Below are 56847 nucleotides of genomic sequence, written 5' to 3' on the forward strand. Positions count from 1 at the left end.
CCCCTTTTTCAAACTGTTCGTCCAACGATAATGCGGCGCGTGGACTGTCATTTTCAACATAGCTGTAGATACGATCGCGGTCATCCAATGCATCTATCGTCCAAAACAACTCCATTTTTATTTCTCTGGCATTCCGAGTCGCCGGCGTGTTGCCGCACGTTTTGCCGCAAATTTGGACTCAACGTCGGCGGCCGGTATCAAACGGCCCTCATTTGCCGATTCAATGCCTGCGAGCACCTGGCGTCGGTACCAGTTGTCGTACTCTGCTTCTTCATTCTGTTGTGTCACGTATTCACGCATGAAGTCACGCAGAATCTGAGCACCAGTGCGATCACGCGAACGGGCAGCAGAGGTAAACTCCTGCTTCAAACTCTCTTCAACACGAAATGTAAATGTACTCTCGCTCATGAGAAGGCCTCAATGTGTTACATGAAAAGTGCATTGTAACACTTACTCAGGGGTCATGTAATTCGGATAAATACGAAGGCCTCCACGGCGAATTAACACCAATATTTCAATCGTTTCTTATCAGGGCGAACCCAACCGTCACCCATATTCCATGATTCTCAATTTCTCAAATATTTCATTTGCAATATTTCATAAATAAAAATATCCGCACTGCGTTTTAATCCAATTGTCATCCACGCGACAGACAATGTACTGAAAATGCGCCTACAGCTTCAATCTTCACTGAAGTTGCCCTTTTCTGACGCGAAGCGATGGCGAATTTATTCACCTATGGTTAGCACTAATAGCAAATTTACGTCTACGTAAGCATACTGTCCGCTACAAACGGCAGCGGGTGAATGACCCGCTTTCTTGCGGGTTTCACAAGACAAGAACATGACAGATCTAATATTAGAGACAAAGAAGCTGACCAAGGAATTTCTCGGTTTCGTGGCGGTCAACGAGGTTGATCTGCGGGTGCGAAGAGGTTCCATCCACGCACTTATTGGCCCCAATGGCGCCGGCAAGACAACCTGTTTCAATCTGCTCACCAAATTCATTACGCCCACCGCGGGTCAGATTTTTTTCAACGGCCAGAATATTACATCTGAAAAGCCGGCGCAGATCGCCCGCAAAGGGATCATCCGTTCCTTTCAGATTTCTGCTGTCTTTCCCGACATGACGGTACTCGAAAATGTACGCATCGGACTGCAGCGTGAGCAAGGCACCTCTTTTCATTTCTGGCGAAGCGATGCCTCTCTGGAAAAACTGAATGATCGGGCACGTGAGTTGCTGGCTGAAGTGGATCTGCTGGAGTTCGAGGACCATGTGACCTCCAGCCTGCCCTACGGCCGCAAGCGCGCCCTGGAAATAGCTACGACACTGGCCATGGAGCCGGAGCTGATGCTGCTGGACGAGCCTACCCAGGGCATGGGCCACGAAGATGTGGATCGCGTCACGCAACTGATCAAAAAAGTGAGCGCTGGTCGCACGATTCTGATGGTGGAACATAATATGAATGTGATTTCGTCCATTGCCGACCATATAACCGTACTGGCGCGTGGAAACGTACTGGCCGAGGGAGACTATCGCACGGTATCGACCAATCCCGCGGTCATGGAAGCCTACATGGGTACATCCGAAGGTGTTCTGCAGGGAGCGCATGCATGAGCGCCTACGCACTTGAAATAAATGACCTGCACGCCTGGTATGGCGAATCGCATATTCTGCATGGCGTAAATATGACCGTCCCCAAAGGCAGCGTCGTGACGCTGCTGGGTCGCAACGGCGCGGGCCGGACCACAACCATGCGCGCCATGCTGGGCCTCACGGGCGATCGCAAAGGTTCAGTGAAAATCAATGGCACGCAAGTCATCAGTATGCCCACCCACAAAATCGCCCACCTGGGTGTAGGGTACTGTCCGGAAGAGCGTGGCATTTTTTCCAGCCTGAGCTGCGAAGAGAATCTGCTATTGCCCCCTCCCCTGAAAAACAGGAATGCCGCTGCCAACGTGATGTCGCTGGACGAAATCTATGCGATGTTTCCGAATCTGAAGGAACGGCGCAATTCCCCCGGCACCCGCCTGTCGGGCGGCGAACAGCAAATGCTGGCTGTCGCGCGCATTTTGCGCACCGGTGCCGATATCCTGCTGCTGGACGAAATATCCGAAGGCCTGGCCCCCGTCATTGTCCAGGCGCTGGCCCGCATGATCACCACGCTCAAGCAAAAAGGCCTGACGGTGATCATGGTTGAACAGAATTTTCACTTCGCCGCCCCCCTGGCCGATCATTTCTATGTCATGGAACACGGTGAAATTGTAGAAGCCTTTCCTGCCGACCAACTGGCCGCCAAACAGGAGACGTTGAACGAGCTGCTGGGCGTTTAACGAACCATTCAACAACAATTAATCCTTCATTTACTGGAGAGTAACGATGAGACTCACAAAAACGCTTTGTGCGCTTGCTCTGGCTTCGCTGGGCACCCATGCCATGGCCGCAGGCATTTCCGATGACGTGATCCGTATCGGTTTCATCACCGATATGTCCGGCGTGTATTCCGACATTGACGGCAAAGGCGGTATCGAAGCCATCAAAATGGCCATCGAAGATGCTGGCGGTGCGGTTGACGGTAAAAAAATCGAGGTATTGAGCGCCGATCACCAGAATAAAGCTGACGTGGCATCTGCGCGCGTGCGCCAGTGGATCGATCAGGACAAGGTTGATGTCATCATTGGCGGCACCAACTCGGCAACTGCGCTTGCCTCTGCCGGGGTTGCTGCAGCCAAGAAAGTGCCCTATATCGCAATCGGCCCGGGCAGTACGGCGCTGACCAACGCCAATTGCACAGCCTACACCATTCATTATGCGTACAACACCAAGGCACTGGCCAATGTAACCGGCGGAGCAGTCGTCAAGCAGGGTGGCAAGAAATGGTTCTTCCTGACCGCCGATTATGCCTTCGGTCACTCGCTGGAGGCCGATACCACAACTGTGGTCAAAGCGAACCAGGGCGAGGTGGTAGGATCTGTCAAGGTGCCGCTGGGTACCACCGACTTTTCTTCCTATATGCTGCAGGCCCAATCGTCCGGCGCGCAGATCATGGGGCTTGCCAATGCGGGCGGCGACTTCATCAATTCCATGAAGGCCGGCAGCGAATTTGGTGTCTTCCCCGCAATCAAACCCGCCGGACTGCTGGTATTTATCAACGACGTGCACTCGCTTGGCCTGCAGACCACGCAAGGTCTTTATCTGACCGCCTCGTGGTACTGGGACCAGGATGACGAATCGCGCGCCTGGGCCAAGAAATTCGAAGACCGGGTCAAGCGCAAACCGTCCTTCCTGCAGGCCGGAGATTACGCCGCCGTTGAGTCCTATCTGAAAGCGGTTGCCGAGACCAAAACCGATAATGGCGATGAAATCGTCAAATGGTTCAAGTCCAACAAAATCAACAATATGTTCATGAAAAACGGCGTGACCCGCAAGGACGGCCTGGTTGTGCATGATATGTATCTGATGCAGGTGAAAAAGCCGGAAGAGTCCAAAGGACCTTGGGATTACTACAAAGTCGTGGAAAAAGTCCCCGGCGAAACAGCCTACGGACCGGAAAGCGAATCGACCTGCAAGCTATAACCCTTTGTTGTCCTGGCAGACGCGCCCAATGGACGTCTGCCAGATTCATGAATGTTATTTAATCTGACGCAGTCATTGAAATATGATTACCATTTTTGGCATACCCCTCGCCGCTTTCCTGGGCCAGATTCTTCTGGGGCTGGTCAACGGCTCGTTCTATGCGGTGCTCTCACTCGGACTGGCCGTAATTTTCGGCCTGCTCAATGTGATCAACTTTGCGCATGGCGCGCTGTACATGCTGGGCGCATTCATTGCATGGATGGGCCTGCAGTTTCTGGGACTGAACTATTGGGTCATGCTGATCATAGCACCGCTGGTGGTCGGTTTGCTGGGCATTATTATCGAACGGCTGTTGCTGCGTCATCTGTATAAGCTGGACCATCTGTACGGCCTGTTGCTGACCTTTGGCCTGACCCTGCTGATTGAGGGCATCTTCCGCAGCATGTACGGCGTCTCAGGCCAGCCCTATCCAACCCCCGAAGCGCTGCGCGGCGCTGTAAACCTGGGCTTTATGGTCTTGCCGATTTATCGCGGCTGGGTCGTGGTCGCCTCGATCATTGCCTGCCTGCTCACCTGGTTCGTCATTGAGCGGACCCGCCTGGGGGCGCTGCTGCGGGCCGGCACAGAGAACCCCAAGCTGGTGGAAGCTTTCGGTATCAACGTGCCGCTGATGGTCACGCTGACCTATGGCTTTGGTGTGGCTCTGGCCGGCTTTGCGGGTGTTCTGGCCGCGCCCGTGCTGCAAGTGTCCCCGCTGATGGGATCAAATCTGATTATTGTTGTCTTTGCCGTGGTAGTGATCGGTGGCATGGGCTCGATTATGGGTTCCATTCTTACCGGGCTTGGGCTGGGTGTCATTGAAGGCCTCACCAAAGTGTTCTGGCCGGAAGCGTCCAGCACCGTTGTTTTCATTATTATGGCAATTGTCTTGTTATTGCGTCCTGCCGGACTCTTCGGGAAAGTGAAATGAACCGCCAACTGCTTGCCTTGCTGGTGTTTGCCCTGGCGCTGGCCTTTCTGCCTGCCCTGGGCGTCTATCCGATTTTCGTGATGAAAATCCTGTGTTATGCGCTGTTTGCCTGCGCCTTCAATTTGCTGCTGGGCTATGTAGGGCTGCTGTCCTTCGGTCATGCCGCTTTTTTTGGCGGTGCCGCCTACGCTGCCGGCCACGCCATTAAAATCTGGGGGCTGACACCCGAACTGGGTATTTTGTTCGGGGTCCTGGTCGCCGCGATTCTGGGGCTAATCGTCGGCTGGCTGGCGATTCGGCGCAGTGGAATTTATTTCACCATGATTACCCTTGCCATGGCGCAAATGGTGTTCTTCTACTTTCTGCAGGCGCCGTTTACCGGTGGCGAAGATGGTCTGCAGGGCGTGCCACGCGGCAAGCTGTTCGGTCTGATCGACTTGAGAAACGATATCAACCTGTACTATTTGGTGATCGTGATTTTTGTGATCGGCTATTTCATCTGCTGGCGCACCGTCAAGTCGCCGTTCGGGCAGGTAGTCCGCGCCATCAAGGAAAATGAGCCACGCGCCATTTCGCTGGGCTACGATGTTGAAAAATTCAAATTGCTGGCTTTCGTACTGTCAGCCGGTCTGGCGGGCCTGGCCGGCGCGACCAAAACGCTGGTCTTCGTGTCGGCTACGCTGTCCGATGCCATGTGGCAGATGTCCGGTACCGTAGTGCTGATGACGCTCATCGGCGGGGTGGGCACCTTTACCGGACCGGTCATTGGTGCGCTGATCGTCGTATTCATTGAAAATAAAATCGGCGACATTGGCCGGATGCTGGCCAGTTCAACCGGTATTCAATGGTTCCAGACGCTGGGAGAGTCGGTCACCATTGTCATGGGACTGATTTTCATTGTATGCGTGATGGCGTTCCGCCGCGGCATCGTTGGAGAGCTGCTGGCCCTGATGCCCGCCACACGCAAAAAAAACTGATCCGCCCAGTACCCCCTGCCGTCGTTCAATAAAGACCGTCAGCCCGCCCGAAAACGCTTCGGCGGGCTGTTTTCATTTTTCGGGCCGCCAAGCGCACTTTGCGTTCTGTGGTATATCGGATATCAGACATTGACAGGATCCTGAATTTCACACAGTTTGCAACAGCGATTCATATATATGCAAAACATGCAGCATTCCGCGTTCAGCAACAGGCCTGGCCCGAAAATCAGACATGTCAGTCGTAATATCACGCATCTCGGAACTCAGAGTGACAGCGTAATCGGGACGCACCAATGCATCACATTACAGCCCCATTACATCGCATCAGGTCTACGCAATTACCCTAGGTTCAAATATTAGGGCTTGCCTCCGGTGCATATTCCTTAATACTATCTTGTTTTAATTAAAGCCAAGTTGCGCGAGACCCGCCACGGTGTTTGAATTAATACGCCAGGATTTCATCTGTAATGATGCCATCTCCGAAAATTCTATAACGAAGGAATGTCAATGAAAAAGCGTACCCTTTTTTCAGTTGTTACATCTGCCCTTTGTCTGAGTGCCGTAACTATGGGCTCTGCACAGGCAGCGGACTATCCAAGCAAACCCATCCGCGTGATCGTGCCTTTTGCGCCCGGCGGCTCCACTGATATCGTTGCCCGTGTTGTCACGAGCAAAATGAGCGATATTCTGGGCAAGCCCATGGTCATTGAAAACAAAGGCGGCGCCGGCGGCGCGCTGGGCGCAACTGAAGCGGCCCGCGCCAAACCCGATGGCTACACGCTGTCTATTGCGACCGTGTCCACCATGGCGGTCAATCCCGCATGCAAACCCACTGGCCTTGGCTACGACGCGCTGAAAGATTTCGCACCGGTGGTCAACTTCGCCAATGTACCTAATGTTCTTGAAGTAAACCCGAAATTCCCATCCAAAGACTTCAAGGCTTTTCTTGAAGAAGTCAAGGCCAACCCCGGCAAGTTCTCCTATGGTTCATCAGGCACTTGCGGCGTGCTGCACCTGGCCGGAGAAGCCTTCAAACAAACCACCAAAACCGATATTGTGCACGTGCCTTACCGTGGCTCGGGCCCAGCCGTAACCGACGCTGTCGGCGGACAGATACAAATCCTGTTCGACAATCTGCCTTCATCATTACCCCAGATCCAAGGTGGCAACCTGCGGCCCCTGGCAATCGCCTGGAAAGAGCGCCTGCCTGCGCTTAAAGATGTACCCACTTTCGCTGAACTGGGTTATGAAAACCTGAATCAGCCCGTCTGGTATGGCCTGCTGGCCCCTGCCGGCACCCCCAAGGAAGTGATCGACAAACTCAACAGTGTGGCTGTAGAAGCACTGAAAGATCCCAAAGTTGTTGAGGCTCTGGAAAAACAGGGAGCCTTTGTTTCCGCCAATACACCGGAAGAATTCGGCAAGGAAATCCAGCAACAATTCGATTGGGCCAAGGACGTCGTCAAAAAGGGCAATATCAAGCTCGACTGACGCCAATAGCGCGCCACTTGTGTCACCGGGATTGGGCATCCCGGGCAGCAGCGTGGCCGCCGTGTTCCTTGCGCAAGTTAAATTTAAAACGAAGGTTAGTTTATGCACATCAAAAATCAGCAGGATTTCTGGTCGGGTGTCATGTTTATTGTGATCGGCGTGGGTTTTGCCCTGCTTGCCGAATCCTATGACATGGGTACGCCCGCCCGCATGGGTCCGGGTTATTTTCCATTCTGGCTGGGCGTCTGTCTGGCTCTTCTGGGCGCCATCGTCCTGATGACCTCCTTGCGAGGCGAAACCAAAGAAGACACAGAAATCGGTCATTTCGACTGGGATATTCTGTTTCTGATCATCGGTTCAATTGCCGTGTTCGCTCTCATGCTCGACCATCTGGGACTGTATATTTCCGTTCCGTTGCTGATCATCTTCAGCAGTCTGGCAAGTCATGAGTTCAGTATCAAGATCGCCATTTTCAATGCCATTTTCCTGACGCTGTTTACGTGGCTGGCGTTCATCAAGGGCCTGGGTCTTATCTTCCCCTTGCTGCCAGTGCCTTTCGGCGAATGGTCTCTGCTCGCGCAGATATTTGTCCCGCTGTCACTCATTATTGCGGTAGTGACCCTGGCACGTCGACTCAAAGGAAAATAACATCATGGAAATATTAGATCACCTGGCGTTAGGTTTTTCAGTCGCATTCACGCCGGAAAACCTGCTCTACGCACTGCTCGGATGTATTCTGGGCACCCTGATTGGCGTGCTGCCCGGCATTGGCCCGGTCCCTACGATCGCGATGCTGCTGCCACTCACTTATGTTCTGCCACCCGTCGCCGGCCTGATTATGCTTGCCGGTATTTACTACGGTTCACAGTATGGGGGGTCCACCACGGCCATCCTGGTCGCGTTGCCGGGGGAAACCTCGGCGGTGGTCACGGTGCTGGACGGCCACCAGATGGCCAAGAATGGGCGAGCGGGGGCGGCACTGTCCATCGCCGCGCTGGGCTCGTTCTTTGCCGGCTGCTTTGCGACCGTTCTGCTGGCTGCCTTTGCACCGCCCCTGGCCGAAGTGGCCTTCAAGTTCGGTCCGGCCGAGTACTTCTCGCTCATGGTGCTGGGTCTGATCGGTGCCGTGGTGCTGGCCTCCGGTTCGTTGCCTAAAGCCATCTGCATGATTCTTTTGGGTCTGCTGCTGGGTATGGTGGGTACCGATGTGAACTCGGGTGTCGCCCGTTATGACTTCGGCATTCCTGAACTGCAGGATGGCATCGACTTCGCCGTTGTTGCCATGGGCGTGTTCGGCCTGGCCGAGATTATGAATAATCTGGCGCAAAAAGAAAATCGCGTCGATATTACCGACAAGATCGGCAGCCTGTATCCAAACAAACAGGAGTTCAAAGAAGCGGCACCGGCCTCCTTGCGTGGCACGATGCTGGGTTCTGCACTGGGTATTCTGCCAGGCGGCGGTGCCGTACTCTCGTCTTTTGCGTCCTACACGCTGGAGAAGAAGCTTTCCAAGAACCCTGAACGCTTCGGTAAAGGCCACCCTGCCGGTCTGGCCGGTCCTGAATCAGCCAATAATGCGGCTGCACAGACGTCCTTCATCCCGCTGCTCACACTGGGTATTCCCGGTAACGCGGTGACGGCGCTGATGGTGGGTGCGATGACGATTCACAACATTCAGCCTGGCCCGCAGGTGATGACCAGCAACCCCGATCTGTTCTGGGGCCTGATCGTTTCCATGTGGATCGGCAACATGATGCTGGTGATTCTGAATCTGCCACTGGTCGGTCTTTGGGTCAAACTGCTCAAAGTACCTTACCGTGTGCTGTTTCCCGCGATTGTGCTGTTCTGCTCAGTCGGTGTGTACTCGTTGAACTACAACGTGTTCGACATCTACATCATGGCCATCTTCGGTATCATCGGCTATTTCTGGAGCAAGCTCAAATGCGAAGGCGCACCGCTGCTGTTGGGACTGGTGCTGGGCCCGATGATGGAAGAGAACTTCCGTCGTGCTCTGCTGCTGTCACGAGGTGATTTCACCACGTTCGTCACGCGTCCGCTGTCCATGTCTCTGCTGGTTGCAGCGGCAATACTGGTGGTGATTGTTGCGATCCCATCGATTCGCAAGAAACGTGAGGAAACCTTCGTAGAAGAAGATTAACCCTGCGTTCTGACAGAACAATCCCCGCCCGGATCTGTTGTTAAAAACAAGAGGATCCGATCAGGCGGGGATTTTTTTGTCTGTCGTTTTTGTGAAAAGTTTTTATGAAAGCCGGGTTCCGTTTACCGCGAACCCTTCACCTTGCAAACGAAACGCAGCGCATGGCGTCTGGCGCCATGCGCCGATATCAGAGCGACCAGCCGCCGTCGATGATTTGCGTGGTGCCGGTGGTGTAGATGGATTCGTCAGAAGCCAGATAAAGGGCGAGATAAGCGATCTCTTCGGGACGCCCTACCCGGCCGATGGGCTGACGGGCAACAAAGTTGGCGCGCATTTCGTCTTCTGACGTGCCGTATTTCTTTGCCTGGCCGGCGATGCGGGCTTTTAGTGAAGGCGACTCTACGGTACCCGGGCAAATGGCGTTGCAGCGAATGCCCTGTCCGACATAATCGGCCGCCACCGATTTGGTTAGCCCGATAACGGCCGCCTTGGTCGTACCGTACACAAAACGGTTGGGCACGCCTTTGACGCTGGACGCGGCCGATGCCATATTGATGATCGAGCCCTGTTTCTTCTCAAGCATGTCGGGCAGGAAAGTGCGGATCATGTGATACATGGAGGTCACGTTCAGATTGAACGAGAAATCCCAATCGCCCTGTTCGCATCCCAGGATATTGCCATCATGCACATACCCCGCACAATTGAACAGCACGTCGACTGCGCCGATCTCTTTGTGCAGTGCTGCAATCTGATCGGGCTGGGTTACATCCAGCTTGCGGGTTTCGCACCCCTTCAATTCGCCCAGCAGGGTGTCGTTGATATCGGTGGCATAAACGGTGGCGCCTTCGCGCACGAACAGCTCTGCTGTTGCCCGGCCAATGCCCTGGCCTGCTGCGGTAATCAGTACGGTTTTTCCTGCCAGACGCTGTCCCATGAGGATCCTCCTTGCGTTTTTATTGGTGAAAATAATTTTGATATATAAACAGATTGATCTTACCGGAATCGTCAGAGCGCTTCAATGACACGGACTAACCCGCAACTCAGGATTTACCCTATATACGGTTGTTCCTGGTGAAAGTTCCGTATACTCGGTCATCACTTTTATCTGTAAAACTGGAATTTTATGGCTGAAAAATCAACGGCTACTGCGGCCTCCCGCTATTCCGCGCCGGCCCTGGAAAAAGGAATGGCGATTCTGGAAGTGCTCAGCGAGAGCGCCGAGGGTTGCACCATGAACGAACTGAGCGCGCGACTGGGGCGGTCGGTCAGTGAAATATTCCGCATGGTGATCGTCCTGGAAAAACTCGGTTATATTGCCGCCGATGCGAGCGATCGCTATTGCCTGACCTTACGGCTTTTTCATCTGGCGCATCGACACTATCCGGTGCGCCAACTCAGCGAATGCGCCCTGCCGTTGATGCAGGAGCTGGCCATTCAGTGCCAGCAATCCTGTCACTTAAGCATTTACCGGCAGGGGCGTCTGGTGATTATCGCGCAGGTGGACAGTCCGGCCCGCTGGTCGCTCAGTCTGAAACTGGGCACGCAAATGGGCCTGGGCGACACTTCATCCGGCCAGGTATTGCTCGCGTTCTGCGACGAGGCTGAACGCGTGCGGATGCTGCAGACGCATGTCCCGACAGACGGCGAAGTGATCGTGCCGGAAACACAGTTGCGCCGCCAGTTGGCCAAAGTCAGAAAAGACGGCTATTCAGTCATGAAAAGCCGGCAGATACAAGGCGTCACCAATATTGCGGCACCGGTGCGCGACCAATATGGCCAGGTGGTGGCTGCAGTGAATGTACCGCATATTGCCCGGATCGATGCCCTGCAAACCCCAGCGATTGAAGACATCCGCCCCATGCTGCTGCAGGTCGCGGGGCGTATCTCGCATCGACTCGGCCAGCAATAGCAGAATCGCAACTGATGCCGCACCAGGGAGATACGTGCGCCAACCTGCGGTTATCGCAAGCCGCCTCTTGTATACGGGTATACCGGGGTATTGGAATGGAAAAGTCCGCCTTTCGAATTTACCGATAGGCATTCGGCGTCTTTGCCAACATACTATATGGCTGAACGTTACGCGTGCCTGCCTGTGCGCCAATGCCCCCTCATGGAGACATATTAATGAAAATGACGCCCTTTCGCCTGACCGCCGTGCTGGCTTTGCTCGTTTCTCCGGCCATCAGCGCCGCTGCCGACTACCCCGAGCACCCCATTTCAATGATCGTGCCCTTTGCCGCTGGCGGCCCCACCGACGTTGTGGCTCGCTCGCTTGCCAATGAAATGGGCAAAGTCCTCAAGCAGACCGTTGTCGTGGAGAACAAAACCGGTGCAGGCGGCACCCTCGCAGCCGGTTATGTCGCCTCTTCCAAGCCCGATGGCTACACTATTTTCCTGCACCACACCGGCATGGCGACCGCCCCCGCCCTGTACAGCAAACTGCGTTATGACCCGCTCAAAAGCTTTGAGTATATTGGTGAAGTAGTCGATGTCCCGATGACACTGATGGCGCGCTCGGACCTGCCGCCAAACACCTTCAAGGAATTTGTGGACTACGCCAAGGCCAACGGCGACAAGATCAACCTGGCCAACGCCGGCCCTGGCGCGGTATCACAGTTGTGTGGTTCCTTGCTGCAGCAGGCCATGGGCGTCAAATTCACCACTGTCCCGTTCCAGGGTACCGGCCCGGCCATGACCGCGCTCATGGGCAAACAGGTAGATGTGTTGTGCGATCAGACCACGCAGACGCTGCCCCATATCGCAGCCGGTGATCTGAAATTTTATGGCGTAACCACGCCTGAGCGACTCAAACAGCTGCCTGACGCGCCCACGCTGGACGAACAGGGCCTCAAGGGTTTTGATGTGAAAGTCTGGCATGGTCTGTATGCCGCCAAGGGCACCTCGCCCGAAGCCATCGGCAAGCTCAATGAAGCATTGAAAGTCGCGCTCAAGGCGCCTGCTTTCGTGGATCGGATGGAAAAACTCGGGGCACAGATCGTGAGTGAAGATCGCCAGACACCCGAGTCGCTACAGAAATGGCTGCAGGCTGAAGTAGCCAAATGGGGTCCGGTTCTGAAAGCGGAAAATATCAGCGTTAATTGATCGCCTGCCTGTTTTAAGGCAGCGCGCCCGCCCACAATCTGCGCCTGTGATGCATCAAGCTCACAGGCGTTTTCTATTCACTGAACGCCACTTCAAATGTCATCACGCTGGTGAGCGACTGCCCCGGTTCCAGTTGCTGGCCGCCGACCTGCATCGGCCCATGGGTGGCGTTCAGATTGAAGGCGTCGGAGGTATTGCTGACCGGTTCAGCGCAAAACCAGTCTTTACCGGGCGGACTGTAGACCACCAGAAAATCGAGCGGCTGGGTGGCGGTCATGCGCAGCGTGCGCCGTTCGTCGGGCCAGTGAATATCCACAATATGATCCCACTCGGTAAACGGATGGTCAAATACGTGGCGGTCGATCGCAATGCCCTGTTTGAGCGCGTCGGTGTCCGGATGCATGGCCAGGTTCAGCGGCATGACCTCTTCGTCACTGATCCAGGCCTGTCCCACGCCGGCAGTCAGCGTGGTATCACTATGACGAACGAAATAGGGATGATGCCCGATTCCGACCGGCATGACCCGATGCCCGGTATTGGTGACCGTCAGATGCACCTTCAGCCTGAGCGGTTCCAGCACAAAGCGCTGTTCTGCGACAAACGCGTAAGGCCATGCGTCCGGCGCATGGGTATAGCGTATGACCAGTTCGTTTTCCGACTGGGAATCGACGGTCCATGGCTGGTTGCGCGCAATGCCGTGAATACTATGCGGCGAATCCGGTTTCGAAGAGGGGTAGGTGACCCGCTGTCCTTCGAATTCGAAGGTGCCGTTGCGCAACCGGCCGAACCAGGGAACCAGGGGGAAGCTGGACATATCCGAGACCCGGCCCTCTTCGATAGCCTGCGCTGAAGCGTCGCGCAGCCACGGGCAGATTACATCTTCGATACGATGACGGTAACCGGCAATGGCGCCGCCAATGTGAGGGGCGACAATCAGTTCGGCCTCGCCGGCACGCAGGGTAATCAGTTTTGATTCACTCATTTGACATCCTTTCTTTCCATTTACCACTCAGGCGTCGTTGCGCTGCATCGCGCGTGGCGCAGCGTCCCAATAACGCTTCAGCCAGCCCAGGCCCTCGCGCGTGCCCTGCGCCGGTCTATACTCGCAGCCTATCCAGCCATCGTAACCCAGCGCTTCGAGCTGGGCAAACAGATACGGATAATGAAGCTCGCCGGTGTCGGGCTCGTGGCGGTCCGGCGCGCCGGCAATCTGCATATGCCCCACCAGCCCCGCTCCCACCGACGACTGGATATGACGACTGACATCGCCTTCGGTCCGCTGGCAATGGTAAAGATCCATCTGTATTCGCACATTGTCCATATTGACCTGCGCCAGCACCTCGCGTGCCTGCGCCTGGCCCGACAGAAAGTACCCCGGCATGTCCACCGGATTAATGGGTTCGATCATCAGGTCCAGGCCGGCCCCCTGCAGTAATGTGGCGGCCCGGGCGATGGTTTCCAGGTATTGCACGTGAGCGGCCGCCCGCGATGCCGGGTCGCGCACGATGCCCGCCATCACATGAATGCGCGGCACACCCAGGATCAAGGCATAATCGATAGCCTTTTTTACACCATCCAGACACTCGGTCTGGCGACCCGGCAGACTGGCCAGGCCTTTTTCTCCTGCAGCGGCAACGCCCGGCGGCGCATTAATCAGTACCTGCTGCAAATCATGGTCCTGGAGACGACGACGAATCTCGCCGGCCTCTTCCTCATACGGAAACAGGCATTCCACGCCCCTGAAACCATCCCGCGCCGCCTCTCCATAGCGATCCAGAAACGGTACTTCGTTGTAGAGCAAAGACAGATTGGCTGCAAACTTCAGCATGCCTGATACCCCATTTGCGCCAACAGACTGTCCGGTACGACAACCCCCTGCTCCTGCGCGGTATAGGCCAGATCATGGCGACGCGCGCCCGGCAGGCGTACACCCTCATCGTCCAGCATGGCGGCAATCAGGTCTTCAATACGGTTGAAATAAGTCTGTTGCCCGGCCAGCGCCTGCGGATCGATCAGAATGAACATCTGACCCAGGCGCGGTTCATTGCCGGTATCCTCATAGAGCTGGTCGGCTTCGTAACCGAAATTGGACCCCGTCAGCGCCACGCAGAGCAATTCGACCATCAGAGCCAGCATGGCCCCTTTGACGCCGCCTGCGGCCTGCATACTGCCCTTGAGAGCGGCCTGGGCATCGTTCGTGGGCCGGCCTTCGCTGTCCAGCGCCCAGCCGTCCGGAATGGGCTTGTTGTCGCGTGCAGCCAGAATCACCTTGCCCCGCGCCACTTGGGACAGCGACAAATCAATCATGACCGGATCGGCCTGTTCGCGCGGAAAAGCGGCGGCAATGGGGTTGGTGCCGAACAAGGGGCGTTTACCACCCCAGGCCGTGATGGCCGAAGGCGAATTGCTGAATGCCAGACCAACCAGACCCGCCTGCGCTACGGGCTCCAGATGATAGGCAGCCATGCCGAAGTGATGGCTATTGGCCACGCCGGCCATGCAAATGCCCGTCTGTCTGGCTTTTTCAATGGCGGACTTGATGGCCAGCTCGCAGGCTGAAAATGCCAGCCCGGTTCCGGCATCGACCAGAAGCGCCGATGCTTTTTCCTGCACAATCTGTGGTTCGGCGGCACCATCGGCGCGCCCGGAAGACAAATGCAGCGCATAGCTTGGCACGCGGGAAACGCCATGTGTGGCTATGCCGCGCGCATCCGCGAATACCAGCGCATTGGCCGTGGCTTGCGCCATGGCGGGATTGGCGCCCGCGCCTGCCAGCGTGTCACGTGCCAGTGCACTAAGTGAAGAAAGTGAAATTGTTGCCATGCTGCCTCGTCCCTGTTGTTGTATTGAAATCTGCCGGACGCCGGCGAGCGATCACACGACATCCTGTTTTCAGTCTAATGATAATTCAGGAAAGCGCGGCCCGCTCAGGATCGCGATGACGATGGGCAATTTGTTACGCATTGCAGCGTGTCGTGCAGGAATGCAGGGTGCGGGCAGTCGCCGAATCGTTTTTATGAGGACTGGGCCTGCCCGGACGGCACGCTGGCCGCTGCCGCCAGTGCCGTAATGGCGCGCCAGTCCTGCGCTTTCACCAAATCGGCAGGCGCCAGCCAGGAGCCGCCCACGCAAGCCACATTGGGCAGCGCCAGATACGCCGCCGCATTCGCTGCATGGATTCCCCCGGTCGGACAGAACACAATATCGGGTAACGGACTGTGCAGGGACTTGAGCAACGGTATGCCGCCGACCGCTTCGGCAGGAAAGAGTTTCAGGGCATGAAAACCGGCATCAAACGCGTTCATGGCCTCGGTGGGCGTGGCCACACCAGGCAGAAAAGGCACCCGGTTGGCGGCCAGCGCCGGCAGCAGCGCTGCAGGCAGGCCAGGGGACACGGCAAAACGGGCGCCTGCCTTGAGTGCGGCATCCAGTTGGCCTGCATCCCGTATAGTACCGACGCCGATCAGCGCATCGGGAAACGCATTCACCAGCTCGCGCACGCCGTCCAGGGCGGCAGGTGTGCGCAAGGTAATTTCAAATGTGTTGATACCACCTGCCAGCAAGGCGCGGGTGACCTGTAATGCCTCGTCGACAGACTGTATTACCATGACCGGCATGACCGGCCCGCGCTTGAGAATGGCAAGTGTGTCCACGGTTATATTTCCTTTGTGATTGGATTCGGGCAGAACGACTGCAGATTACGCATGCCAGGATACCAGTTTGCCCGGATTAAAAATATTGTTCGGGTCATAGGCATGCTTGATCAGCCGCATCAATTCCAGCGCGTCCTCGCCATGCTCTTCTTTGAGGAAGGCCATTTTATGGATGCCGACGCCATGCTCACCCGAGCAGGTGCCATCCATGCGAATGGCGCGTGACACCAGCCGGCGGTTGATGTCCTCGGACATTTCCCATTCTTCGCGGCTGTCGGGATCAATCAGCATTTGCACATGAAAATTGCCATCGCCCACATGACCGACGATGGTGTATGGAAACGGCATGCCTTCGAGTTCCTGCGCCGTCTCGCTGACACATTCGGCCAGGCGTGAAATCGGCACGCAAACGTCGGTGGCCACCGAGCGGGAACCGGGGCGCAACTGCAGCCCTGAATAATGCGAGTTATGACGGGCCGTCCACAGGCGCTTGCGGTCTTCCGATTTTTCTGCCCATTCAAAGTCCATGCCGCCATTGTCCCGGGCGATCTCCTGCACAATTTCGGCCTGCTCGCGCACGCCGGTTTCGCTTCCATGGAATTCAAACAGCAGCAGCGGAGTCTCTTTGAGCGTCAGTTTGCTGTAGGCATTGACGGCCTTGACCGCACGCGTATCCATGAACTCAACCCGGGCAATGGCCACGCCCGACTGCATGATTTCAATCACCGACTGCACTGCGCTTTCCAGTGTCGGGAAATTACAGATGGCGGCCGTCACGGCTTCAGGCTGCGGATAGACCCGGACTGTGATTTCAACAATGATGCCCAGCGTTCCTTCGCTACCAACGAACAGGCGTGTCAGGTCATAGCCTGAAGATGACTTGCGTGCGCGACTGCTGGTGCGAATGACTTTGCCGCCGGCGGTCACCACCTTCATGGAGACGACGTTTTCACGCATGGTACCGTAGCGCACGGCGTTGGTTCCCGAGGCCCGGGTACTGGTCATGCCACCGATGGAGGCGTGGGCGCCGGGATCGATCGGGAAAAACAGGCCCGTATGGCGGATTTCATCGTTCAGCTGAGTACGAATGACGCCCGGCTGCACTGTGACCGTAAAATCTTCGGCATTGATCGCCAGCACTTTGTTCATTTCGCTGAAGTCCAGCGTAATGCCGCCTTCGATAGGCAGCACATGGCCTTCAAGCGAAGAACCGATGCCAAATGGAATCACCGGCACTTTGTGTTGATTACAGATGTTGACGGCAGCAACCACTTCTTCTGTATCACGGGGAAAAATGACGGCTTCGGGCGGGCAGACGGGATAGGGAGATTCGTCGGTGCCGTGGTGTTCACGTACGGCCATGGAGGTGATAAACCGTTCGCCGAAGCGATCCCGAAAGGCCGTAACGGCTGCATCGGAAAGGGTACGTACAGGTTGTTGATCCAGAACTGTCATCGTTATCTCGCTGCCCTGCCTGTGGTCCAAGACCTGCAGGCAGGGCGTCAGTCAATATCAATAAATGAATAATATGCGTGTTCAATGATTATCGCGCGATTCGCCCCGGGTTTCGATAATATCCACATAGGCGGTCGCCGCTTCCAGGCAGGCGCCATCTCCTTGCTGGCCGACCATGCCGCGGTAGATTTCCTCCCACGGCGTCATGTTCAGCAGCTCGGGTTTGACCCAGGCAGCCCGTCGTTGCGCCAGCTCTTCATCGGAGATCAACACGTCGACACGACAGGTATTCAGATCCACCCTCACGGTATCGCCGGTACGCAACAAGGCCAGGCCACCACCCACGGCAGACTCGGGCGAGACATTCAGAATGGATGGGCTGGCCGAGGTGCCGCTTTGCCTGCCATCGCCCATGGTGGGAAGGGTATCGATGCCTTTATTGAGCAGATAGGCCGGCGGTTGCATATTGACCACCTCGGCCCCGCCCGGGTAGCCGACCGGCCCGCTATTGCGGATCACCAGAATGGATTGTTCATCAATGCCCAGCGCCGGGTCTTCAATACGATCGTGATAATCCTCGGGCCCTTCGAAGACAAAGGCCTTCAGATCCATCACATTCGGATGGGCCGGATTCGACAGGAAACGCGCACGGAATTTTTCGTCAATCACACTTGTCTTGATGACCGCGTTGTCAAACAGATTGCCACTCAGCACCACATAGCCAGCGGCCTCTTTCAGCGGACTGGCGTAGGCGCGGATGACTTCGCGATCCGGTTCAGTCACGGCGGTCAGGTTGTCGGCCAGGGTTTTACCCGTGACTGTCATGACGTCTCCATTGACCTTGCCTGCGTCCAGCAACTCTTTCATCACCGCAGGTACACCCCCGGCACGATGAAACGACTCACCCAGGAAGCGCCCTGCCGGCTGGCAATCGACCAGCAACGGGATTTGCGGCCCCAGGCGCTGCCAGTCTGCAAGCGTGTGATTCACACCCATATGACGCGCGATCGCTACCATATGGATCGGGCAGTTGGACGACCCCCCCAGCGCCGCCGCTGCCACGACCGCGTTTTCAAAGGCAGCCTGGGTCATGATGTCCGACGGACGCAGGTTTTCACGCACCATATCCACAATGCGGCGACCCGTTTCATAGGCCATCCAGCCCCGTTCACGGTATGGGCCCGGAATAGCGGCGCAGCCCGGCAGGGACATGCCCAGCGCTTCGGCCAGCGAATTCATGGACAGCGCCGTACCCATGGTGTTGCAATGGCCCACTGAGGGTGCGGACGAGGCCACATTGTTCATGAACTCTTCGTAACCGATTTCCCCGGCCGACAGGCGCTTGCGCGCATCCCAGACCACCGTGCCGGAACCGGCCAGCTTGCCTTTCCACCAACCGTCCAGCATGGGGCCGCCGGACAGGACAATGGCGGGAATATTGACAGTGGCCGCCGCCATCAGGCAGGCGGGCGTTGTTTTATCGCAGCCGGTCGTGAGCACGACACCGTCCAGCGGATAGCCGTGCAGGACCTCCACCAATCCCAGATACGCCAGGTTGCGGTCGAGGGCTGCGGTCGGCCGCTTGCCTGTTTCCTGAATAGGATGGACCGGAAACTCCAGCGGAATGCCGCCCATATCACGAATGCCATCGCGCACCCGTGTGGCCAGGTCCATGTGATGACGATTGCAAGGAGACAGATCAGAACCCGTCTGGGCAATGCCGATAATCGGCTTGCCCGATTGCAGCTCCTCCCTGGTAATACCGTAATTCATATACCGCTCGATATACAGAGCGGTCATGCCGGGGTTCGCAGGGTTGTCAAACCACCGGCGACTGCGCAAGGGCTTTTTTTCGGACGAAGACATAACGGATTCCTTCTGTTTCTACAAGATGAGACTTAAGCGCCGGACGCTTTTTTGGCCGCCTCAAGCACGCCTTCGACGGTTTCCTTGCCGATTTTCGCTTTCAGGCTTTCAACAATCGGCGCGACTTTTTCACGGATTTTCTCTTTTTCCTCGGTTGAAAATTCGGCCACCTTCACATCATGCTCCTTCAGATATTTGAGCGCGTCCTCATTGCCCTGCCGGCTGGCCTTGCGCTGAAATGCCTGACTGTCTGCGGCTGCCTGTGTAATCACGTCTTTTTCATCCTGAGAGAGCTTATCGAACCATTTTTTCGAGGCCAGGAACACGAACGGCGTATAAACGTGATTGGACAGCGTCAGGTAAGGCTGGACTTCATAAAATTTGCTGGTCTGGATAGTTGACAGCGGATTCTCCTGACCATCTACTGTTTTGGTTTCGAGCGCAGTGAACAATTCAGTGAAGGGCATCGGAATCGCATTGGCGCCCAGGCCCTTGAACACGCTCAACGCCACCTGGTTCTGCATGACCCGCAGCTTGATGCCGTTGATATCATCGAGCTTGGAAATCTCGTGACGGGAATTGGTGATATTGCGAAAACCGTTTTCCCAGTAGTTCAGACCGATCAAACCCTTGGCAGGCAGTTTGTCCAGCAGTTTTTTGCCTTCCGGGCCATCCAGCACGGCATCGGCTACTTTTTCATTGTCAAACAAAAACGGCAGATCGAAGACGCCGAACTCGGGGATCAGGCTGGCTATCGGCGCGGTCGACACAAACGTGATTTCGCCAGAACCGCTGATCAGAGAATTGATAAGTTGTTCATCGGGTCCCAACGCGCCATTGCCGAAAGTCTTGACCTTCATTTTGCCATCACTGAGTTTATCGACTACTTCGGCAAAATGCGCCGATGCTTTGCCGGTGGGGCTGTCATCGGCCAGACCGTAGCCGAAGCGGATAATGCGCGGCTTGATATCCTTGGCCCAGACCGCCGCAGAACTCATGCCCAATAGCGCTACGGCTGTCAGGCCAACCATCGTCTTTTTCAAAGTCTTCATTGTCTTCTCCAGAGTATAGGTATAGGCAGATCAGTAGAACCAGTTCATTGGTACAGTGACAATCTGCGGAAAAATCACAAGCAACAGAATCAACAGCGTATAGGCGGCTACATATGGCCATACGCCTTTGATGATGTCTTCCATGCGGATGCGGGCAACGCCGCATACCACGTTCAGCACGGTGCCCACCGGCGGGGTCAGCAGGCCGGCGCAGCCGACCATGATGAAAATCACCCCGAAATAGGTCGGATCAATACCCGCTTCCTTGATCACCGGCATCAGCACCGGCGCCAGGATCAGGATAGTCGGCGTCAGATCCATGGCGGTGCCCACCAGCGTGAGTAGAATCACCAGCACGATCATGAGAAGCGTAGGTGAGTCGACCAGGGGCCCGAGCATGGCGATAAGTTCTTTGGGCAGATCGGCCAGCGTAATCATGTAGGACGTGACCAGGGCTGCTGCCACCAGAAACATGACCACACTTGTGGTCGTGGCCGCGTTGACCAACAGCTTCATCAAATCGCGCGGTTTGATTTCGCGATAGACCACCATACCGACGAACAGCGCGTAAACAGCCGCAACCGCCGCCGCTTCGGTCGGCGTGAAGATACCAAAGCGCAGGCCGCCGATGATAATCACCGGCAAGACCAGCGCCCACCCCGATTCGCGCAAGGCCTTCATGCGGACGGACCAGGGCTCTTTGGGGAAAGGCTTGAAACTGGTGGAGCGGCGCGCCACAAATGTCCACACCATGACCAGTGTCAGGCCCATCAACAGCCCCGGTACGATGCCGGCCATGAACAGTTTGGTGACCGAGATATTGGTGGCCACACCGAAAATGATGAATGAAATGGACGGCGGGATAATAGGGGCGATGATGCCGCCGGCTGCGATCAGGCCGCAGGACTGTTTCAGGTCATAGCCGCGATTGCGCAACATAGGCACCAGCATGGCCGCCAGGGCGGCAGAATCGGCCACGGCCGAACCCGATAGCGCGGCCAGCAATACACTTGCCATAATCGCAACGTAACCCAGCCCGCCGTGAACGTGTCCCACCAGCGTACTGGCCAGAGCAACCATGCGGCGCGACATTCCACCGGCGTTCATGGCTTCGCCAGCCAGCATGAAGAGCGGCACAGCCATCAGCGAAAAGTTGTCCGCTCCGGCCAGCATATTCTGCGCAAGAATCTGGACATCAAAAAAATCCAGATAGAACATCAGGCCAATGGCGGAGAGCAGCAGGGCAAAGGCGATGGGCATGCCAAATGCCATAAAGCCGAGCAGCACGGAAAGAAAAATAGTGACTGTCATGTTTGTTTCCTGTTGCCCGTTATTCCATATCGTCGACAGTGTCGACGGCCGTTCTGAAACGATATTGATAGGCACGATCGGCCGGCGTCATGATGGCAATGGCGATATCGCCAATCGCCAGCAGGAACATGGCAATTGCACTGAACCATACCATTCCGCTGAACAGCGCCTGCGACCACCCCGTGACCGGCAAAGACGTGTTGACGCCGATGACCATCTGGTCCCAGCCGCCGTCCATCAGCAACCACAGTACCCACATGATGATGAGCTGGCGCAGGATATGAATGATTTTCTGGATCATGACCGGCATGCGGTCCAGCAGCATATTGATGCCCAAATGCTGTTTGGTGCGAAAGGCGATGACCGTACCCAGAAAAATCAGCCAGACAAAAGACAGGCGCGCGACCTCTTCAGATACAGTAATACCTGAGTTGAAGCCGTAGCGTAGCACAACGTTGCCGAACACTAGCAACAGCATGACCACTACGCAAAGCCCCAGTACATAGGTCAGGACTTTCTCGATGGCATGGGTCAGGGTGACCGCCGACCGGAAAAACGGACTTTCCAGTATCGTCATTGAATATCTCCTTTATATTTCAAATGTCATGCCGCTTCTGGCTGCATGCATTCCTTTTCTTTTCCGTGCAATGATGAACTTTGTAAAGATCATCATTGCACGGAAAAGATGACACGGCCATATCGTCAATAGGTGGCGCGACCACCTGACAAATCAAATACTGCGCCGGTACTGAAAGCACATTCTTCCGACGCCAGCCAGCAAATCATGGATGCAGCCTCGTCCACATGCAAAAAACGCTTCATGGGAATCCGCGACAACATATAGTCGATATGCTCCTGCGACATGGAATCGAAAATTTCTGTCCTTGCCGCCGCTGGCGTAATGGCGTTGACCAGAATGTTGCGTTCAGCCAGTTCCTTGCCCAGCGACTTGGTCAAACCGATCAGGCCCGCCTTGGAAGCGCTGTAGTGTGAGGCGTTCGGGTTACCTTCCTTGCCGGCAATCGAGGCAATATTCACGATGCGACCATAGCCGTTTTTGAGCATGGCGGGCACCAATGCGCGGCAGGTGTAATATGGTGCCATCAAATTGGTCTGAACCACCTGTTGCCAAACGACCGGATCCAGTTCCCACGTGACGCCGTTGCCGCCGGTAATGCCGGCATTGTTGACCAGAATGTCCACCTTGCCATGCTGCTGCAGCGTATCCTCGGCAGCCTTTTCTACAGCCCGCAGATCACTCAGGTCAAGTGTGTGCGTGCTGACGGCTCCCAATTCACCCAACTGCTGAGCGGCCTGCGCCAGCCGGTCCGCATCCAGATCCCACAGGGCGACTGTCGCTCCCGAGGCGAGCATACGCCTGGCAGCAGCAAAGCCGATACCGCGCGCGCCCCCGGTAATGACGGCAACGCGATTTTGCAAACTGTTCTGACTCATTCCTTATCCTTGTCTCATTTATAGTGTGACTGGCATGGCGATGCCATATTTGTCTGCGCTGGCTGCAAGCAGTGGTGTAATAGACGAATGCAGAACCACGCCATGTTTTTTCTGTTCCTCATACAACGCCAGGCCGCGATCGCCCGGCATGCGGACATTGTCAATGCCCTCACGCGGCGGATTGTTGCGGCAGGCATCGGCAATCCAGTCCATCTGGCGTATAAATGCCTCGTTACCGCCGAATGCTGATGGATCGTACAGGCTGATGAATACCGTCGCGCCCCAGCCCTTGACGTTATCGGCGCGACCATGACCCGCCAGGCCACCGGTCAGCGCTTCAATGAGCAGTGCCAGACCAAACCCCTTGTGGCCGACAGACAACCCCCCCAGCGGCAGAATGGTGCCTGGCGGATCCTGCGTCAGCACTGCCGGGTCTCGCGTGGGTTTGCCTTTGCCGTCTATCAGCCATTCCTCGTCGAACTGTTTGCCTTCTTTTGCCAGGCGCGCACTCATGCCATTTGTGGTAATGGACGCAGAGATATCCACCAGGAACGGCGAGGCCGACGGTATGCCGATTGCAATCGGATTGGGCGTGAACACGGCGCGCGTGCCGCCGAACGGCGCGACACTCTGGCCAGCCGGATCGGAGCAACTGAGCACTATCAGCATGTTCTCGCGTACGGCGCGCAACAGGTAGCTTGCGAGGCAGGCAATGTGGTGGCTTTGGCGAATGACCGCCGTTGCCGTGCCATACTCCCGGGCTCGAGGTACCAGCGCGTCAATGGCCTGGTTGACCAGCCAGGGACCTGGCAGACGTTTGCCATCCAGCAGCAGCGATGCGCCTTTATCGGAAAGCACATCAGCCGTACCCTGCTTTGTCATCTGTCCCTGTTCAAGCTGATTCAGGTACGGATTGAGCAAGGCCAGGCCGTGCGTGGTATGACCCAGCAAATCGCCGTCCAGCAGGACGTCGGCCACATTTCGGGCGATGTCGTCCGCCGCACCTGCCTTCGTCAGCAGGGCCTGGGCGAATTCGCGCAGCGCCTGGGCATCGTAGCGTTCGCCTCCTTGTTGTGCAAGTGATTGGGCGGTGTGATTCATGTCGTGATTCCTGGTTTGGTGACCGGATCCTCATTGCCGCCCGATGGCGGCCGGGACTTGCCGAAGAAAATTTTAATAATGGGAATGGTCCAGATCAGAATGGCGACCACGCCAAGAATCGCAGCAATCGGCCGGCTGAAGAACATGGAAAAGTCGCCATCGGCCTTGATCATGGATGAAATAAAGTTTTCTTCGAGCATGCCGCCCAGGACCACTCCCAGCACGGCCGGCGCGATGGGAAATTCGTTCTCTTCCATCACATAGGCCAGCAGTCCCATCATCATCATGATGATGACGTCGAACGGGCTGTTGTTGATCGAGAAGGTCCCGACAATGCTGAACAGCAGGATAATGGGCATCAACAGCGAGCGTGGCACCCGCAGCACATTCCGCGCAATCTTGACCAGGGCATAGCCCAGCGGCAACATGAGGATATTGGCAATAATGAACACCAGGAAAATGGAATACATTTCCACGGCGTTATTGGTAAAAATCATGGGCCCCGGTGTCAGGTTCTTCATATACAGCACACCGACCACAATTGCGGTGATCGAGTCCCCAGGAATGCCAAAGACCAGCGCCGGAATCCATGCGCCTGCCAGCGCTGAATTGTTCGACGCGCCTGCCTCGACAATGCCTTCCACATGGCCGGTACCGAACTTTTCCGGCTCTTTGGAAAACTTCTTGCTCATGCCGTAGGACATCCAGGCTGCAATATCAGCGCCCGCCCCCGGCAACGCACCGACGATGGTACCCAGCACACTGCCACGCAGGATGGATGCAGGATATTTTTTGGTCAGCGTCCACATGCCCGTAAAAATATTGCCAATCTGCGCCTTGACTTCGCCCAGCCGGTCCTGTGAATTGACTGCATAGCGCAGCACTTCAGCGATGGCGAACATGCCGACCATCATGGGCAGCAAGGTCACCCCGTTCATTAAGTCCTCATTACCGAAGGTGAAACGTGGATAGGCCGCCGGGTTGTTCATGCCCACGCAGGCCAGCAACAGGCCGATGAGCAGCGACACAAATCCCTTGAGCTGGCTGGCTGGTGTAATCACAATGGCGCAGGACAACCCCAGCACGACCAGCCAGAAAAATTCGTAGGACGAGAAATTCAATGCAAAATTGGCCAGCATGGGTGCGCAGGTAATCAGCACGAGCGTGCCGAACAGTCCGCCAACAAAAGAAAAAACGATGCTGGCTCCCAGAGCCTGATCAGCCATGCCCTTTCGGGTCATGTTATAAGCTTCATCGGTATAGGCGGCCGACGAAGGCGTGCCCGGAATCCGCAGCAGGCAACCCGGCACATCGCCGGAGGTAATGGCCATGGCGGTAGAGGTGACCATCATGGCAATCGCCGGCACTGGATCCATGAAAAAGGTCACCGGCACCAGCAGGGCCACGGCCATGGTGGCGCTCAGCCCCGGAATGGCGCCGACGAAAAGTCCAAAGATTGCAGCGACCAGGATGACGCCCAGTACAAACGGATCGGTCACCTGGCTCAGCGCTGCGGTAAAGTTGTCCATGAACATAGGTCACCACGCAAAAGATTCAAGCAGTCCCCATGGCAGCGGAACTTCCAGAATGTTGTAGAAGGAAAAGTGGATGACCAGCACGCTGATGATCGTCAAAATTAAACCACGCAACGGCCTGACCCCAAACACCAGAAAGGTGATCATCAAAATAATTCCGGATGAAATAAAGAAGCCCAGGAATTCTGCAGTCAGGAAATAGAAAATGAGCGCCGCCGGGATCATGCAGAAACGCAGGAAAGTCACAACGTTCAGGCCCGGCCAGGCCAGCCAGCGCTGGTTGTCGCCGCGCCGCTGGCTTTGCACAACAAGGCAGACGGCACAAATAAAAAGGCCGATGGCAATCAGCCTGGGAAACAGGCCCGAACCGAATTCCTGCCCGGGGGTGGGCGGAAACGAGAGAGCCATGACAAAAATGATGACGGCAAAGATGCCGAGGAGTATGCCGGAAAGGGTATCACTGATCTTCATGGGCGTGTTCCACAGAGTCGGCAGTGCGGCCGGATGCGAAACGACGCATTCGACCGGCTACCTGGTTCGTATCAGTTATTTGGCCATACCGATAGCTTTGAGCACTTCTCCAAAATCAGCAGTGGATTTGGCCATATACTCGCCATAATCCTTGCTGTTGGCATACGCCACGCCAAAGCCGCGCTTGGACATGAAGTCCTTGAACTCCTTGCTGTCGTTGACTTTCTTGAGCGCGGCCTCCAGCTTGGCGGTCACCTCGGCAGGCAGTCCCTTGGGACCGGCAATGCCGCGCCAGACGCCCACTGTCCAGTCATTGCCCGTGGTTTCCTTCAACGTCGGTACATCCGGGTACATGGGAGAGCGTTCCTTGGACATGATGGCCAGCGGTTTGGCTTTGCCGGCATCGATCATGGACCGCGCTTCGGGCAGTGAGGTCGGTACAATGTCGATGCCTCCTGCCACCAGTTCCAGCATGGCCGGCGCCGAGCCATTGGAGGGGACGAACGGCACCGAGTTGGGCGGCAGGCCCGCCTTGTTTACCAAGCCTGCAATGGCGATATGCCAGATACCGCCCTGTCCTGTGCCGGAGGCTTTGAGTTTGCCGGGATTGGCCTTGATGGCTTCCATCAGCCCTTTCATATCCTTGTATTCGGACGTCGCACTCACGGTCACACCTGCAGGATCCTCGTTCATCAGGGCCAACGGAGTGTAATCGGCTGGCGTGATGGTCGTCAGACCCAGGTGCTTCATGGTGGCAATCTCGACGGTCAGCATGCCCAGCGTGTAACCGTCAGGTTTGGCCTTGGCAATCGCCATATGGCCGACCACGCCGTTGCCCCCGGTGCGGTTGACGACGTTAACGGGGTTATCAAGTTCCTTTTCCAGCAGGGTCGCGATCATGCGGGCCGTGGCATCGGTGCCACCGCCGGCGCCCCAGGGCACGATCATGGTGATGGGCCGCTCGGGATAGGCCGCGTGCGCCAGTCCGGCACTCACTGCAAGTGTCAAACCCAGCAAACCCTTCAAGTAATTGCGTTTGTTCATGTCTGTCTCCGGTTACAGGCACGCCCGGCGCCGCCGGGGTCCTGAGATATGATGTCCGCACACACCCGATGGTATGACGGCCTGCATTGTTGTTATAAAACCGCTTTACTGCCGATCAACCCATCCGTTTTCCCATTTTCCGGATATCGGATGCCTGATCTGTTGTGACGCCTGTCTTCTCAGCATAGGCGCCGGTTGCCGAACAACGCAGCGCCTCCTTCGCGCTGCGCCCGTGCGAGCGCGAGGTTCGCACAAGCAGGCCTGCACAACTAGGCCTGTACCACTTTCTGTGTCTGCTCTCCCAGGCCATCAATGCCCAGGCGCATGGTCTGGCCGGCCTTCAGGTACACCGGCTCGGGCTTGACTCCCATGCCGACGCCTGGTGGCGTACCGGTTGAAATGACATCGCCGGGCTGCAGACTCATGAATTCACTCAGGTAGGAAATAATGGTGGCAACGTCAAAAATCATTTTGCCCGTTGTGCCATCCTGATAGCGCTTGCCATCCACTTCCAGCCATAAACGCAGCGCCTGCGGGTCAGGCACCTCATCTGCCGTCACCAGCCATGGACCGATCGGGCCGAATGTATCGCAACCCTTGCCTTTGTCCCAGGTGCCGCCGCGTTCAATCTGGTATTCGCGTTCGGACACGTCATTGATCACGCAGTAGCCGGCCACGTGCGAGAGCGCATCTTCCTTGCTGACGTAACGGGCTTCTTTGCCGATAACCACGCCCAGTTCCACTTCCCAATCGGTTTTCTTTGATCCGCGGGGAATGGCGACATCATCGTTGGGGCCGACAACGGCGCTGGTCCATTTGTTGAAAATCACGGGTTCCGAAGGCTCGGGCAAACCGGACTCTGCCGCATGATCAGAGTAATTCAGACCGATGCAGACAAATTTTCCGATCTTGCCGACGCAGGGACCGATGCGGGGATTGCCTTCGACGACAGGCAGGGTCGTGATATCCAGCTTGCGCAGGCGCGCCAGGCCCTCTGCGCTGATCGTATCGCCATCAATGTCGCTGACCACGCCCGACAGATCACGGATACGGCCATCGCTGTCTACGACGCCGGGCTTTTCCTGCTTATTGTCCCCATAACGGATGAGTTTCATACTGACTCCTGTTGGTTTGTGTGTTCCGGTGCCGCTGCGCCGGCCTGCTGATAGTTGTTGTAGTGCTGTTGCACGTGATCCAGATGCCGGTACATGGCCTCGGCAGCCTTGGCCGGATTGCGTTCGGCCAGCGCCTGCACGATGTGTTCGTGGTCATCGAAGGTGGACTGCAGAATGGACGGAATGACGGTTGTGATCGTACGGCTCTTGCGACTGAGCAAGCGGATACCCTGCGCCACTTTTTGCAGATAGACATTGCCGCAGGCGTTAATGATGGTTTCGTGCAGCTCGATGTCCAGCCGGCGGATGCCGTCATGGTCGTTGCGCTCCAGCGCGGCGCGCGCTTCGTCGATATTAAGGCGCAGGCGTTCGATCTCGGCATCGGTAAGCCGTTCGCAGGCCAGGCGCGTGATGCCGCCTTCAATAATCTTGCGGGCGGCAAACAGTTCGTTGATCTGGTCAACATGCAGGTCGATCAGTAGACTGAGCGGCTCCATCAGATCTTCCACATTCAGGGAACTGATGAAATTGCCCTCGCCCTGCTGGATCTTGACCAGCCCCAGCAGCGACAGCCCGCGGATGGCTTCACGCACTGCCGGCCGGCCCACATCGAACAGCACCGCAAGCTCGCGTTCCGGCGGCAATTGCTGACCAGCAACCAACTGACCCTTGCGGATCATGTCGATTAGTCGCTGGGCAACCAGTTCCGATACCGAACGGGATTTGATCGCTTCAAATATCACTTGTCTCTGGTCTCTTGTTCTGCTTAATGGGGCAAACAGCGCGAGAACGTCCATTCAGGCGCGTACATGTCAATTGCGTTTGATGGTAAGACCACTGAACGGGGTTTCACAATTATAGGAAACCCTATGACGATCAGAATAACTGTTTTTGAGCGCGAGCCCGGCTGCGTTTGATTACAAACTCAAACCGCGTCCAACTCCGCCAGCTTGGCACGATCCGGGTAGCCTTCGGTGTCGCCGGCCACCTGTACGGCGCAGGCGCCGATGATGGCGGCGCGGCGCACGGATGCCTGCCAGTCCAGCCCTTCGAGGCGGCCGCTGATCAGGCCTGCTGCAAAGCCGTCGCCGGCGCCGACGGTGTCCACGACTTTTTCCACCGGATAGCCGGAGACCGTGAAAGTGTCCTCTGCTGTCTGCACAAAAGCACCCTGCGCACCCAGCTTGACCACCACCGCCTGCGCGCCAAGTTTACGATAAAAGGCGGCGATTCCCTCGGCGCTGTCTGCGCCCGTCAGAATACGGCCTTCCTCCAGGCCTGGCAGCACCCAGTCGGCTAGCGTCGCCAGTTCATTCAGACTGGTTCGCATAATGTCAGGTGAACCCCATAGCGCAGGGCGCAGATTCGGATCAAACGAAACGGTGCCGCCTGCGTGGCGCATCTGCTTCATGGCCGCCACGGTCAGCGCGTAGGTGCCCGCATTCAGGGCGGGGAAAATACCGGTGACATGCAGATGGCGGGCCTGGGCCAGCCAGTCCGTATCCAGGTCATCGGCCGTCATGGCGCTGGCCGCAGAGCCCGAACGATAGTATTCAATCGGCGGATCGCCCTCGGCCACCTTGCCCTTGAGCATGAAACCGGTGCGCTGACCGGGCATCATCTGTACCTGCGAGCAATCGATCTCTTCCTCCTGCATGACGTTTTTGAGATAAGCGCCCATGGTGTCGTCACCCAGCCGGCTGGCCCAGGCGACGTGCGTTCCCAGGCGCGCCAGTGCAATTCCCACGTTGGTTTCGGCGCCAGCCGTCATTTTATGGAAGGTGTTCACCGAGGCCAGGGGGCCCTCGTCGGCTGCCGTCAGCAGCACCATCATTTCCCCCAGCAGCGCCACGTCATAGGTCGCCATGTTTCTGTTCTCCATTTTTTATCATCTGTTTTGCCGTACGGCCAGTGAACCGTTTTTTCCGGGTGGCCTCTGCGGCCCGGCAGGTTGCTGCCGGCTCGGATCGCTCGAACGGCACTGCGTCACAACACCGGAAATGAAGTTGAATATATGTTGCAGGCCCGGATGAAACAGCCGTCGCCATTCTAGCTCACTTGCCGGGCGCGTTGGACGCCAATGCCACCACCCCTGCATACAGCACCGCACCTGTCGGCTGGCCGGTAGGTGAGCCTCCCGCAGGTTCAAGACTGACTGCAAGCGTCATGCCTTCAAGCGTCGATAGTGTTTCATAGTCGATACGGGTACGCTTGCCAGGGTCCAGCAGCCCGAGGGAAACCGGCTTTTTGTCCGCCCCGATCCGCCATAACTGCAGACTGTGCTGTGCATCGGTAGTCGTCACATTCAGTGGAGTGAACATCAAGGATCGCTGGCGTGCATCGTAGCCGGCAATCAGATGCGAGACCGAATTCGGTGTTGTCGAAGACAGCACGGCAATGGGTCGGACGAGAGCGGCATCGTCCCGGCGACCCACAGAATCCGGCCAGAAGAGGGCCACAACAAGGCAGGCAGCCAGAGCTGCGCTTGTCATTTGCCATATCTTGACTTTGCGTGCCATGTCGAATCTGGGAGGCGCTGATGACTCCTGAGTATCGGGGTAATGAGCCTGATTGAATGTATCTTCGTTGCGAGCAGCCTGCGCGGCATCACGTGATAGTCTTTCGCTGATAGCCTGCCAGACACGAGCGGGTGGCTGCACCGGTTCGTCGTTCAGGTCCAGATGGGCAAAGGCTTGCTGCCAGGCTGCAACTTCGCGCACCAGAGCGGGATTGTTTGCAATTTGCTGTTCAAAACGATGGCGAGCCCCGCCACGCAGGGTGCCAAGCACGTATTCCGCCGCGAGCAAATCGTCCGGTTTGGATTCATTCATAATCCCAGACACCCCTTCAATTGCGCAAGGCCTCGTCTGATCCAACTCTTTGTGGTTCCCAGCGGCTGCCCCATTTTTTTGGCAATCGCGGCATGGGAGAGGCTGTGGTAATAGGCAAGAAAAATACTCTGGCGTTGTTCCGCCGACAATTGCTTCATACAATCGTCCAGCCTTTGTGAGGACTGTGCCTGCTCATAAAGTGCCAACGGCCCGGGATCGGTACCGTGCAGCAAATCCATATCATCGTCAACCGCAGGATTGGACGACTCCAGGCGGCGCAGACGGTCGATCGCCCGATTGCGAACGATATTGGTCATCCACGTCAAAGGCGCGCTGTAATCACTATTGTAATTGCCAGCCTGATCCCATATTGTAATGCATACGTCCTGCAGCAATTCCTCGGCCAGTTCGGGACGCTTGAGCATGCGCAGGGCAACCCCATACAGGCGAGGCGACACCTGCAGGTACAACGCTTCGAATGCGTGCCTGTCCTTTCGAGAAACTGCCAATAGAAGATTGCGATGCTCTTGGTCGCCAGTTTGCGCCATGTATTTGTTTACGTTTTTGTCAGTCTGAATCCGATATTCACACGAAATTTCATTTGTCGTCAATGCATTTTCTGTTTCTGTCGTCGATATTGCGCTGCTGCAAAGGCCGGGCGGGCTGCCAGGGTGCACGCACGATTATGATGCGCTCAACACGGATGAAAGCGCACGGCACGCCCGGCTTTGCGAGGGTAAGAAGTGCATGGTTCACACATTTACTACTGTCGAAGTCCGCCTGCAGTCCGGGTACGGCAGCAGGGGTCATATCAAGTGAGCTACTTGGGCATCAGTACAGTATCGATAACGTCGATCACGCCATTTGACTGCATGACATCATAAGTACTGATGTTGGCCATACCCCCGGCTTCGTCCTTGATCTGGATATTCTGCGGTCCATTCATCATCAGCCACAGCGTTCCACCCTGCACGGTTTTGAGCATCGCCTTACCGCCGTCTTTTTTGATGATTTTCTCCAGGTCGTGTTTGGTGTATTTGCCCGCAACCACATGATAAGTGAGTACCGCAGTTAACTTCTGTTTGTTCTCAGGCTTGAGCAGCGTATCGACTGTACCCGCAGGCAGAGCATTGAAAGCGGCATTTGTGGGAGCAAAAACGGTAAACGGCCCTTTGCCCTGCAGCGTCTCGACGAGGCCGGCAGCTTTGACGGCTGCGACCAGGGTGGTGTGATCCTTCGAATTCATCGCGTTTTCCACAATGTTCTTTTGCGAGAGCATGGGAGCGCCGCCAACGTTGACTGTTGCCGCGCCTGCCGTACCCGCACCGGCCAGCATACCGGCTACGATGAGTGAACGAATAAGTGTTTTCATGAGAATTCCCTTATATGAATTATGTGGGTAACGTTACCTCACATTGACATATACGCGGGAATGGCCCAATCGGATGCAGATGCAGTCAGAAAATTGATGACGTGGGGGTAAAAATCTCCGGGTCTGTTGCTTCATCCGGGCTCAGTCTATTTTTCGCCATTCTACGCTGGTTCGTTCAGCATCGCGCATCCCGCCACGCCTGTACAAAGCGCTGCGCGCGTTCGCGCGTGACCGCCACATCCTGCCCGGCCCGGTACAAATCGGACCCCAGGCCCGCACCCACGCAACCGGCGCGCAAATAGTCCGCCAGATTCCCCGGATGGATGCCACCGACCGCATACAAGGGGACCTGCGCCGGCAGCACCGCCTTGAGCGCCTTCACGTAATCAGGCCCGAATACACTGGAGGGAAACAACTTGAGCGATTGCGCACCGGCCTGCAAGGCGGCAAAGGCCTCGCTGGCCGTGGCAAAGCCGGCGCAGATTTCAAATCCGTAAGTGCCTGCAGCCTGCTCAATGAGTGCCGGATTGGTGTTGGGTGTGACCATCAGCCGGCCGCCTGCGTGCGCAAGTTGCGCCAGATGTTCGGGAGTCAGTACCGTACCCGCCCCCGTCATGAGCGACTGACCGAATGTTTCGCTTACGCGCTGAACACTGAGGTGCCAGTCCGGCGAGTTGGTGGGAATCTCGATCGCGTCAAAACCCGCTTCCTGCAGCACACGTACGTGAGCAAGCACTTCGTCCGGGGTGATGCCACGCAGGATCGCGATCAGAGGCAGTTCAGGTGTCCAGTGAGTCATGAATTTTCCTTATTCCGTTCAACAGGGCGACATCGGCATCACAGATGTCAAATGCAATACCGGCCAGATACAGTGCACGATCATAGCGGGCAGCCAGGGCGCCGCTGCCCACCAAAGTTATTCTCGTATCTGCAGCAACATCGAACCGCCTGCGCATATCGCGAACTTCGGAGCCGATCAGCAGACCTGACAGATAATCACTGACCTGTGTCGCGGCCAGATGATTCAGTACATAACGCGCCCGTACCGTGAACAATTCGGTCATCGTGTCGCTGGCCTGCAGGCCAGCATGGACACCGTCATCAAATGCCTGGGGTACCGGCTCACCCTCGGGCAAGCCCCGGCCCAGTAAAGAATGATGGCGCAATACATCGAACAGCTCGCCGGTCATCACAGTGACAAAACTGCGAATCATATCGTTTTCGACCAACGCCCACTTGCTGTGCGTACCGGGCAGGACGAACAGGCTGCAGGTCCCGTCCTGCAGCGCGCCCAGCAACTGGGTTTCCTCACCCCGCATCACATCGGCGGCCTGTGGTCCGGGTACGCAGACACCGGGAATAATGCCGGCTTGCGCCGGCCATCCTGGATCTACCGGTGTCAGGCTCAAGCCGAGCGTATTGAGCGCTACCGGACATGAAAGGTAATCAGCCTGTTTCCAGCCTACGTTGCTGCCGGCCATGCCAGCGATATAAACACGCGTGACATCGACCGGCGCGATGCCCATTTGCTGCATCAGACCCCGCAGCACTTCGGGGAACGACTGCCCCTGCATGCGGGTAATGCCCAAAGGCGATGCGGCCTGACTGACAGCCTTGCCCTCTTCGACCAGCCAGAGGCGCAGATTGGTCGACCCCCAGTCGGCGGCGAGATAACGCGAAACCATATCGTCCTGTTCTCCTCTGAAAAACCATGCCTGGCTTTTTGTTTTCTTTTCTGCGGAATGATGACGCGCAGCCATCACATCGTCGCGGCAATCAGCTTATCACAAATGACATCGAACACATTACACCGACCAGCTGACGATCTTGCCCGGATTGAAAATATTGTTCGGGTCGTAGGCATGCTTGATGTTGCGCATGAGTTGCAGCGCGGCTTCGCCGTGTTCAGCTTTCAGAAAATCCATTTTGTGGATGCCTACACCATGCTCGCCGGTGCAGGTGCCGTCCATACGGATCGCGCGCATGACCAGCCGGCTATTGATGCCTTCAGCCTGTTTCCATTCGTTTTGATCGTCGGCATCAATCATCATGACAACATGAAAATTGCCATCGCCCACATGGCCGACAATGGACCAGGGAAAAGCCAGCGAGGCCAGATCAGCTGCCGTTTCGGTGACGCATTCGGCCAATCTGGAGATCGGCACGCACACATCCGTCGTGATACCGCGTCCACCAGGCCGCTGTTGCAGGCACGCAAAAAAGTAATTGTGCCGGGCAGTCCACAGGGCCGTGCGCTCCTCGGGTTTTTCCGCCCATTCAAACGCAGTGCCACCCTGCCCGGCCGTCAGTTCCTGCACGAGGGCAGTCTGTTCGGCAATGCCCGCCGGGGATCCGTGAAACTCAAACAGCAGTAATGGCTGTTCGGCCAGCGCGGTTTTGCTGTAAGCATTCACAGCACGCACCGCGCGTTCGTCCATGAACTCCACCCGGGCAACCGGCACGCCGCTTTGCATGATTTCGACGACGGACTGGACCGCGTTGCGCAAGCTCGGAAAAGAACATACAGCCGCAGTGACCGCTTCAGGCAGAGGATAAACACGCAGCGTGATTTCGACAATCACACCCAGCGTGCCTTCGCTCCCCACATACAAATGCGTCAGGTCATAGCCGGCAGACGATTTACGCGCACGGCTGCTGGTGCGGATGACTTCTCCCGTTGCCGTCACCACTTTAAGCGACAGCACGTTATCGCGCATGGTGCCATAGCGCACTGCATTCGTACCGGACGCACGGGTTGCGGTCATGCCGCCAATAGAGGCATGCGCACCCGGATCTATCGGAAAGAACAGGCCGGTATGACGAATCTCGTCGTTCAACTGAGTACGGATGACGCCCGGCTGCACCGTGACCGTGAAATCTTCCGGCTGGATCGCCAATACCTTGTTCATGTCGCGAAAATCAACGGTAATGCCACCCTCGATAGGCAGTACATGCCCCTCGATTGAAGAGCCTATCCCAAATGGAATCAGCGGCACATTGTGTTCGGTACACAGCCTCACGGCGGCGGCCACGTCGTCTGTATCTTTGGGGAAGAGCACTCCGTCGGGCTGCACCGGCGGATACGCAGATTCATCACGGGCGTGATGATCACGAACGGCATCTCCGGTTGAGAAGCGATCGCCGAAACGAGCCATAAACGCCGAGCGCGCGGCCTCCGACAAATGTCGACGCGGCGCGCCGGAATAGAATGAAGAGAGGGAAGAAGAACTGTATGCCATGGGTAACGGCCTTATGAAAACAGCGATAGAAATATCAATCGATAATACGGGCGGCGTTCACCAGTCCTTGCGGATTGAGTGCCTGGCGGATACGTTGCATGACCTGCCGCTGGGTATCATCACGACTGTAATGGAGAAAGGGTTTCTTCAGTCGACCGATGCCATGCTCTGCAGAGATGCTGCCGTTAAAGCGGCACGTGAGCGCATAGATAGCCTCTTCAACCGGAACGATATCGGCCTCGTGCAAATGACCTGTGGTCAGGTGCAAATTGCCGTCGCCCAGATGGCCGAACAGCAGGTTGCCGGCATAAGGCCAGCGGGCGTTCAGTTCGGCCATGGTCTGTTCAATAAACGCTCCCATGTCCTTTAGCGGAATGCCTATATCGAAGGCGACAAAGGGACGCAATGACGGAAAAAGCGCGCCGATGCCATCGCGTATGGCCCACAAGTCTGCCGCCTGCTCCAGACTTTGCGGCACGATCGCATCCTGTACCGTGTCGTTCTCAAGAATGGATTCCAGAAAGGCGTCAAAGCCCGCATGGAACATTGGCGTGTCAGCACCTTCGGTTTCAAGCAGCACCGTCAGGGGCCAGACGCCCTCAAAAGGCACCGGCTTGCCCTTGACCTTTGCCGCGGCAGCAACATAGTTGTCCCACATGACTTCGAAACTGGATAACTCGGGCAAGGCGCTGCGCGCCGCCTTCAGCAGGGGGGCGATCTGCGCGAACGAGGCCAGACCAACCAGGGCCGAGCGTCTTGCCTGTGGCCGGGGGAACAGGCGCACAACCACGCGCGTAATAATGCCCAGCGTACCTTCGGTGCCGATAAAAAGCTGCTTGATGTCCAGACCGGTATTGTTTTTGAGCGTGCGGTCCAGCATGGTCATGATCGTGCCATCGGGCAGCACTACCTCCAGCCCCAGCACCAGTTGCCGGGTCGTCCCATAACGCAGTACCCGGTTGCCTCCGGCGTTGGTCGCGACATTGCCGCCGATCTGACAGGAACCGCGCGCACCCAGATCCAGCGGGAAATACCAGCCCTTTTCTTCCACGGCGGCGCACAATGTTTCCAGCACCACCCCTGCCTGCACCAGCGCGGTCCCCCCTGCCTCGTCAATCTCTTCAATCTGGTTCAGCAACTCAAGCGAGAGCACCACGTCGCCATCATCAGGCGCTGCGCCACCGGCCAGGCCGCTGCCTCCGCCGGCGATGGTGATTTTGCGGTTTTCCTCGGCACACAGGGTTACCAAAGCGGCGACCTGGGCTACGGTGGCAGGCCGCGCCACCAGCAACGGCGTGCCGGTGCGCAGACCGCTGGCGTCCGTGCTATAGCGGGTCAGGGAAGCCGTATCGGACAGAACGCTCAGCCCTGCCGGGAGGCGGGATAAAAAAGCATCGGACATGAAACGGGGGCGCTCGCATAAAATGAAGAACTATTTATTCTATCCGATAGAAGCCCGGTTGCCGTGCCCATGACGGGTTGTCGATCACGGAGCTGCGATTTAGCCTAAATCAAAATCAGGTACCGTCGTATTTTGAACCAACGTCAGATGCAGCACCCCGCGAGCATGTTTCCCCCCGAATGATGTATTAGCTCGCGTTGCAACCCTGGGCCACGACCCGGTTACGGCCTTTACCGGACACTTTCAACAAGCGGCTGCCCTGATGGGTATTGATGGATTGTTGCGTCACTTCGCCGCTGGCAAGCCACGTGATTTTGCCGTCGGTAAAGGCCGTGGCATCGCCATCGGTATGGTCAGCGCGCTTCAGGTCATATGTTTTGCCGGCGCTGCTGACGATGGCGCGGGTGGCCTTGTCGTTGACGAACTCATAGGCCACGCCCAGGTGGCGCTTGCCCGCGCAGGTATACACGCCCTGCAACGTCTGAGTCAGTTTTTTCTCTTCTTTCTTGCCACTGGTCGAACCGGATTGAGAGGCGCAGCCAGCCAGCACAATCGCAGTCATGATGGCGGGAATCAGGGTCAAACGCATGATGAAATTTCCTTGTGAAAAAAAACGGGATAGATTCAAACTGCGCTCATTTCATCACAGCGATATGACACGTCATCGCACGCGCTGCAGCAATCGGACCAGGCGTTGACAAAAAGCGACAAACAGATAAGCCGACACATTGCCAACAGGCAAACCCAAACGGCGCGCGCAAAAAAAAGCCACCCTTTTCAGGGTGGCTTGGTACTTCCTCTTCGCGTGCCGCAAGGCGGTGTTATCGCTTGCCTGTCATACTGCACAGGCTATGGATGCGACCGCCCTGGACGTAGCATCAGATGACGCGTGCAGCCTCAATAAGACGAACGACGCTCCACGATTTGCTGCGTGAAATAGGACGACCTTCAGCAATTTCTACTGTGTCGCCTTCGTTGATCTCATTAGACTCGTCATGCGCTTTGTACTTGTTTGAACGGACCACGATTTTGCCGTAGATGGGGTGCTTCACGCGACGCTCTACCAGAACGACGACGGATTTGTCCATCTTGTTGCTAACCACTTTACCGATCAGGGTACGCTGACGCTTTGCGGGTGTCGTTTGCGTTGTTTCGCTCATATTACTTACCTGCAGCTTTTTCAGTCATGACCGTACGGACACGCGCAATGTCGCGACGCACTTTCAATAACTGGCTTGTGTTGGACAGCTGCTGAGTGGCGCGCTGCATACGCAGGCTAAATTGTGCCCTCAACAGGCTTTCGAGCTCTTTGGACAGCTCGGTCGTCTCTTTCGAACGGAGTTCACTTGCTTTCATGAATCTCTCCTTAAGCGCCGAAGTGACGTGTGACAAACGTTGTCGCGATTGGCAGCTTGGCAGCTGCCAGACGGAACGCTTCACGTGCCAGCTCTTCGCTGACGCCGTCCATTTCGTACAATACTTTACCAGGCTGGATCTCGGCTACCCAGTACTCCGGGTTACCTTTACCGTTACCCATCCGGACCTCAGCAGGTTTCTGAGAGATCGGCTTGTCTGGGAAAATACGGATCCAGATACGGCCGCCACGTTTAATGTGACGGGTCATGGCACGACGGGCTGCCTCGATCTGGCGAGCAGTCAGACGACCGCGACCAGTGGCTTTCAGACCGAAGTCGCCAAAGTTAACATTGGTACCGCGAGTAGCCAGGCCAGTGTTGCGGCCTTTCTGCTCTTTACGGTATTTCCTGCGTGCTGGTGACAACATAATTATTCTCCTTCTGTCGCTGCTGCGGCTGGCGCTGCAGCATCACCGGCTTTGCGACCGCTGTTGCGACCACGGCCGCCTGGACGACGCTGTCCGTCAGGACGGTCACCACGAGGACGACGTGGGCGGCGCTCGTCTTCACGAGGCGCAGCAGCCACTTCAGCTGGCATTTCGCCGTTTGGCAGCAGATCACCTTTGTAAACCCAGACTTTGATACCGATGATACCGTATGTAGTCTGTGCTTCAGAGGTGCCGTAATCGATGATGGCGCGCAGTGTGTGCAGAGGCACACGACCTTCGCGATACCATTCGGTACGGGCGATTTCAATACCGTTCAGACGGCCGGAAGACATGATCTTGATACCTTGCGCACCCAGGCGCATGGCGTTCTGCATCGCGCGTTTCATGGCGCGGCGGAACATGATCCGTTTTTCCAGCTGCTGGGCGATCGAATCGGCGATCAGCTGAGCATCGGTTTCCGGCTTGCGGATTTCTTCGATATTGACGTGGACCGGCACACCCATCAGGCGTTGCAGATCGGACTTCAGGCTCTCGATATCCTCGCCGCGCTTACCGATGACAACACCGGGACGTGCAGAAAAGACGGTAATCCGTGCATTTTTTGCAGGACGCTCGATCAGGACGCGACCGACGGACGCATTTTTCAGTTTGCGTTTCAGGTACTCGCGAACACGGACGTCTTCGGCCAGCATAGCGCCGTAGTTTTTATCGTCTGCGTACCAGCGTGAGCTCCAGTTACGGTTAACTGCGAGACGGAACCCGGTAGGGTGAATTTTCTGACCCATTGTGACTCCTTATGCGCCGACTTTGACCACAATGTGGCAAGTCTGCTTCTCGATACGGTTACCGCGGCCCTTGGCCCTTGCGGAGAATCGCTTCATTGACTGAGCTTTGTCGACATAGATCGTTGTGACTTTCAGTTCGTCAATATCGGCACCATCATTGTGCTCGGCATTCGCAATTGCGGATTCGAGCGCTTTTTTGACGATACCAGCGGCTTTTTTTGGTGTGAATGTAAGGATATTCAACGCATGTGCCACAGACTTGCCACGGACCATGTCCGCAACCAGACGGGTTTTTTGCGCAGAGATATGTACACCACGAATAACGGCTGTAGTTTCCATCGCTTACCTCTTAGACTTTTTGTCTGCAGCATGGCCCTTGTATGTACGGGTATGTGCAAACTCGCCAAGCTTGTGACCAACCATATTTTCGTTCACATACACAGGCACGTGTTGACGGCCATTGTGAACAGCAATTGTCAAGCCGATGAAGTCAGGCAGGATGGTTGAACGACGCGACCAGGTTTTGATCGGTTTTTTCTCTTTCCCATCGACGGCGGCATCCACTTTTTTCAGCAAGTGGGCGTCTACGAAAGGACCTTTTTTAATAGAACGTGACATTTAGTTCGCCCCTTATTTACGCTTGCGACGTGACACAATCATTGAGTCAGTACGCTTGTTGCGGCGGGTTTTGAAGCCTTTGGACGGTGTACCCCATGGGCTGACCGGCTCACGAGCTTCGCCTGTACGGCCTTCACCACCACCGTGTGGGTGATCAACCGGGTTCATGGCAACACCACGAACGGTCGGACGAATACCACGCCAACGCATCGCACCGGCTTTACCGTATTGACGCAGGCTGTGTTCTTCATTGCCGACTTCACCGATTGTCGCGCGGCAGTCGATATGAACGCGGCGAACTTCACCAGAGCGCAGGCGGACCTGGGCGTAAATGCCTTCACGGGCCATCAGAACAGCGGATGCACCAGCGGAACGGGCGATTTGCGCGCCTTTTCCTGGCAGCATTTCGATGCAATGGATGGTTGAACCGATAGGGATGTTGCGAATCGGCATGGTGTTACCCACGCGGATAGGCACTTCCTTGCCGGACAACAGTGATGCACCGACAGCCAGGCCACGAGGAGCGATGATGTAGCGACGCTCGCCGTCTGCATAGCAAAGCAGGGCAATGTGTGCAGTACGGTTCGGATCGTATTCCAGGCGTTCTACTTTGGCAGGAATGCCATCTTTGTTGCGACGGAAATCGACCAGACGGTAATGGCTTTTATGACCACCGCCACGATGACGAATGGTGATATGACCGTTGTTGTTACGGCCGGAACCACGTTTCTGGTGCTCAACCAGAGCTGCGTAAGGCGCACCTTTATGCAGATCGGCGTGCACAACCTTGATCATGCCGCGACGGCCGGCAGAGGTTGGTTTTGTTTTAACTAAGGCCATCTCAGTTTACCTCCGTAAAGTCAAGTTCCTGACCTTTCTTCAGTGAAACGTAGGCAATACGGTTGGTTTTGCGACGACCGGTAAAACGGCCTGAGCGCTTGACCTTACCTTTACGGTTCAGTACAGAAACGGAATCGACTTCAACTTTGAACAGCATTTCAACAGCTGCTTTCACTTCGGGCTTGGTTGCATCGGGTGCAACACGCAGCGCGATTTGGGGTTTCGCACCAGATTCGGCGATGAAAGTCGCTTTCTCGGTGATGACGGGTGCCAAAATCACTTGCAATAGACGTTCTGCTTTCATCCCAGCATCTCCTCGAATTGAGCGATAGCTGCTTTGGTGATCAGCACTTTTTTGTAGTGGACCAGAGACAGCGGATCAGCGTAACGCGGTTCTACAACAGCTACGTGCGGCAGATTGCGAGTTGCCAGGTAGGTGTTTTCATCAACGGTGTCGGTGATGATCAGAACGGAATCCAGACCCATTGCTTTGAGTTTTGACGCAGCCAGTTTTGTTTTAGGCGTGTCAAAAGTGAAAGCGTCGACAACGGCGATGCGATCTTCGCGAGCCAGTTGAGACAGGATCGAACGGATACCCGCGCGATACATTTTTTTGTTGACTTTCTGGCTGAAGTTTTCTTCAGGAGAGTTCGGGAATGCACGACCACCTCCACGCCAGATGGGAGAGGATGTCATACCGGCACGAGCGCGGCCGGTACCTTTCTGGCGCCATGGCTTTTTCGTGCTGTGTTTGACCTGTTCGCGGTCTTTCTGGGCGCGATTACCGGCGCGTGCATTTGCCTGATAGGCAATCACGACCTGGTGAATCAGCGCTTCATTGAAGTCGCGACCAAAGATGGTGTCAGGTGCGCTGACGGTTGCGTCAGACTGGCCCTGATCGTTCAGGAGCTTAAGATCCATTATTTGGCTCCTTTCGCAGACATTTTGATGGCCGGCAGAACCACGACGTCGCCATTCTTGTGGCCGGGCACTGCTCCACGAACCATCAGAAGACCACGCTCGGCGTCAACACGGATGACATCAAGATTTTGAACGGTACGGGTTACATCACCCAGATGACCGGACATGCGTTTACCAGGAAAAATACGACCCGGATCCTGTGCCTGACCGATAGAACCAGGAACACGGTGTGACCGGGAGTTACCGTGAGAAGCGCGCTGGGAACCAAAGTTGTGACGCTTGATGGTACCTGCGAAACCTTTACCGATTGTTGTGCCTTGCACATCAACCTTCTGGCCGGCTTCGAAAACGCTTTCGACGGCTACAACGGCACCGGCTGTAAATTCAGCGGCTTTTGCAGGATCGAGACGGAATTCTTTAAGGATAGAACCGGCTTCTGCACCGGCTTTTGCGTAGTGACCTGCTTGCGCCTTTGTCACACGGCTTGCACGGCGTTCGCCGTAGGCAACCTGAACGGCAGCATAGCCGTCTGTGTCCAGAGACTTGACCTGGGTAACGCGGTTGTTGGATACGTCCAGCACGGTGACAGGGATTGACTCGCCTTCTTCCGTGAAGATACGCATCATGCCAACCTTGCGACCAACCAGTCCCAGCCGATGAGCGGCAGGCGTAGGTGTCGTATTCGACATCATTTTCTCCAATTCCCAGCTACGATTGGCTGGGGCTAAATTTAATTTAATTCATCCGGTGAACTCAAGACAGCAACGCTTTGTCTTCCCGAACAACAATACCGCCTGAAGAAGGTGGACTCGATTTGATCAAACAACTCAAGGCGCACACGCAGCATGATCATGCCCGTGACGCGCCCAAAATCCAGTAAAACCGACCAAATGGCGAACCCAACTACAGTGGTTAGCCTGTGACTATAGCATTATGCGAGCCCTCTGGCAAGTAAAATTACCGGTTCCCGTCGGAAAAGCCACGCAGAATCAATCATTTATGTCAGAAATTTGCGACACGGGGGCGATGCCCCTTGCTGCAGCCAGCGCGTGCATGGAGGACTGCATGGCCGGATACAGTCCTTCGTATACCGCGAACAGCTGCTGATACACCTGATGAGCCTGGCTATTGGGCGTCGCGCGGCAGACCAGGTGGGTCCAGCCCTGCTCCACTTCGGCTTCGCTCACCAGACCCAGCCCGACGGCGCCCAGCAGCGCCGCCCCCATGGCAGCCTCCACCTCCTCTTCGATGGTGTAGACCGGATAACCGGTAACATCGGCAATAATCTGCATCCACAAATCGGAATTGACCGCCCCGCCCACCACCACCAGGCGCTGGTCCAGGTTTTGCCGTCGCTCGCCGACGGCCTGCATGTTGTGCCACAGGGCAAAGGCGATACCTTCAATGACCGCCCGATACAGATGCGCCCGGGTATGGGTCAGATTCAATCCGGCAAAAGTACCACTGGCACGGGCGTCCCAGACCGGACTGCGTTCGCCCATCAGATAAGGCAGAAAGATCAGTCCGTGCGCACCAGGCGGCAACGGCGCAGCCTGCTGCTCCAGTAGCGCGTATACGGAAACGCCCTGCGCTTTGGCCTGCGCCTGCTCGGCCTGGCAGAACTGTTCAACAAACCAGGTGACAGCACCCCCGGCCGTCGCTGCACCGCCAAATACATAGCGCTGTGCCTGCCCCTTGTAGACATAGGGCATGCAGACCAGGTCACGGCCGCTTTCGCTTTCCGTCTGCAGATAGCCCCAGCACATGCTGGTGCCAAGCATGGCCACATGGTCGCCCGGCTTGCGTACGCCGCCGGCGAAAGTGGCAATGGCGGCATCAATGCCGCCCAGCACGATGGGAATACCGCGCGTCAGCCCCAGCTGTGCCGCCTTGGCGGCGGTCACGGTGCCCACCACGTCGGTGCTGTCAATCAACATGGGCGGCATTTTTGCCGGATCCAGCCCGACCATGCCCATGGCCTCTTCGGACCAGACATGACGCTGCATGTCGTAAACACCGCCGATATTGCCGGCAGAACTGTGATCAACAGCCAGCTCACCCGTCAGATAATGCGCGATCCAGCTGTTAGGCGGCAGGAACCAGGCGGTTCTGGCCCAGACATCGGGTTCGTGATTTTTGATCCACAGCATTTTGGTAAAACCATAGTAGCTGTCCACGCCGTTGCCGGTGATGGCAAATAATTGCTCCAGATCGACCTGTGCGCGGATCATGTCGGTCTCTGCCGTGGCACGCCGGTCCATCCAGATGAGGCAGGGGTACAGCGGCTCGCACTGTTCATCCACCGCAATGCCTGACCCGCCATACAGGCTGCTGATGCACAGCCCGGCGATCTGCTCTTCGCGGACACCGATTTGCATTGCGCGCGTTACGCATTCGCGTACGCTGCGTACGAAGGCGTCCAGCCATACCCGGGCGTCCTGTTCTGCCCATAAGGGACGCGGTGTATCCGGGTGGTAGGCCACGCTGGCCTGTGCGATGAGCCGGCCATCGGTACCGGCGATCAGCGCCTTGGTGCTTTGAGTGCCAATGTCCACGCCAATAATATATTTGTCCATAGTCCGTCTTGCCAAGGCAATTGTGTTGTATCGTTGACAGGCATGCTGCCCGTATCCGGAAAAACGCTATGTTGTTATGAAACTAACATTTTTGTTAGAATAATAACAACATTCTACAATCATGCATCTCATGCAGGAGACACTTCGTGAGTCCCCAGACACATCCGGCCACCCCCGCTGGCGAGCGGCCGCCCGTTGCACGCAACGAAATTATGCCACTGGATCTGGCCCTGGTCGAAGCGCAACGCGCCAATCTGAGTGCGATTGAACGGCGCATCGCTTCCCTGCCCGGCCGGCGCACCGTCAAGAAAGAGGCCCAGGCCGCCTGGCTGCTCAAGGCTGTCAGTTGCATCGACCTGACCACGCTCAATGGCGATGATACACCGGAGCGCGTGCGTCGTCTGTGCGCCAAGGCCGCCCAACCCGTGCGCCAGGATCTGCTTGACGCCATGGGATTCACGATGCCGCTCACAACCGGCGCAGTCTGCGTTTATCACCGATATGTCGATACGGCCGTCCATGCGCTGGCGCGCACTGGTATTCCCGTTGCCGCCGTGTCTACCGGATTTCCGGCAGGGTTGTCCCCGCATGAGATCAAGTTGCAGGAAATCGCCGCCTCGGTGGCCGCCGGCGCCAGCGAGATCGATATTGTGATCACCCGCGAACATGTGCTGACCGGCAACTGGCCGGCCCTGTATCAGGAAATGCGCGAATATCGCCAGGCCTGCGGCAACGCCCATGTCAAGGCGATTCTGGCGACCGGCGACATCAGAACCCTGCGCAATGTCGCCAGGGCATCCATGGTGTGCATGATGGCCGGCGCCGATTTCATCAAAACCTCCACAGGCAAGGAAGGCGTCAATGCCACGCTGCCGGTTTCCCTGGTCATGCTTCGCGCCATTCGCGCCTACCAGGCACTGACCGGTTTCCAGGTGGGTTACAAGCCGGCCGGGGGCGTATCCACAGCCAAGGATGCGATCAACTACCTCATTCTGGTCAATGAAGAGCTGGGGCGCCGCTGGCTGGAGCCCGATCTGTTCCGCTTCGGTGCCTCCAGCCTGCTGGCCGACATCGAGCGCCAGCTCGAGCACTTCGTGACCGGCCGCTATTCGGCCACTAACCGCCACCCGATGGGTTAACGCCATGACTGTCACCGATTACTTTATGACCATGCAATACGGTACCGCCCCTGAAAGCGACAGCGCCGCCCGCCAGTGGCTGGCCCAACACCGGTCGCGTTTTACACATTTCACTGCCGGACGATTTACCAAACCGGGCGACAACGCCACCTTCGAGACGCTGGAGCCGGCCACGGGCCAGGTACTGGCGACCCTGAGCCAGGCCAGCGAAAGCGATGTCGATGCCGCCGTGAAAGCGGCGCGCAAGGCGCAAAAGGGCTGGCTCGCGATGGGCGGCCACGGCCGCGCACGGCACCTGTACAGCCTGGCGCGCATGCTGCAAAAATACAGCCGCCTGTTTGCCGTGCTTGAGTCGCTGGACAATGGCAAGCCCATCCGCGAGTCGCGCGACCTGGATGTACCGCTGGCAGCGCGTCATTTTCTGTATCACGCCGGCATGGCCCAGTTGCAGGATACCGAAATGACCCAATGGCAGCCCTATGGGGTTGTCGGTCAGATTATTCCCTGGAATTTCCCGCTGCTGATGCTGGCCTGGAAAGTCGCCCCGGCACTGGCCAGCGGCAACACGGTGGTACTCAAGCCTGCCGAATTTACTTCGCTCACGGCCTTGCTGTTTGCCGAACTGGCCGCACGCACGCTGCCGGCGGGGGTGCTCAATGTCGTCACCGGCGATGGCACGGTCGGTGAATATCTGGTCGGCCATGCCGATGTGGACAAAATTGCCTTTACCGGTTCGACCGAGGTGGGGCGATTGATCCGCAGCCAGACGGCCGGTTCAGGCAAGGGGCTGACGCTGGAGCTGGGCGGCAAGTCGCCTTTCATTATCTTTGATGACGCCGATATTGACAGTGCCATCGAAGGCATTGTCGACGCCATCTGGTTCAATCAGGGACAAGTGTGCTGCGCCGGCTCGCGCCTGCTGGTGCAGGAAAGCGTGGCTGAACGCGTCCATGCACGCCTGCGTGACCGCATGAAAACGCTGCGCGTCGGCCCATCGCTGGACAAAAATATCGATATGTCCGCCATTATTGACCCCACGCAATTGCAGCGCATCCGCCAACTGGTCAAGGACGGCGTGAGGCAGGGAGGCGAGCTGTGGCAAGCAACGGAAACCACCCTGCCAGAGATCGGCACTTACTACCCGCCGACACTGATCACCGGTGTACAGCCCGCATCAACCCTGGCCCAGGAAGAAATTTTCGGCCCGGTGCTGGTCAGCATGACCTTTCGCACTCCGCAAGAGGCGGTTGAGCTGGCTAACAATACCCGTTACGGTCTGGCTGCCAGCGTGTGGAGCGAGAATATCAATCTGGCACTGGATATCGCCCCGAAACTGCGTTGCGGTGTCGTCTGGATCAACGCCAGCAATCTGTTTGACGCCTCTGTCGGTTTTGGCGGTGTCCGCGAATCAGGTTACGGCCGTGAAGGCGGACTCGAAGGCATTTATGAATACCTCAGGCCCGTGTCCTGGGCCAAAGCACCCGCCCTTAAGACGGGCCGCAAGGACAGCAGGACATCTGCCGTCCCTGTACAGAATGAATTCGAGGTTCCCGGTATTGATCGCACCGCCAAGTTGTATATCGGCGGCAAGCAGGTTCGCCCCGACGGCGGTACCAGTGTCGCAGTGACCGATAGCGATGGGAAGTTTGCCGGTGAAATCGCGGTGGGCTCGCGCAAGGATATCCGCAATGCGGTGGCCGCCGCGCGCAAGGCAGGCAGTTGGCAAAACGCCACCACCTTCAATCGCTCGCAAGTGCTTTACTATCTGGCCGAAAACCTGTCGTATCGTGCAGAAGAACTCACGCGCCGCCTGGCCAGCACCAGCGGCGCAAGCCGCAAGGACGCGACCCGGGAATTTGAACTGGGGCTCGAACGCCTGTTCACCTTTGCCGCCTGGGCCGACAAATATGACGGTCGTGTGCATACCCCACCGTTACGTGGCGTTGCGCTGGCCGTGAATGAACCCATTGGCGTCATCGGTGTAATCTGCCCTGACGAATCGCCGTGGCTCTCCATGATTTCCCTGATTGCCGCCGGCATGGCAATGGGCAATAGTCTTGTTTTGATTCCGGGAAACCAGGCCGCATTGCTCGCTACCGATCTGTATCAGGTGCTGGAAACCTCGGATGTACCCGCTGGCGCAGTCAATATCGTCACGGGTGACCGCCTGGAACTGGCAGCCGTACTGGCGGATCATGATGATGTCGACAGCGTGTGGGCCTTCGGCCCGCTCGAATTGACCGAATTGATCCAAAAACGCTCTGTCGGCAATCTGAAACGCACCTTCGGCAACGAGGGCAAGGCCATCGACTGGCAACAGTGGACGGCGGCCGACATTCAGCTTTTGCTTCGCCAGGCCACCCAGGTCAAGAATATCTGGATACCCTACGGAGACTGATTATAATACCTGCCAGAACAAGGACAGCTTATGCTCAAGAACATCGACCCGCTGCTCAATGCCGACGTACTGCATGCCCTGCGCTCCATGGGCCATGGCGACGAACTGATTATCAGCGATGCGCATTTCCCCTCGGATTCCATCGCGCGCCAGACCAGCATAGGCAAGCTGCTGCGCATTGACGCCAGCGCCGACCGGGTCGCCCAGGCGGTGCTGTCGGTCATGGTACTGGACAGCTTCGTGCCCGACCCGGCTCTGCGCATGGAAGTGGTCGATGACCCTGAGCACATTCCTGAAGTACAACAGGACGTCCAGGCCTTGCTGGAAGACGGCCAGCGCCTGGCGCCCATCGAACGTCACGCCTTTTACGAACGCGCCCGCCGCGCCTATTGCGTCATCGTAACTGCGGATACGCGCAGCTATGGGTGCTTTATTTTCAAGAAAGGCGTGCTCAATCCAACCCAGACCAACCGTCAGCCTGTCTGACACACCTGTCGAGTGTCTGTCCATATGACCGCAACACGTCCACGTATTGTTATTGTCGGTATTTACGTTGCCGACCTGCTATTCAAGGCGCCCCGCATGCCGATTATCGGCGAGACCCTGCTGGGCAGCCATTTTGCCATGGGGCCGGGTGGCAAGGGATCCAATCAGGCCGTGGCGGCCGCCCGCGCCGGTGCCGAGGTTTTTTTCTGCACCCGCCTGGGCAATGACGCCTTCGCCGCGGATGCACAAAAAACCTGGCAGCAGGCCGGAGTAACCTCACGAGCCACCCTGCATGATGACCTGACTACGGGCGCTGCGCATATTTTTGTCGAAGACGACACCGGCCGCAATGCCATTATCGTCTATGCCGGCGCGGCCGCGCATATGGTGCCCGCCGATCTGGATGCCATTGAAGACGACATCGCCGGCGCGCATATCTTTGTGGCGCAACTGGAGCAGCCCCTGGATGTGGCCATGCATGGCCTGCGCCTGGCCCGCAAGCACGGCGTCACCACCATTTTCAACCCCGCCCCCGCAGCCACACTGCCGGACGATATCTTCCCGCTTTGTGACTGGATCACGCCGAATGAGACCGAGACAAGCCTGCTGACCGGCATGCCCGTGACCAATCTGGACCAGGCACGCGCCGCCGCCGACCTGCTGCTGGCGAAAGGCGTGAAGAATGTGGTGATCACACTGGGCGACCAGGGCTCCCTGTTGCACACGGCGGAAAAAAGTGTTCATATTGCCCCGTTTATTGCCGGCAAGTGCATTGATACGGCAGGCGCCGGCGATGGGTTCACCGCCGGCCTGGCCACCGCGCTGGCCGAAGGCCGCCCACCCGAGGAGGCCCTGCGGTTTGCCTCGGCACTGGCCGGCATTTCCGTGACACGCAGCGGTACCGCTGCGTCCATGCCCGATCGGGCGCAAATCGATACCCTGCTTTGCACAGGTCCCTGAACAATGAAATCTGCCCAATCTCCCTTTACCGACCGGCAACTGACATTCCTTCTGGCGATCAATATTGTGATCGTGATCGCAGGCACGCTCCTGTCGTCGGGCGCGGATTTTGTCAGCGTGTTCAATCTGCAGTCCATGGCCATGCAATTGCCGCAAATGGGTCTGCTGGCCATGGCCATGATGATGTCCATGATTTCGGGCAATGGGGGCATTGATTTATCGGGTATTGCACTGGCAAACCTGGCCGGTGTGATTGGTGCGTTGCTCCTGCCGCAATGGATCGATGCCGAAGCGGCGCCGTGGCTGTTCACTTTTTCGTTTGTGGGCCTCATGCTGTGCGTCGGTCTGCTGGGCGGACTGCTCAACGGCATTATCATTGCCCGCTTCAATCTGACACCGATCCTGACTACGCTGGGCACGCAACTGGTTTTTACCGGCATCGCCACGGTACTGTCCAATGGATCGTCGGTCAATCTGCCGTATATCGAACCGCTTTCGGCCATCGGCAACGACAATCTGTTCGGCATTCCCATCGCTTTTATTATTTTTGTGGCATTCGCCCTGTTTCTGGGCTGGGTATTGAAGCGGACACCGTTCGGGCTGCGCCTTTACATGCTGGGGACCAACCCCAAAGCCGCCTACTACGCGGGTATCCCCCGCAGCACCATGCTTATCTGCACCTACACCATGTGCGGCCTGCTGGCCGCCTGCTCGGGTTTGATGTCGGCCAGCCAGGCTGCGAGCGCCAGCGCCAAGTACGGCGATTCCTATCTCTTGATCGCCATCCTGATCGCCGTCATGGGGGGCGTCAATCCCGCGGGCGGTTATGGGCGCGTCATCTGCGTATTTTTTGCGGCAACAGCGCTGCAATTGCTCTCAAGCATGTTCAATCTGATCGGCGTATCCGAATTTGCCGGCAATTGCATCTGGGGGCTGCTGCTCTTGTTCTTCCTGGCCTATTCCCGGCAGGAGATCAAACTCAGAATCAGGCGGCGCCAGGCCGTCAAGACCTGATCCACTGTTCAAACTTGATCTGCACCGCCCCATCCGGTACCGATCACTGTCCGTTGATGGGATTTTGGAGACACGCATGAAACTCAAGACACTGCCAATGTGCCTGTTGGCTTGCACAATCGGCATCGGATTCGCTGCCGGGGCGCACGCCGAAGATAAAAAATCCATCGTCACGGTTGTGAAAGTCACCGGCATCAACTGGTTCACCCGTATGGACGAAGGCGTCAAGGAATTTGCCAAGGCCAATCCGGACATTAACGCGTCGCAGACCGGTCCCGGCCGTGCCGATGCTGCCCAGCAATTGAAAATTATTCAGGACCTGGTCGCCAAAAACGTCAGTGCGCTGGCGATCGTGCCATTTGATCCGCCTACGCTGGAACCCATCCTGGCCCGCGCCAAAAGCCGTGGCATCAAGATTGTCACGCACGAAGCAGACAACCTGAAAAACACTGACTACGATCTGGAAGCCTTCAAGAACAACGAATACGGCGCCGATCTGAACGAGCGTCTGGCCAAATGCATGGCCAACAAGGGCGAGTGGGCGGTTCTGGTGGGTTCACTGGGCAGCCGTTCGCAGGTGCAATGGGCGCAGGGCGGGATTGACAATGCCAAAGCCAAATATCCCGATCTGAAACTGGTGACGACCATGCAGGAAACCAACAATGACGGTGAGAAAGCCTACCAGGTGGCCCAGCAGCTGCTGCGCAAGTATCCGAATCTGGCCGGCTTTCAGGGGTCGTCTTCCCTGGACGTAATCGGTATCGGCCGTGCCGTTGAAGAAGCAGGCAAAGCAGGCAAGATCTGCGTATTCGGTACGGGCCTGCCGGGCGAAGCCGGGCCTTATATGGAAAAAGACGCCATTACCGGTATTGCTTTCTGGGATCCGAAAGACGCCGGCATTGCCATGAACAATGTCGCCAAAATGCTGCTGGAAGGCAAAACCATTGAAAACGGCACCGACCTTGGCGTGCCTGGCTACGAAAAAGTGACGGTCGAAAAAGGCCCCGGCAAGGGCATGATCATCCGTGGCGCCGGCTGGGTTCGCGTGGACAAGGCCAACTACAAACAATATAACTTCTGACCGGTCCCTGAGACCAGCTTCGGGCCGCGCCTCTCGCGGGCGGCCCGCAACGGGATTCTGCCCAGATGACGACGACAACGACACGCACGAACCACGACCACACGCCCGCACAGCCTGCCGCTGACGGGAAGGCATTTCTGTCTGTTCGCGATATCCACAAGCGCTTTACGGGCGTGCATGCACTGCGCGGTGTCAGCCTGGATATCCACCCCGGACAGATATACCATTTGCTCGGTGAAAACGGCTGCGGCAAGAGCACGCTGATCAAGATTATCTCGGGTGCCCAGCCGCCAGATGAGGGCGACCTGATTCTGGATGGCGAGCGCTTTGAGGAATTCACTGCACTGAGCGCCCTGGGCGCCGGCATTGAAACGGTATACCAGGACTTGTCGCTGATTCCCAATCTGAGCGTCATGGACAATATTTCCCTGACGGTGGAACTGGCCGAACACCAGGGTCGGCTTGCCCGCGTGATCAACCATCAGGTATTGCGTGATCGGGCGGTCGGCGCGCTGCGCCAGTTGCAGTTACCCGATGATCGCTATTTTCTGCAGGCAAAAATCGAAGACCTGCCCCTGGCCACGCGACAGTTGGTTGCGATTGCACGTGCCGTGGCAAGCGACGCCCGTTTCATCATCATGGATGAACCAACCACCTCGCTGACGCAAAAGGAAGTGGACAATCTGGTTCGCATCGTCAAGGACCTGTGTGCACGCGGCGTTGCCGTGCTTTTTGTGAGTCATAAGCTGGACGAATGCTACGCCATCGGCGGCAACGTCATTGTGATGCGAGACGGTCAGGTGATTGCCCAGGGTGACATCAACAACTTCAGCAAACATCAGATCGGCGAACTCATGACGGGGCGAGTGCTGAGCGACCAGCGTTATCGCCGGAATACGCCACAGGCCGAGGTCATGCTGGGCGTGCGCAACCTGGGCCGTGATCAGGATTTCAACGATATCTCCTTTGACGTGCACAAGGGTGAAATCGTCGGCATCACCGGCTTGCTGGATTCCGGCCGCAATGAATTGGCACGGGCGCTGGCCGGCGTCGCGCCGCTGCGCAGCGGCACGCTGACGCTCAATGGCAAGCCCATTACGGTCAATACGCCCGCCGAAGCCACCGCCCATCGCATTGCCTACGTGCCGGAAGATCGCCTGGTCGAAGGACTGTTTTTGACCCGCTCGATCACTGACAATACCATCACGGCCGTTCTGCCGGATATGTGCGACGCGCTGGGGCAGATCCAGAAAGACAAGGCCGCCCGCTTCTCGCAGGATATGACCAGTCGCCTGAAGATCGCCACACCCAACGTTCAGAACCCGGTGCAAAGCCTGTCTGGCGGCAACCAGCAACGCGTGCTGATCGGGCGCTGGCTGGCGATCAACCCGCTGCTGCTGATTCTGCACGGCCCCACGGTCGGCGTCGACGTTGGTTCCAAAGATACGATTTACCAGATCATCCAGTCCCTGACTGAAGAGGGCATGAGCATTATTATCATCAGCGATGACCTGCCCGAGCTACTGGCCAACTGCGACCGGATTCTGCTCATGAAGAAAGGCCGTATCAGCGACGAATTTCAGGCAGAAGGTCTTGAAGAGCCGGCGCTTTACCACGCCTTGCTGTCGTAACCCCCCTATTGATTCTCATTTCGCCAACCATGACCACGACGACTTCTGCCAGCCCCACCGCCCAGGACAGCGCCACACCCAATCGACCGCCCTATCTGGTCCGGCATCCCGAGTTCTTTACGCTCGGCCTGATCGTGATCCTGTTTGTTGTCGTGGCCGTTATCAATCCCATGTTCTTCCAGCCTGGTTCGCTGTTCGATGTGTTGCGCGCAGCCACCCGCTCGGCGATTTTTGCGTTGGGGATTCTGGTGGTGCTGGCCTCGGGCGGGCTCGATGTGTCTTTTACGGCGATCGCCGCGCTGGTGATGTACGGCCTGACCAAGATTGTCCTGCTGTTTTTTCCGGAAGCGCCGTTTGTGCTGATCCTGCTGGCCGGCGCCGCGGGTGGCCTGCTGCTGGGCCTGATGAACGGCTGGCTGGTCAAAAAGCTGGCGGCACCGTCGCTGGTGGTCACCATCGGGACACAGTTTCTGATCCGCGGCTTTCTGCTGGCGTTTATCGGCACGGAGTTTTTCATGAATATCCCGCCCTCCATGCTTGCGGTGGGACAGGCCAATATTGTGAGCTTCCAGAACAATCAGGGGCTGCAGACGGCATTGCCATACACCACCCTGGCCATACCGATTCTCGCGCTGATCACCTGGTGGCTGCTGAACAAGACGATGATGGGACGCGCCGTCTATGCCATGGGCGGCAGCCCCGCCATTGCCGAACGCCTGGGCTATAACCTGACGCGCGTTTATCTCTTTGTCTTTGGTTATGCAGGTCTGCTGGCCGGCATTGCCGGCATCATTCATGTGTCCAGCACACGCATTGCCAATCCGTTTGATATTGTCGGCACCGAACTGGACGTGATTGCTGCCGTGATCCTGGGCGGCGCCCGCATTACCGGCGGCAGCGGCACCGTGACAGGAACCCTGCTGGGTGTACTGCTGGTGACGCTTATCAACAGTGTGTTGATTACCTTGGGGATTCCCACGACCTGGCAGAAGGTGATTGTCGGCGCGTTTATTCTGGTGGCTGGTCTACTGTTTTCGCTGCGTAGCAAACGGTAGCGGGCAATCTGGGCGACGCCTTGGAGCGGCCATAACGACACAGCAACTCCTCGGCCTCTTTTGCGCCGAATCGTTCTGCTATAACTTCATGAAATGGGCGGGCCCTGGCAAATTCATCCGGGCCCCATTCAGGATTTTCTTCATCGCTAAATTCAGGAATGGGATATATGCTCATCGTATTTCATCTCTCGCTTGTCTGTGTGACAGCATCAGCAGACAGGCATTTTTAGCACACTCAGTATGAGCAATCACCATCGGAAAATACGTATTTCGCAGTTAAGACTGTTCAGTCAAAACCGCATCAAACTGATTGACATCGGCAAAGTGAATATGCCGGCGTACGCCCAGCTTGCTTGAGTCGACCACCAGATAGCGGCGTTTGGCCCGCTGCATGGCGCGGCGCTTGATATCTTTTTCGTGCAGGTTCCAGCAGCTGATGCCGGTCTGCTCGTCCACGCCACCGGCCGAGATGAAGGCGGTATCAAAACTGATCTGATCCAGCGCGCCCAGCGCCTCCTGTCCCGAAAAAGAATCCGAAGACGGCATGTAGGTGCCGCCCAGCACGATCAGTCGCAATGCACGCTTATGCTTGAGGATTTCCGCGGTATTCAGGGAGTAACAGACCACCGTCAAGGCCAGGTCATCGGGAATCAGCCGGGCCAGATGGACCAGTGTCGTGCCGCAGTCGATGAAAATGACATCGTGCTCATGAATCAGCGCCAGCGCCTTTTGCGATGCACGTTTTTTAGCCTGGGCAAAATGGTCCTTTTCCTGCGCCAGCGAATAGTGCGCGCCGCCCTGCAGGGACTGTGCTGACACGATGTGGCCACCCAGATAGGACAATTTGCCATCGCCGCGCGCCAGATCGCGCCGCACCGTCATTTCCGATACGCCGAGCAATGCCGCTGCATCCCGCAGCCGCAACGACCCTGCCTGCTGCAGCGCCTGCTCCAGCTTGTGTAAACGCTCTGCTGGCGTCATGTCCTTCTTCCTACGTTATCTCTGGTTTCACTGTCTTCCCGACCGCGGCAACCAGGCGCACCTCAGGTCTGCGGGCAGGCGCTGGCGACGCAAGCAGATCACCGACCGGGCCGCCAGCCGGACCTTACCGGAACAGTGCGACAGTCCGGCTACAGCCCCGCAGCCGCCCGGGCGCAACGCGCCGCCGCCAGATCCCAGGCCGCGCATCCCACGGTCTTAAACATGATCGGGCGGGAATAGTCGATATCGCCTTCAATAGCCTGCGCCAGCGTGGTGACCTCATTCCAGTCCTTCTTCGCCTGAATATAATCACCTGCTTCGTGTTGCGCACCCACCAGATCATCCACATAGCATACGCTGTTCATGACCGTTTCGGGAGCGATTTCCACCATATGCGAACGGAACGCGCCTACCCCGATAATCAGGCGTCCTGCAACAGGAGGCGCATGGTACACCGGCTCGACAGCGGTCGTCAACGTAATGACCGCGTCAAACTGTTCGGGCAACTGGTTCAGGTCCGTGACTTCCAACCGGATGTCCAGATCAGCATGCCGTTCGCAGAAGGCCTGGGCTTTGGCATAGGATTCCGGACGTCCTGCAATGTAGACCGTCGCACCCGGATATAACTCGGCGATAGCCTGTACATGGCCCTCGGCCTGCGTACCAGCACCAATAATTACGATGCTGCGCGGATCTTTTTCCAGAAACAGCTGCAGGCCCGCCATGGACAGCGCTGCGGTACGCCTGGCGGTGACGGTCGGCCCGTCCAGGACAAACAGCGGCACACCTGTCGCACTGTCAATAACCGATACGACACCCTGAATGGTGGGCCGCCCCTGGTCTGGATTGGCCGGCAGCAGTGAAATCAGCTTGTGGGCGCAGATATCGGATGCCGTGCAGGGCATGGAGAGCAGAACGCCCTCTTTGCTGTCCGGCACCTTCAACACCTGCCGGTCAGGGCTTTCGATTTTGCCCTGGGCATATTCAAGCGCCGCGTCCAGAATATATTGGCGCAAAGGCGCAAAAGCGATCAACTGGCGCGTTTCTTCGACGTTGAACACGCGTACGGTTGAACTACTCATCGACTTCTCCTGTGTCATTATCGGGGCGTTGTGTCGCCATCCACAACACCTGTGCATCGTCCTGGCTGACGCTGATGCAGCGGTGGCCCATGCGACTGTCAATATAAAAACTGTCGCCCGGCCCCAGCCTGGCTTCGGAATAAAATTCCGTATGCAGTTCAATCTCGCCGCTGATCACGTACACAAACTCTTCGCCCTCGTGGCGATTCCAGTCGGTGAAGACCGTCAAGTCGCGGGCCGTAATACGTGTCAGAAACGGCATCATCCGCTTGTGCGAGAGCTGCGAGCATAACAGCAAAT

General features: G+C 56.9%; 59 protein-coding genes and 1 pseudogene (2 of these 60 only partly in view). 18 read left to right on the forward strand and 42 right to left on the reverse strand.

All coding sequences use genetic code 11. The annotated features are described in order from the left end of the window. Positions 1-115: the start of a type II toxin-antitoxin system RelE/ParE family toxin gene (locus tag W822_RS29135; protein ID WP_024004094.1), read on the reverse strand. 161 nt of this gene lie to the left of the window's left edge; 115 of the gene's 276 nt are visible here — the first part of the coding sequence; the start codon lies at positions 113-115; its stop codon lies beyond the left edge, outside the window. Positions 116-117: 2 nt separating this feature from the next. Next, positions 118-408, reverse strand: a complete 291-nt coding sequence (locus tag W822_RS29140) for a CopG family ribbon-helix-helix protein (RefSeq protein ID WP_024004095.1) — start codon at positions 406-408, stop codon at positions 118-120. Positions 409-843: 435 nt separating this feature from the next. Here W822_RS29140 and W822_RS29145 point away from each other — a divergent pair, with 435 nt between their 5' ends. From W822_RS29145 to W822_RS29180, 8 genes and pseudogenes are all read left to right on the forward strand, one after another. Then, on the forward strand, positions 844-1617 hold the full coding sequence (locus W822_RS29145; RefSeq protein ID WP_024004096.1) for an ABC transporter ATP-binding protein: 774 nt from the start codon (positions 844-846) through the stop codon (positions 1615-1617). Further along, positions 1614-2333: an ABC transporter ATP-binding protein gene (locus W822_RS29150; RefSeq protein ID WP_024004097.1), complete on the forward strand. Its 720-nt coding sequence runs from the start codon at positions 1614-1616 to the stop codon at positions 2331-2333. Before W822_RS29145 ends, W822_RS29150 begins: the two co-directional genes overlap by 4 nt. Positions 2334-2379: 46 nt before the next feature. After that, on the forward strand, positions 2380-3576 hold the full coding sequence (locus W822_RS29155; protein ID WP_024004098.1) for an ABC transporter substrate-binding protein: 1197 nt from the start codon (positions 2380-2382) through the stop codon (positions 3574-3576). 82 nt (positions 3577-3658) lie between these two features. Continuing rightward, entirely contained in the window at positions 3659-4546 is an 888-nt protein-coding gene (locus W822_RS29160) for a branched-chain amino acid ABC transporter permease (RefSeq protein ID WP_024004099.1), read from the forward strand. Further along, positions 4543-5523 carry a branched-chain amino acid ABC transporter permease gene (locus W822_RS29165; RefSeq protein WP_024004100.1) on the forward strand — a complete coding sequence of 327 codons (981 nt, stop codon included), beginning with the start codon at positions 4543-4545 and terminating at the stop codon, positions 5521-5523. Before W822_RS29160 ends, W822_RS29165 begins: the two co-directional genes overlap by 4 nt. Positions 5524-6024: 501 nt before the next feature. Next, positions 6025-7014, forward strand: coding sequence for a tripartite tricarboxylate transporter substrate binding protein BugE (locus W822_RS29170; RefSeq protein ID WP_155848084.1), 990 nt, complete (start codon positions 6025-6027; stop codon positions 7012-7014). A gap of 102 nt (positions 7015-7116) precedes the next feature. Next, positions 7117-7563: pseudogene (locus tag W822_RS29175) on the forward strand (tripartite tricarboxylate transporter TctB family protein); the annotation flags it as partial. Positions 7564-7666: 103 nt separating this feature from the next. Beyond that, the gene (locus tag W822_RS29180; RefSeq protein WP_024004104.1) at positions 7667-9172 is read left to right on the forward strand and encodes a tripartite tricarboxylate transporter permease; all 1506 of its coding nucleotides are present in this window, start codon (positions 7667-7669) and stop codon (positions 9170-9172) included. 187 nt (positions 9173-9359) lie between these two features. On the opposite strand, the gene W822_RS29185 is transcribed toward W822_RS29180, so the two are convergent. Further along, positions 9360-10106: an SDR family oxidoreductase gene (locus tag W822_RS29185; RefSeq protein ID WP_024004105.1), complete on the reverse strand. Its 747-nt coding sequence runs from the start codon at positions 10104-10106 to the stop codon at positions 9360-9362. Positions 10107-10295: 189 nt separating this feature from the next. Between W822_RS29185 and W822_RS29190 the strand changes: the two genes are divergently transcribed. Both W822_RS29190 and W822_RS29195 read left to right on the forward strand, forming a co-directional pair. Further along, the gene (locus W822_RS29190; RefSeq protein WP_024004106.1) at positions 10296-11081 is read left to right on the forward strand and encodes an IclR family transcriptional regulator; all 786 of its coding nucleotides are present in this window, start codon (positions 10296-10298) and stop codon (positions 11079-11081) included. A gap of 215 nt (positions 11082-11296) precedes the next feature. After that, positions 11297-12274, forward strand: coding sequence for a tripartite tricarboxylate transporter substrate-binding protein (locus tag W822_RS29195; protein WP_031242211.1), 978 nt, complete (start codon positions 11297-11299; stop codon positions 12272-12274). Between the two features lie 73 nt (positions 12275-12347). Here W822_RS29195 and W822_RS29200 read toward each other — a convergent pair whose 3' ends face one another. The 36 genes from W822_RS29200 to W822_RS29380 form a co-directional block, all read right to left on the reverse strand. Continuing rightward, entirely contained in the window at positions 12348-13256 is a 909-nt protein-coding gene (locus tag W822_RS29200) for an aldose 1-epimerase (protein WP_024004108.1), read from the reverse strand. A gap of 27 nt (positions 13257-13283) precedes the next feature. After that, positions 13284-14102, reverse strand: a complete 819-nt coding sequence (otnI, locus tag W822_RS29205) for a 2-oxo-tetronate isomerase (protein WP_024004109.1) — start codon at positions 14100-14102, stop codon at positions 13284-13286. Beyond that, on the reverse strand, positions 14096-15097 hold the full coding sequence (locus tag W822_RS29210; protein ID WP_024004110.1) for an Ldh family oxidoreductase: 1002 nt from the start codon (positions 15095-15097) through the stop codon (positions 14096-14098). The genes otnI and W822_RS29210 overlap by 7 nt, the downstream gene beginning before the upstream one ends. Before the next feature lie 191 nt (positions 15098-15288). After that, entirely contained in the window at positions 15289-15927 is a 639-nt protein-coding gene (gene eda / locus W822_RS29215) for a bifunctional 4-hydroxy-2-oxoglutarate aldolase/2-dehydro-3-deoxy-phosphogluconate aldolase (RefSeq protein ID WP_024004111.1), read from the reverse strand. A 45-nt stretch (positions 15928-15972) separates the two neighbouring features. Then, positions 15973-17382, reverse strand: a complete 1410-nt coding sequence (locus tag W822_RS29220) for an FAD-binding oxidoreductase (protein ID WP_024004112.1) — start codon at positions 17380-17382, stop codon at positions 15973-15975. A gap of 81 nt (positions 17383-17463) precedes the next feature. Next, positions 17464-19248 carry an IlvD/Edd family dehydratase gene (locus W822_RS29225; protein ID WP_024004113.1) on the reverse strand — a complete coding sequence of 595 codons (1785 nt, stop codon included), beginning with the start codon at positions 19246-19248 and terminating at the stop codon, positions 17464-17466. Positions 19249-19280: 32 nt separating this feature from the next. Then, positions 19281-20300 carry a TRAP transporter substrate-binding protein gene (locus tag W822_RS29230; RefSeq protein ID WP_024004114.1) on the reverse strand — a complete coding sequence of 340 codons (1020 nt, stop codon included), beginning with the start codon at positions 20298-20300 and terminating at the stop codon, positions 19281-19283. 30 nt (positions 20301-20330) lie between these two features. Further along, positions 20331-21611 (reverse strand): TRAP transporter large permease subunit, encoded by a 1281-nt coding sequence (locus tag W822_RS29235; RefSeq protein ID WP_024004115.1) that lies wholly within the window; start codon positions 21609-21611, stop codon positions 20331-20333. Between the two features lie 19 nt (positions 21612-21630). After that, complete coding sequence (locus W822_RS29240; RefSeq protein ID WP_024004116.1) at positions 21631-22188, reverse strand: TRAP transporter small permease; 558 nt, start codon at positions 22186-22188, stop codon at positions 21631-21633. 125 nt (positions 22189-22313) lie between these two features. Then, positions 22314-23066: an SDR family NAD(P)-dependent oxidoreductase gene (locus W822_RS29245; RefSeq protein WP_024004117.1), complete on the reverse strand. Its 753-nt coding sequence runs from the start codon at positions 23064-23066 to the stop codon at positions 22314-22316. 18 nt (positions 23067-23084) lie between these two features. Beyond that, positions 23085-24167, reverse strand: coding sequence for an Ldh family oxidoreductase (locus tag W822_RS29250; RefSeq protein WP_024004118.1), 1083 nt, complete (start codon positions 24165-24167; stop codon positions 23085-23087). Beyond that, the gene (locus W822_RS29255) at positions 24164-25696 is read right to left on the reverse strand and encodes a tripartite tricarboxylate transporter permease (RefSeq protein WP_024004119.1); all 1533 of its coding nucleotides are present in this window, start codon (positions 25694-25696) and stop codon (positions 24164-24166) included. The genes W822_RS29250 and W822_RS29255 overlap by 4 nt, the downstream gene beginning before the upstream one ends. Before the next feature lie 9 nt (positions 25697-25705). Beyond that, complete coding sequence (locus W822_RS29260) at positions 25706-26173, reverse strand: tripartite tricarboxylate transporter TctB family protein (RefSeq protein WP_024004120.1); 468 nt, start codon at positions 26171-26173, stop codon at positions 25706-25708. 75 nt (positions 26174-26248) lie between these two features. After that, positions 26249-27217 (reverse strand): Bug family tripartite tricarboxylate transporter substrate binding protein, encoded by a 969-nt coding sequence (locus tag W822_RS29265; RefSeq protein ID WP_024004121.1) that lies wholly within the window; start codon positions 27215-27217, stop codon positions 26249-26251. 269 nt (positions 27218-27486) lie between these two features. Continuing rightward, positions 27487-28332: a fumarylacetoacetate hydrolase family protein gene (locus W822_RS29270; RefSeq protein WP_024004122.1), complete on the reverse strand. Its 846-nt coding sequence runs from the start codon at positions 28330-28332 to the stop codon at positions 27487-27489. After that, complete coding sequence (locus W822_RS29275; protein WP_024004123.1) at positions 28329-29075, reverse strand: FadR/GntR family transcriptional regulator; 747 nt, start codon at positions 29073-29075, stop codon at positions 28329-28331. The genes W822_RS29270 and W822_RS29275 overlap by 4 nt, the downstream gene beginning before the upstream one ends. Positions 29076-29257: 182 nt before the next feature. After that, the gene (locus tag W822_RS29280; protein WP_437177137.1) at positions 29258-30214 is read right to left on the reverse strand and encodes a sugar kinase; all 957 of its coding nucleotides are present in this window, start codon (positions 30212-30214) and stop codon (positions 29258-29260) included. 172 nt (positions 30215-30386) lie between these two features. After that, positions 30387-31163, reverse strand: a complete 777-nt coding sequence (locus tag W822_RS29285; protein WP_024004125.1) for an anti-sigma factor — start codon at positions 31161-31163, stop codon at positions 30387-30389. Beyond that, the gene (locus W822_RS29290; protein WP_216593287.1) at positions 31160-31672 is read right to left on the reverse strand and encodes a sigma-70 family RNA polymerase sigma factor; all 513 of its coding nucleotides are present in this window, start codon (positions 31670-31672) and stop codon (positions 31160-31162) included. The genes W822_RS29285 and W822_RS29290 overlap by 4 nt, the downstream gene beginning before the upstream one ends. A gap of 311 nt (positions 31673-31983) precedes the next feature. After that, complete coding sequence (locus W822_RS29300) at positions 31984-32535, reverse strand: fasciclin domain-containing protein (RefSeq protein WP_024004128.1); 552 nt, start codon at positions 32533-32535, stop codon at positions 31984-31986. Positions 32536-32710: 175 nt separating this feature from the next. Then, the gene (locus W822_RS29305) at positions 32711-33334 is read right to left on the reverse strand and encodes a 2-dehydro-3-deoxy-6-phosphogalactonate aldolase (protein ID WP_024004129.1); all 624 of its coding nucleotides are present in this window, start codon (positions 33332-33334) and stop codon (positions 32711-32713) included. Beyond that, positions 33315-34220: a 2-dehydro-3-deoxygalactonokinase gene (locus tag W822_RS29310; RefSeq protein ID WP_024004130.1), complete on the reverse strand. Its 906-nt coding sequence runs from the start codon at positions 34218-34220 to the stop codon at positions 33315-33317. The genes W822_RS29305 and W822_RS29310 overlap by 20 nt, the downstream gene beginning before the upstream one ends. A gap of 120 nt (positions 34221-34340) precedes the next feature. Further along, positions 34341-35774 carry an FAD-binding oxidoreductase gene (locus tag W822_RS29315; RefSeq protein WP_024004132.1) on the reverse strand — a complete coding sequence of 478 codons (1434 nt, stop codon included), beginning with the start codon at positions 35772-35774 and terminating at the stop codon, positions 34341-34343. A 34-nt stretch (positions 35775-35808) separates the two neighbouring features. Further along, positions 35809-37176, reverse strand: a complete 1368-nt coding sequence (locus tag W822_RS29320; RefSeq protein ID WP_024004133.1) for an FAD-binding oxidoreductase — start codon at positions 37174-37176, stop codon at positions 35809-35811. Between the two features lie 187 nt (positions 37177-37363). Beyond that, positions 37364-37765, reverse strand: coding sequence for a hypothetical protein (locus tag W822_RS29325; protein ID WP_024004134.1), 402 nt, complete (start codon positions 37763-37765; stop codon positions 37364-37366). A gap of 289 nt (positions 37766-38054) precedes the next feature. After that, positions 38055-38336: a 30S ribosomal protein S17 gene (gene rpsQ, locus W822_RS29330; protein WP_024004135.1), complete on the reverse strand. Its 282-nt coding sequence runs from the start codon at positions 38334-38336 to the stop codon at positions 38055-38057. Between the two features lies 1 nt (position 38337). After that, complete coding sequence (gene rpmC, locus W822_RS29335) at positions 38338-38532, reverse strand: 50S ribosomal protein L29 (RefSeq protein ID WP_014752559.1); 195 nt, start codon at positions 38530-38532, stop codon at positions 38338-38340. Positions 38533-38542: 10 nt separating this feature from the next. Continuing rightward, entirely contained in the window at positions 38543-38959 is a 417-nt protein-coding gene (gene rplP / locus W822_RS29340; protein WP_014752560.1) for a 50S ribosomal protein L16, read from the reverse strand. Between the two features lie 2 nt (positions 38960-38961). Next, a complete protein-coding gene (gene rpsC / locus W822_RS29345; RefSeq protein WP_024004136.1) occupies positions 38962-39765 on the reverse strand; it encodes a 30S ribosomal protein S3 in 804 nt (267 codons plus the stop codon). A gap of 9 nt (positions 39766-39774) precedes the next feature. Continuing rightward, a complete protein-coding gene (gene rplV / locus W822_RS29350) occupies positions 39775-40104 on the reverse strand; it encodes a 50S ribosomal protein L22 (RefSeq protein ID WP_024004137.1) in 330 nt (109 codons plus the stop codon). A 3-nt stretch (positions 40105-40107) separates the two neighbouring features. Next, positions 40108-40383: a 30S ribosomal protein S19 gene (gene rpsS / locus W822_RS29355; RefSeq protein WP_014752563.1), complete on the reverse strand. Its 276-nt coding sequence runs from the start codon at positions 40381-40383 to the stop codon at positions 40108-40110. A 12-nt stretch (positions 40384-40395) separates the two neighbouring features. Next, positions 40396-41223: a 50S ribosomal protein L2 gene (gene rplB / locus W822_RS29360; protein ID WP_024004138.1), complete on the reverse strand. Its 828-nt coding sequence runs from the start codon at positions 41221-41223 to the stop codon at positions 40396-40398. 1 nt (position 41224) lies between these two features. Further along, a complete protein-coding gene (gene rplW / locus W822_RS29365) occupies positions 41225-41527 on the reverse strand; it encodes a 50S ribosomal protein L23 (protein ID WP_024004139.1) in 303 nt (100 codons plus the stop codon). Beyond that, positions 41524-42144: a 50S ribosomal protein L4 gene (rplD, locus tag W822_RS29370; RefSeq protein ID WP_024004140.1), complete on the reverse strand. Its 621-nt coding sequence runs from the start codon at positions 42142-42144 to the stop codon at positions 41524-41526. The genes rplW and rplD overlap by 4 nt, the downstream gene beginning before the upstream one ends. Then, a complete protein-coding gene (gene rplC, locus W822_RS29375; protein ID WP_031242215.1) occupies positions 42144-42833 on the reverse strand; it encodes a 50S ribosomal protein L3 in 690 nt (229 codons plus the stop codon). The genes rplD and rplC overlap by 1 nt, the downstream gene beginning before the upstream one ends. 300 nt (positions 42834-43133) lie before the next feature. Beyond that, positions 43134-44720 carry an FGGY-family carbohydrate kinase gene (locus tag W822_RS29380; RefSeq protein WP_024004142.1) on the reverse strand — a complete coding sequence of 529 codons (1587 nt, stop codon included), beginning with the start codon at positions 44718-44720 and terminating at the stop codon, positions 43134-43136. A gap of 146 nt (positions 44721-44866) precedes the next feature. On the opposite strand from W822_RS29380, the gene deoC reads away from it, so the two are divergent. From deoC to W822_RS29410, 8 genes are all read left to right on the forward strand, one after another. Then, positions 44867-45859: a deoxyribose-phosphate aldolase gene (deoC, locus tag W822_RS29385; RefSeq protein WP_024004143.1), complete on the forward strand. Its 993-nt coding sequence runs from the start codon at positions 44867-44869 to the stop codon at positions 45857-45859. 4 nt (positions 45860-45863) lie between these two features. After that, on the forward strand, positions 45864-48257 hold the full coding sequence (locus W822_RS29390; protein WP_024004144.1) for an aldehyde dehydrogenase family protein: 2394 nt from the start codon (positions 45864-45866) through the stop codon (positions 48255-48257). A gap of 30 nt (positions 48258-48287) precedes the next feature. Continuing rightward, positions 48288-48743 (forward strand): RbsD/FucU family protein, encoded by a 456-nt coding sequence (locus tag W822_RS29395; RefSeq protein ID WP_024004145.1) that lies wholly within the window; start codon positions 48288-48290, stop codon positions 48741-48743. A gap of 24 nt (positions 48744-48767) precedes the next feature. Beyond that, positions 48768-49703 carry a ribokinase gene (gene rbsK, locus W822_RS0123280; protein WP_031242219.1) on the forward strand — a complete coding sequence of 312 codons (936 nt, stop codon included), beginning with the start codon at positions 48768-48770 and terminating at the stop codon, positions 49701-49703. Between the two features lie 3 nt (positions 49704-49706). Beyond that, complete coding sequence (locus W822_RS0123285; RefSeq protein WP_034279472.1) at positions 49707-50717, forward strand: ABC transporter permease; 1011 nt, start codon at positions 49707-49709, stop codon at positions 50715-50717. A 76-nt stretch (positions 50718-50793) separates the two neighbouring features. Next, positions 50794-51798: a substrate-binding domain-containing protein gene (locus W822_RS29400; RefSeq protein WP_024004146.1), complete on the forward strand. Its 1005-nt coding sequence runs from the start codon at positions 50794-50796 to the stop codon at positions 51796-51798. A gap of 65 nt (positions 51799-51863) precedes the next feature. Then, entirely contained in the window at positions 51864-53429 is a 1566-nt protein-coding gene (locus W822_RS29405) for a sugar ABC transporter ATP-binding protein (protein WP_024004147.1), read from the forward strand. Between the two features lie 29 nt (positions 53430-53458). Beyond that, positions 53459-54484 (forward strand): ABC transporter permease, encoded by a 1026-nt coding sequence (locus W822_RS29410; protein ID WP_051401698.1) that lies wholly within the window; start codon positions 53459-53461, stop codon positions 54482-54484. 276 nt (positions 54485-54760) lie between these two features. On the opposite strand, the gene W822_RS0123290 is transcribed toward W822_RS29410, so the two are convergent. The 3 genes from W822_RS0123290 to W822_RS29420 all read right to left on the reverse strand — a co-directional run. Then, the gene (locus W822_RS0123290) at positions 54761-55465 is read right to left on the reverse strand and encodes a DeoR/GlpR family DNA-binding transcription regulator (RefSeq protein WP_031242225.1); all 705 of its coding nucleotides are present in this window, start codon (positions 55463-55465) and stop codon (positions 54761-54763) included. Positions 55466-55614: 149 nt separating this feature from the next. Further along, positions 55615-56547: a delta(1)-pyrroline-2-carboxylate reductase family protein gene (locus tag W822_RS29415; protein WP_024004149.1), complete on the reverse strand. Its 933-nt coding sequence runs from the start codon at positions 56545-56547 to the stop codon at positions 55615-55617. Further along, a protein-coding gene (locus tag W822_RS29420) for a helix-turn-helix domain-containing protein (RefSeq protein ID WP_024004150.1) crosses the window boundary here: on the reverse strand, positions 56540-56847 show its 3' portion. The gene runs 292 nt beyond the window's last position; only the last 308 of its 600 coding nucleotides appear in the window; its start codon lies beyond the right edge, outside the window; it ends in the stop codon at positions 56540-56542. Before W822_RS29420 ends, W822_RS29415 begins: the two co-directional genes overlap by 8 nt.

Origin of the sequence: Advenella kashmirensis W13003, from assembly GCF_000506985.1 — a bacterium.
Lineage (GTDB): Bacteria > Pseudomonadota > Gammaproteobacteria > Burkholderiales > Burkholderiaceae_B > Advenella > Advenella kashmirensis_A.

Excerpts from the sequence above, each read along its gene's own strand:
- W822_RS29140 (WP_024004095.1), bottom strand. The coding sequence starts at position 408 with ATGAGCGAGAGTACATTTACATTTCGTGTTGAAGAGAGTTTGAAGCAG.
- W822_RS29145 (WP_024004096.1), top strand. The coding sequence starts at position 844 with ATGACAGATCTAATATTAGAGACAAAGAAGCTGACCAAGGAATTTCTC.
- W822_RS29150 (WP_024004097.1), top strand. The coding sequence starts at position 1,614 with ATGAGCGCCTACGCACTTGAAATAAATGACCTGCACGCCTGGTATGGC.
- W822_RS29155 (WP_024004098.1), top strand. The coding sequence starts at position 2,380 with ATGAGACTCACAAAAACGCTTTGTGCGCTTGCTCTGGCTTCGCTGGGC.
- W822_RS29160 (WP_024004099.1), top strand. The coding sequence starts at position 3,659 with ATGATTACCATTTTTGGCATACCCCTCGCCGCTTTCCTGGGCCAGATT.
- W822_RS29165 (WP_024004100.1), top strand. The coding sequence starts at position 4,543 with ATGAACCGCCAACTGCTTGCCTTGCTGGTGTTTGCCCTGGCGCTGGCC.
- W822_RS29170 (WP_155848084.1), top strand. The coding sequence starts at position 6,025 with ATGTCAATGAAAAAGCGTACCCTTTTTTCAGTTGTTACATCTGCCCTT.
- W822_RS29180 (WP_024004104.1), top strand. The coding sequence starts at position 7,667 with ATGGAAATATTAGATCACCTGGCGTTAGGTTTTTCAGTCGCATTCACG.
- W822_RS29185 (WP_024004105.1), bottom strand. The coding sequence starts at position 10,106 with ATGGGACAGCGTCTGGCAGGAAAAACCGTACTGATTACCGCAGCAGGC.
- W822_RS29190 (WP_024004106.1), top strand. The coding sequence starts at position 10,296 with ATGGCTGAAAAATCAACGGCTACTGCGGCCTCCCGCTATTCCGCGCCG.
- W822_RS29195 (WP_031242211.1), top strand. The coding sequence starts at position 11,297 with ATGAAAATGACGCCCTTTCGCCTGACCGCCGTGCTGGCTTTGCTCGTT.
- W822_RS29200 (WP_024004108.1), bottom strand. The coding sequence starts at position 13,256 with ATGAGTGAATCAAAACTGATTACCCTGCGTGCCGGCGAGGCCGAACTG.
- otnI (WP_024004109.1), bottom strand. The coding sequence starts at position 14,102 with ATGCTGAAGTTTGCAGCCAATCTGTCTTTGCTCTACAACGAAGTACCG.
- W822_RS29210 (WP_024004110.1), bottom strand. The coding sequence starts at position 15,097 with ATGGCAACAATTTCACTTTCTTCACTTAGTGCACTGGCACGTGACACG.
- W822_RS29220 (WP_024004112.1), bottom strand. The coding sequence starts at position 17,382 with ATGACAGTTCTGGATCAACAACCTGTACGTACCCTTTCCGATGCAGCC.
- W822_RS29225 (WP_024004113.1), bottom strand. The coding sequence starts at position 19,248 with ATGTCTTCGTCCGAAAAAAAGCCCTTGCGCAGTCGCCGGTGGTTTGAC.
- W822_RS29230 (WP_024004114.1), bottom strand. The coding sequence starts at position 20,300 with ATGAAGACTTTGAAAAAGACGATGGTTGGCCTGACAGCCGTAGCGCTA.
- W822_RS29235 (WP_024004115.1), bottom strand. The coding sequence starts at position 21,611 with ATGACAGTCACTATTTTTCTTTCCGTGCTGCTCGGCTTTATGGCATTT.
- W822_RS29240 (WP_024004116.1), bottom strand. The coding sequence starts at position 22,188 with ATGACGATACTGGAAAGTCCGTTTTTCCGGTCGGCGGTCACCCTGACC.
- W822_RS29245 (WP_024004117.1), bottom strand. The coding sequence starts at position 23,066 with ATGAGTCAGAACAGTTTGCAAAATCGCGTTGCCGTCATTACCGGGGGC.
- W822_RS29250 (WP_024004118.1), bottom strand. The coding sequence starts at position 24,167 with ATGAATCACACCGCCCAATCACTTGCACAACAAGGAGGCGAACGCTAC.
- W822_RS29255 (WP_024004119.1), bottom strand. The coding sequence starts at position 25,696 with ATGGACAACTTTACCGCAGCGCTGAGCCAGGTGACCGATCCGTTTGTA.
- W822_RS29260 (WP_024004120.1), bottom strand. The coding sequence starts at position 26,173 with ATGAAGATCAGTGATACCCTTTCCGGCATACTCCTCGGCATCTTTGCC.
- W822_RS29265 (WP_024004121.1), bottom strand. The coding sequence starts at position 27,217 with ATGAACAAACGCAATTACTTGAAGGGTTTGCTGGGTTTGACACTTGCA.
- W822_RS29270 (WP_024004122.1), bottom strand. The coding sequence starts at position 28,332 with ATGAAACTCATCCGTTATGGGGACAATAAGCAGGAAAAGCCCGGCGTC.
- W822_RS29280 (WP_437177137.1), bottom strand. The coding sequence starts at position 30,214 with ATGGAGAACAGAAACATGGCGACCTATGACGTGGCGCTGCTGGGGGAA.
- W822_RS29285 (WP_024004125.1), bottom strand. The coding sequence starts at position 31,163 with ATGAATGAATCCAAACCGGACGATTTGCTCGCGGCGGAATACGTGCTT.
- W822_RS29300 (WP_024004128.1), bottom strand. The coding sequence starts at position 32,535 with ATGAAAACACTTATTCGTTCACTCATCGTAGCCGGTATGCTGGCCGGT.
- W822_RS29305 (WP_024004129.1), bottom strand. The coding sequence starts at position 33,334 with ATGACTCACTGGACACCTGAACTGCCTCTGATCGCGATCCTGCGTGGC.
- W822_RS29310 (WP_024004130.1), bottom strand. The coding sequence starts at position 34,220 with ATGGTTTCGCGTTATCTCGCCGCCGACTGGGGGTCGACCAATCTGCGC.
- W822_RS29315 (WP_024004132.1), bottom strand. The coding sequence starts at position 35,774 with ATGGCATACAGTTCTTCTTCCCTCTCTTCATTCTATTCCGGCGCGCCG.
- W822_RS29320 (WP_024004133.1), bottom strand. The coding sequence starts at position 37,176 with ATGTCCGATGCTTTTTTATCCCGCCTCCCGGCAGGGCTGAGCGTTCTG.
- W822_RS29325 (WP_024004134.1), bottom strand. The coding sequence starts at position 37,765 with ATGCGTTTGACCCTGATTCCCGCCATCATGACTGCGATTGTGCTGGCT.
- rpsQ (WP_024004135.1), bottom strand. The coding sequence starts at position 38,336 with ATGAGCGAAACAACGCAAACGACACCCGCAAAGCGTCAGCGTACCCTG.
- rpmC (WP_014752559.1), bottom strand. The coding sequence starts at position 38,532 with ATGAAAGCAAGTGAACTCCGTTCGAAAGAGACGACCGAGCTGTCCAAA.
- rplP (WP_014752560.1), bottom strand. The coding sequence starts at position 38,959 with ATGTTGTCACCAGCACGCAGGAAATACCGTAAAGAGCAGAAAGGCCGC.
- rpsC (WP_024004136.1), bottom strand. The coding sequence starts at position 39,765 with ATGGGTCAGAAAATTCACCCTACCGGGTTCCGTCTCGCAGTTAACCGT.
- rplV (WP_024004137.1), bottom strand. The coding sequence starts at position 40,104 with ATGGAAACTACAGCCGTTATTCGTGGTGTACATATCTCTGCGCAAAAA.
- rpsS (WP_014752563.1), bottom strand. The coding sequence starts at position 40,383 with ATGTCACGTTCTATTAAAAAAGGTCCTTTCGTAGACGCCCACTTGCTG.
- rplB (WP_024004138.1), bottom strand. The coding sequence starts at position 41,223 with ATGGCCTTAGTTAAAACAAAACCAACCTCTGCCGGCCGTCGCGGCATG.
- rplW (WP_024004139.1), bottom strand. The coding sequence starts at position 41,527 with ATGAAAGCAGAACGTCTATTGCAAGTGATTTTGGCACCCGTCATCACC.
- rplD (WP_024004140.1), bottom strand. The coding sequence starts at position 42,144 with ATGGATCTTAAGCTCCTGAACGATCAGGGCCAGTCTGACGCAACCGTC.
- rplC (WP_031242215.1), bottom strand. The coding sequence starts at position 42,833 with ATGTCGAATACGACACCTACGCCTGCCGCTCATCGGCTGGGACTGGTT.
- W822_RS29380 (WP_024004142.1), bottom strand. The coding sequence starts at position 44,720 with ATGGACAAATATATTATTGGCGTGGACATTGGCACTCAAAGCACCAAG.
- W822_RS29390 (WP_024004144.1), top strand. The coding sequence starts at position 45,864 with ATGACTGTCACCGATTACTTTATGACCATGCAATACGGTACCGCCCCT.
- W822_RS29395 (WP_024004145.1), top strand. The coding sequence starts at position 48,288 with ATGCTCAAGAACATCGACCCGCTGCTCAATGCCGACGTACTGCATGCC.
- rbsK (WP_031242219.1), top strand. The coding sequence starts at position 48,768 with ATGACCGCAACACGTCCACGTATTGTTATTGTCGGTATTTACGTTGCC.
- W822_RS0123285 (WP_034279472.1), top strand. The coding sequence starts at position 49,707 with ATGAAATCTGCCCAATCTCCCTTTACCGACCGGCAACTGACATTCCTT.
- W822_RS29400 (WP_024004146.1), top strand. The coding sequence starts at position 50,794 with ATGAAACTCAAGACACTGCCAATGTGCCTGTTGGCTTGCACAATCGGC.
- W822_RS29405 (WP_024004147.1), top strand. The coding sequence starts at position 51,864 with ATGACGACGACAACGACACGCACGAACCACGACCACACGCCCGCACAG.
- W822_RS29410 (WP_051401698.1), top strand. The coding sequence starts at position 53,459 with ATGACCACGACGACTTCTGCCAGCCCCACCGCCCAGGACAGCGCCACA.
- W822_RS0123290 (WP_031242225.1), bottom strand. The coding sequence starts at position 55,465 with ATGACGCCAGCAGAGCGTTTACACAAGCTGGAGCAGGCGCTGCAGCAG.
- W822_RS29415 (WP_024004149.1), bottom strand. The coding sequence starts at position 56,547 with ATGAGTAGTTCAACCGTACGCGTGTTCAACGTCGAAGAAACGCGCCAG.